This is a genomic window from Lachnotalea sp. AF33-28 (genome assembly GCF_003477885.1).
In the GTDB taxonomy this organism is placed as follows: Bacteria; Bacillota; Clostridia; order Lachnospirales; family Lachnospiraceae; genus AF33-28.
This window is the reverse complement of sequence record NZ_QUEE01000008.1, coordinates 1-57,671: the sequence shown is the minus strand read 5'-3', so window position 1 is coordinate 57,671 and position 57,671 is coordinate 1. Positions and strand designations below refer to the sequence as shown.

The following is a 57,671-nucleotide window of genomic DNA, read 5'->3' as shown; positions in this document are numbered from 1 at the left end:
CTGCTGTCGGTTCTCCGTCAGCCTCTGGCGCATCTGCGCGTTTTCCAGCCTTTTTTTCTCCTCTTCCTCCAACAGCTTTAAGTTTCTGCGGATCGCATCCACGACCACGTCATCCCCTTCCAGCTTGAGTATATAGTCCGTCCCTCCGTTTCTCATGGCCTGACGCACATAATCCGCACGGTCATAGCCGGTGAGGAAAATACATTTGCAGCGGTTCCATTTCTTCTGAACCACCGCCTGCAGCTCCAGGCCGCTGATGCCCGGCATATTAATATCTATCACCGCGATATCGATGCGCTTCTGCGCAAAGAGTTCCAGCGCCTCGCTGCCGTTGCCGGCCTTATACACCTCGCATTCCCGAAACTCCTCCGCCACCACCTCGTAAAGCCCGTCTATCGCGATCTTCTCATCATCCACCAGCACTATATGGTACATTCCATCCCATCCTTCCATATCAATTCCAAAACCACTCTGGTGCCCCCGTACCTGCTTTGTTCTATGCGAAGCCCGCCCTGGCTGCCGAAATATCCCCGGATTCTTTTATACACATTGACGAGCCCGGAAACGGCCTTTTGGGAGTCCCGTCCGGCCTCCTCAATCATCGCCTGCAGCTTATCCCCGTCGATACCTTCGCCGTTGTCCTCCACCACAAAGCGGATGATCGGTTCACAGACCTCAAAATAGATATCGATCCTGCCCATGCTCTCCATATTTTCGACCCCATGTTCAAATGCATTCTCTATGACCGGCTGAAAAATCAGAACCGGGATCAGGAAACCGTCATATTTGCGGTCCAGCTCCTGAAAGGTCACTTCCACCCTTCCCATAAACCGGATCCGCTGTATGTTTACATATTTCCGGCAGTGCTCGATCTCCTCCCGGATCGGGACGAGCTTGGATGAGCTTCTTGTGATATAGCGGTAATAGCCTCCCAGATACTGGGCCAGCTCTTCAATCCTCTCATTTTCGCCTTTTCTTGCCAGACGGTAGATCATATAGAGGGAATTGTACAGAAAATGAGGGTTGATCTGATACTGCAGCTGTTTTAGTTCCGCTTCCACCACCAGCTTTTCCTGTCTGGCCACCTCGTGGGTGAGCACATCGATATTGCCGATCATCTCATTGAAGTTATTGTACAGAAAAGCGAATTCATCCTCCCTGTTGTGCTCGATCTGATAATCCAGCCGCCCGTTTTTCACTATGTTAAACGCATTCATCAGCTCTTTCATGGGCTTACCCAGCATACGGTTGAGCTGATGATATATGAGAAGCGTGATCAGTACCGCCGCCGCGGTAAATATGCCGAACAGCGCCGTATACAGCATGCTGTTGCGCCTTACAATGTCCTGCGGAATAAATGAGTACATCGTAACTCCCAGCGTTTCAGACCACACCCGGTCCACATAGTATTTTTTGCCGTCGGACTCCCAGTAGGTCTTCGTATCCAGTTCCCCATAGGTGCTGTCATAAAGAGCGGTATCCCCCGCCACCCAGGACTGGTCCTCCGATGCCAGGTACATATTGGAAAAGCTGTTCTCCGACAGGTCGTCAATCTGCCGCTGAAGCGTCTTCAGATCAATCTCGCTGCTAGCGATGTACAGGGGATCCTTCTCTCCGATCCCCGCCACCGGATACGGTTTGACGATCAGCAGCTGCCCCTCGTAATAGCAGAGCACGCTTCCCGATTCCCGGTAATGCTCCGAAAGATATTGAAATTTTTCCCGGTCCATGTCCCGGATGCTGTGAAAGCAGTCGATCGTCTTTCCCATGGCGGCGATATGCAGCTCCGTATTTTTCAGCAGATTATTTGTGTTATAAAATTGCAGAAGGTAGGTCTGGATATCCCGGATCATCGTCAGACGCTCATAGTTGGACAGCACCTGATGATCGTCTATGCTTAACAGATTGATGTCAATATTATTGGAGAACTGCTCCTGCGCCAGATTGATCCGTTCAATTTCGCTCTCCAGGTTGGATATGTAATACTGCATCTTATCATGTATGGTCGCCATAAACTCCCTGTCCGCCCGCCTCTGGGATGCGAGGTTTAAATATACGGAGTATCCGTAAAAGATAAGAAGCGCCAAAAGCAGCATCAGCAGTATCCTTGCAAACAATGTGGTACTCTTTATCCCCTTTACCGCCTTCCTGATCAGGCGTTCATTTTTGATATGCATCTGCCTTCCCCCCTTCGGATTTTTAAGCGCTGCATATCTAATATAGTATGTATTCGTAAAATTCACAAGCGTTTCCTGGCAGGCTGCACGGGCGGCGGCCCTGTCTTACGAGGGACGCTTACTGCAGCCATGAACAGTAACACTCTTTTCGTTTACAGCTTTCGTAAACCCAAGCAGGAGCCGTCCCATGACAGCATCATGGGCGGCTCCTGCAATATTATAATTTTCAGCTATCAGCTCATTCATCCGATCCTGGCAATATCTACCGGGGTGAGTTCCTCCTGCCTGCTCTCAAGGCTTGTCAGCAGGGCGTTGGCCGTATCCAGGCTGGTCAGGCAATTCACGCCGGTCTCTATGGCATGGCGGCGGATCAGAAACCCGTCGTGGCTTCTTAGATTTCCCTGATTCGGCGTATCGATGACCAGATCGATCTTATGGTCCAGGATCAGTTCCAGAAGGTTCGGGGATTCCTGCTCCAGCTTATTGATGCGGATCGCAAACACACCGTTTTCATTCAGCACGCGGCAGGTGCCGCCGGTGGCGAATATAGTATATCCCAGGGCTTTAAACCTCCGGCCAACCTCCACCGCCTCCGGCTTGTCCGCATCCTTCACCGTGATCACCATCTGCCGGGTCTTCGGCAGACGGATGCCCGCGCCCAGAAACGCCTTGTACAGCGCCTCATGAAAGGTCTTTGCAATGCCCAGCACTTCACCGGTGGATTTCATCTCCGGCCCCAATCCGATGTCGGCTCCCCGCAGTTTTTCAAAAGAGAATACCGGCATCTTAACCGCCACATATTCCGATTCCGGCCAGAGCCCGGGCCGGTATCCCATCTCCTGTATGGAACGGCCGGTAATCACTTCGGAGGCCAGCTTCACAATCGGGAGGCCGGTCACCTTGCTGATATAAGGCACAGTCCGGCTGGAGCGGGGATTTACCTCAATCACATAGACTTCACCCTCATGAACGATGAACTGGATATTAATCAGGCCTTTCACATGCAGTGCCCTGGCCAGTTTCCGGGTATAATCCACGATCACATGTTTCATTTCTCCCGACAAGCTCTGTGCGGGATATACGGAAATGCTGTCCCCGGAATGGATGCCCGCCCGCTCGATATGCTCCATGATGCCCGGAATCAGGATCTCTTCACCGTCACAGACCGCGTCCACCTCCACTTCCCTGCCCACCAGATATTTATCAACCAGGATCGGATGCTCCTGCACATTCCGGTTGATGATCGCCATGAACTCCCGGATATCCTGATCGTTGATCGCGATCTGCATGCCTGCGCCCCCCAATACATAGGACGGGCGGATCAGCACCGGGTAGCCCAGCCGGTTTGCAACCGCAAGAGCTTCTTCGCAGGTAAAGACCGTATCGCCCGCCGGTCTCGGGATGCAGCATTCCTCCAGGATCCGGTCAAACAGCTCCCGGTCTTCAGCCGCATCCACATCCCCGGCGGAGGTTCCCAGGATCTTAACCCCCATCTTCATCAGGGCCTCTGTCAGCTTGATCGCTGTCTGGCCGCCGAACTGCACCACTGCGCCGTCCGGTTTTTCCAGATCTACAATGCTCTCCACATCCTCCGGCGTCAGCGGCTCGAAGTAGAGCTTATCGGCTATATCAAAATCCGTGCTCACCGTTTCCGGATTGTTATTGACGATAATTGTCTCATACCCGCAGTCCTTAAATGCCCAGACGCTGTGCACCGAGCAATAATCAAACTCTATTCCCTGGCCGATCCGGATCGGGCCGGAGCCCAGCACCATGATCTTTTTCTTTGTGCCGGCGGGTTCCACCTCATTTTCCCCGTCAAAACAGGAGTAATAATAAGGAGTGGAGGCGGAAAATTCCGCCGCACAGGTATCCACCGTTTTATAGGAGGCCGTGATGCCCCATTCCCTTCTTAAGCCTCTGATCTCCTCTTCTCTTTTGCCCGTCAAAGCCGCAATAACGCGGTCCGGATATTCCAGACGCTTTGCCTCTCTTAAAAGCTCCGGCGTCAGAGGATACTCTTTTAAAGACTGCTCCATTTCCACCAGCACGGCGATCTTATCCAAAAACCACAGGTCGATCCTGGTCACTTCATGGATTTCTTCAAGGGGAATTCCCCTGCGGATGCATTCCGCCGCACAGAATATCCTGCGGTCGTCCACCCGATACAGACACACTTTTAATTTCTCCGTATCCATCTCTGCAAATTCCGGATAGATGAGGCTGTAGAGGTTCTGCTCCAGCGAACGGATCGCCTTCATCAGCGCACCTTCAAAATTCGTGCAGATACTCATGACTTCGCCGGTAGCTTTCATCTGGGTTGTCAGCGTGCGCTTCGCATGAATGAATTTATCAAAGGGCCACTTCGGTATCTTCACCACGCAGTAATCCAGCGCCGGTTCAAAGCTGGCATAGGTCTTTTGCGTGATGGCGTTAGGGATTTCATCCAGCGTATAGCCCAGAGCGATCTTGGCCGCCACCTTTGCGATGGGATACCCTGTAGCCTTGGAAGCCAGGGCGGAAGAACGGCTCACCCGGGGATTTACCTCGATCACACAGTATTCGAAACTGTCAGGATTGAGCGCGTACTGCACATTGCAGCCGCCGGTAATGCGAAGCTCGCTTATGATATTTAAGGCTGATGTCCTAAGCATCTGGTATTCCTTGTCAGCCAGGGTCTGAGACGGAGCGACCACAATGCTGTCACCGGTATGCACACCCACCGGATCCAGGTTTTCCATATTGCATACCGTGATGCAGTTGCCGGCCGCATCCCTCATCACTTCGTACTCGATTTCCTTCCAGCCCGCGATGCAGCGTTCCACCAGCACCTGTCCCACACGGCTTAGGCGCAGTCCGTTGGAAAGGATGTCCACCAGCTCTTTCTCGTTGGAAGCGATGCCTCCCCCGCTGCCGCCTAAGGTATAAGCCGGGCGCAGCACCACCGGATAGCCGATGGTATTGGTGAACGCAATGCCGGAAGACACATCGGTAACGACGGCGGACGGCGCCACCGGTTCCCCGATCTTTTCCATCGCAGCCTTGAATTCCTGGCGGTCCTCCGCCTTTTTAATCGTGTCCGGCGTAGTGCCGATGAGCCGTACCCGATTTTCCTTTAAAAAACCCGCTTCCTCCAGTTCCATAGCCAGGTTCAGCGCGGCCTGTCCGCCCAGGGTGGGCAGCACGCTGTCGGGCTTTTCTTTTAAGATAATCTGCTCCACCACTTCCACCGTGAGAGGTTCGATGTAGACTTGATCGGCAATGTCTTTATCTGTCATGATGGTGGCAGGGTTGGAATTCACCAGCACCACCTCTATTCCCTCTTCCTTCAGGGAACGGCAGGCCTGGGTACCCGCGTAGTCAAATTCCGCCGCCTGGCCGATCACAATCGGGCCGGAGCCGATCACAAGCACCTTTTTAATTTCCGGATTCTTAGGCATCTGCATTCACCTCCATCATTTTTAAGAAACGGTCAAACAAAAATCCTGTATCCTGCGGGCCCGGGCAGGCTTCTGGATGAAACTGCACCGTAAACACCGGTTTCCCGATATAGGAGAGCCCTTCATTAGTCCCGTCATTCACATTGACAAATGACGCCCTGGCCACATTCCGGTCCAGTGTATCCATATCCACCACATAACCATGGTTCTGTGAAGATATATAGACCCTTCCCGTCTCCAGATCCTTTACCGGATGATTGCCTCCTCTGTGGCCGTATTTCATTTTATAGGTATCCGCCCCCGTGGCCAGCGCCATCAGCTGATGTCCCAGGCAGATTGCAAATACAGGTGTATTGGAATCGTATATTTTTTTGATTTCAGCAATGATGCCCGTACATTCCTTAGGATCTCCGGGTCCATTGGATAACATGATGCCGTCAGGCCTGCCTGCGAGGATTTCCTCTGCCGCAGTCTCTGCCGGATAGACGGTGACTTCGCATCCGCGGTCATTCAAAGATTGTGCAATATTGTCTTTTGCTCCAAAATCCAGAAGTGCAACTCTCGGTCCGCTGCCGGGCCATATCTTTTTCTCCTTCAAGGTGACTTTTTTTACGACGCCGGAAGGAACGTATTCCCTGATCTTAGGCAGCACCGCGTCCAGTGAGTATTTCTCATCCGTCGTGATCATGCCGTTCATTGTGCCTTTTTCACGGAGCCTCTTAGTCAGAGCCCTGGTGTCGATCCCGCTGATGCCGGGTATATCATATTTCTCAAGGAAATGCTGTATAGAATCTTCACTTCTGAAATTGCTGGGCCGTCTGGACAGCTCACGGACGATATATCCGTCCGGCCAGGGCTTCGCGGATTCCATATCCTCATAGCAGATACCGTAATTGCCGATCAGCGGATAAGTCATCACCACTGCCTGTCCCGCATAGGACGGATCCGTCAGCACCTCCAGATAACCGGCCATAGAAGTATTAAATACAATTTCACTGATGACTTCCCGGGCGGTACCGATGCTGGTCCCGGCATATACCGTTCCGTCTTCCAGAATCAGAAAAGCTTTCATATATCCTCTTCCTTTCTTGTCACCAGCCGGAGGCTGATGACCTACGCACACTTTACGTGTGCTTCCTCTTCCCTGTCACCAGCCGGAGGCTGATGGTGGAAACAATGGAAATCTTTGCATAAAAATAGAGATACTCTGGCTCAGACTATCCCCATTGATAATTGTCTGCGGCAACCTCACCGCCTTTTCCTTTTCAATTTGTTCCCAAATTGTTAAGAGTGTACCACACTCTCCGACAGATTTCAACCCCTTTTTTTAAATTTTTATTATGTTTTTTATCATGTATATTTATTCATAATATATTATAGATATTCACAATATGGCACCCATAGACGCACGTTACCGTGACAACGGATCCCCCTATTTTAACGAATCTTAATAAATCCCGCTTACGTGATTCTCCGCCTGCGATGGGTGCTTCGGCGGCATCATGCCTTCCCGCCGCAATACAATCCTAGGTGAAGCTTTCTATTTCACAAGCTGTACCTATGAAGGCAAAAAGAGAACAGCCCCCACTGCACGCTGTTCTCTTAGCGAATCCAATTTATTTTTCGTCCGGCACAAATTCCAATATATCCCCCGGCTGACAGTCCAGAACCTGGCATATGGCATCCAGCGTAGTGAACCGTATGGCCTTGGCCTTATTGTTCTTCAATATGGATAAATTGGCCATGGTGATATCCACCCGGGAGGAAAGCTCTGTCAGCCCGATTTTCCTTTTCGCCATCATCACGTCCAGATTTACTATGATTCCCATAAATACTCCTATCTGATGTAACTTCTGATATCGTCTCAATGCCCCTTCAGCGCGATATAATGTCTGCCGACATTATATCATGTCAGCAAGCTGACATGACCCTCCGGGGGATGCGCATGATTTTCTGCGGTAATTGTCTGCTTCGCAGACGAAAATCAGCGCGATATAATGTCTGCCGACATTATATCATGTCAGTCCCTGCATTTCAATATCATTTTATCGTTTTTCGATATATTCAACGGAACCGGTGCTACTGTTCACACGCTGCCGATAAAGCAGCGCAAGACAGGGCCGGGGATATTCCTCATAGGGATCCCGCAAAGCCCGCACAAGGAAGCGCACTGATGTGCGCGCAGGTCATCAACCTGGCGGTTGGTGACGATCTGCGCGCTTCACGGAGCGAGAGCGGGTCCCAATGAGGAATATCCCCGGCCCTGTCTTGCGCGGGAACTCTGCGGTATCAGCGAACAGTAACCGGAGCCATCAGTCTAATTCCGCAATCCTCGTTATCCCCACAAAGATCTGCGAAACCTTATACCAGGTCCTGTAATCCGTCACCCCGGTCTGCGGCAGGCCGAACACATTCTGAAACTCGCGGACAGCATCCTTCGTATTCTGACCGTAGATGCCGTCCACCACCAGAGACGGTATCGCCGAATATACGCTGGCGACGGTATTGAGCTGCTCCTGCAGCTGGCGCACTTTGTCTCCGGAAGCCCCGATATCCAGATCGTATCCCGGCCAGGAGGAAGGAATGCCGGCAACCTGCTCCGCCGTGTTGATATACATATCATCGCCATAATAATAGCGCAGGATCTCAATCGGACTGTAGCCCTGAGCTCCCAGATCACTGGATCCCCACTGTGACATCCAGTTCGGGCACTGCACCCTCCGTCCGTCGCAGTACTGTGTCAGAATCGGCTGCTTCACATCGGGGCGGGAAAGGTAATTGGCAAAAACATCGTCTACGATCACGGATATTTCTGAAAATACATTCCGTCCGAATATCCACTTATGATCAAAGGCGGTAGAGGACGTAATCGTAAAATCATAGCCTTTGTTGCGATACCACTCCGTATAGACGCGGTTTAATGTAAAGGACATGATCGCCAGCACATTGGCCGTTATGGAGGATTCCGGCCAGGTGGCATAGATCTCGCTGGAAGCCACGTTTTTGATATAATCCCGGTATGGCACGTAATAATTCTGGGCCGTCGTGTCCGTGGGAACGCCGTCATGTACAATCACTGTTTCTGGAACCACCACACGGCTAAGCACGATCTCCCCGGTCTCTCCCACCGGCTTGATTTCCGCCTCCGGCATCTTCGCCGGGTAGATCCCATACAGCGTATGGTCCGGGATTACGATCGGCTGCGGATTTTCCCTGTCCTCCAGCGGAATCAGTCTTACCGGCTGTATGGCGATCACGCCGGGCAGCACTTCCGTTCCGCTCACGACCTGCGTTTCAAAGCCCGGAGCGGATACCTGCAGCGTGTATTCCGCATAGGGCATGGTCTCCGAAGGCTGCAGGCTGTATTCCAGCGGAGGAGTTGCCAATTCCAGGTTTTCCGTCTGTCCGGAGGAATCTGTTGTAACCTGCTCTATGGTGCTGTCCGGTTCTCCGGTATAGGAAATAGCGACCGTCGCTCCCGATATAGGAAAATTATTGAGAGCAGAAGTAACATCCACCTGCAGAGTCCCCTTATCGGGTGCATCCACGGCCTGATTTTTCAGTCTGTAATTCATAATGCACTCACCTTACCTGATGCCGCGAAAGCGGCAACCATATCTTTCCAGATAATATATGCAAAAAACAGAGGAAAATGAACCTGTTTCCTCTGTTTTCGTCCGTCAGGTGGTGATAAATGTATTGTATCCCCAATTGCGCAGGGTCTGTTCCATCCGTACCGCATTATCCAGCAGCGCGAAAGCGCCTACCTGCACGCGGTACAATCCGTCCTGGTAGGTGATAAATGCGGGAAAGCCTTCGCTTAACAGCTGATTTAAGAGCTGGTTTGCCAGGCCGCTGACCCGGTAAGCCCCTACCTGCACACGGTAAAGCTTCTGCTCTTCCTCCGGCTCCTCGTTTCGTAAGGTTTCCATGATGCCGTCCGCGATCGCTCTGGCCACCATATCAAAATTAGCATCGAAGATACGGTTATCCTCTTCGGAATTGAGGTACCCCACCTCCACCAGCACCGCCGGCATCTTTGTGCGTTTCAGCACAATCAGCGAAGGGCTGGCTTTGACTCCCCGGTTCACAAAGCCTGCGGATTCCAGCTCAGCGTTGATGTTGCGCGCAGCCTCGGCACGGATTCCGTCATCGGAAAACACCAGGGACTCCACCCCATCCATGGTATTGGGCTCGGGCGACGCATCCCTGTGCAGGGAGACAAACAGATCTGCGCCGGAATTATTGCCTATGACCGCCTTCTCAAAAGGTGTATCGAAGACATCCGTCGTTCGGGTAAAAACAACGTTATATCCATTGTCCTCCAATATCTGGCCGACTGCCTGCGCCAGATTCAGCACGTCATCCTTCTCATTGCGTCCCTGATAGACTGCACCGGGATCGCTGCCGCCGTGGCCGGGATCTAATATCACTTTATAAGGCAAGAGAAAATCTCCTTCCATCATCCTTTGTATTAGGATATGGAACCTGCCCCGGATTTGTTCCTGTTCTTACAGCTTCTTTAAAAAATTCCCCGTGATATCCGGGCCTTCCTCAACGATCACAAACGCCTCCGGATTATGCCCGTAAACAATGCGGCGCAGCTGCCCGACTTCGTACTTTGACAGCAGCACATACAAAATCTGCTCTTCCTCTCCGGTATAAGCTCCTCTGGCATCCCACACCGTCACGCCGCGGCCGAGTTCCTTCATAACCTCCCCGGCAATCTGATCCGCCGCTTTCTTTGTGATCACCACCGCCTGTACATTGATATTCTGCAGATGCACCTTATCGATGACCATGGAATAAAACACCGTATAGATCACCGAATACACCACGATTTCCGCATTAAACATCACCGCGCAGACCGCGTAGATGCCCACATTGACGATCAGCGACATCCGGCCGACGCCGGAATTTTTATTTTTCTTCGCGAAGTACAGGCCGACGATATCCAGACCTCCGCCGGAGCTGCCTTCCTTTAAGACCAGGCCGATGCCGTATCCGGCCACTATGCCGCCGATAAAACAGGATGCCAGCGGCTCCTCTATCAGAGGAGCCTTCGGGATCGGTATGAGCGACATAAACAGGGTCAGGGTGGTGACACAGAGTATGGTCTTAACCATAAAGACACGCCCCATCACCCTGTATCCCATAAACAGCACCGGCAGGTTAATGATCCAGAACACCACGCCGGCGATATCAAAATCCCCCGCGTTCAGATGCAGATATTCCACTAAAACTGTGCGGATGATCTGGCTGATTCCTACGAACCCGCCGCTGTAGAGCCCGATGGGCACCGTAAATAAATTGACTCCGGCCGCAAAAATCGCTGTGCCAAACACCGCAGTGAGCGTTCTGCGGATCTCATATCTGTTCAGTAATTCTTTCACATTCGTATCCCCTCATCGGGATTATTTTACTTCTACACTCCAGCCTTTCGGTCCCTGGATTCTTCCCAGCTGTATGCCGGTGATGGTTTCATAGATGCGGTGGGACAGTTCGCCGATCTTACCGCCGCCGATTTCCATCACATCGTTCTCATAGCGCAGCGCGCCAACCGGAGAGATGACCGCTGCGGTTCCGGTGCCGAAAGCTTCTTCCATGGCGCCTGTTCTCGCAGCTTCCACCACTTCGTCAACAGAGATCTGGCGTTCTTCTACCGGGATGCCCCATTCTCTGCACAGGCAGAGCACAGAGTCCCTCGTCACACCGGGCAGGATGCTGCCGTTTAAGGCAGGCGTCACCACTGTGCCGTTGATCTTGAACATGATGTTCATCGCGCCTACCTCTTCTATATATTTTCTGTGCACGCCGTCCAGCCACAGCACCTGGCTGTAACCGTCGTCATGGGCTTTCACCTGCGCTTTTAAGCTGGCGACATAATTGCCGCCGGTCTTGGCTTCGCCGATGCCGCCTCTTACCGCTCTGACGTACTCATCTTCAATCCAGATCTTAACCGGATTCAAGCCTTCGGGATAGTAGGCTCCTACCGGGGACAGAATAATCATAAATTTGTATGTATCAGAAGGACGCACACCTAAGAACGGGTCCGTCGCTATGATAAACGGACGGATATAAAGGGAGGTGCCTTCCTTATGGGGAATCCACGCCTCATCCACCTTTACTACAGTCTTAAGCGCCTGCAGGAAATCCTCCGCCGGTATCTCCGGGATGCAGATCCTGCGGTTGGTGCGGTTGGCCCTTTCAATATTTTTATCCGGGCGGAACAGCAGGGTCCTGCCGTCTGCCGCCTTATATGCTTTCAGCCCTTCAAACATTTCCTGCCCGTAATGAAATACCATGCAGGACGGCTCAAGGGAAATCGGCTGATAGGGAACGACACGGGGATCAATCCATCCCTGACCTTTTACATAATCCATGACAAACATGTGATCCGTAAAAATGGTTCCGAATACCAGGGGATTGTCTTCACCCGGGATTGGCTTTGGATTTGTTGTTTTCTCAATTCTGATATCTAACATAGCTTTTTCTCTCCTCTTCCTGTTTTCCAGCGCGTTGTGCCATGCCAGCGGCTAACTGTTATTATGTATCCAAATAAACGCGATGTCAATAGTTTTTAGGAGCCGGCCTGGGCACACTTGCTGTTTACAACTGCCGTAGACTTCCCGCGTATGGCAGGACGGAGTATGGTCCTCATCGTGACACGCTCTCGCTCCGTGAAGCGCGCAGCGGTTCTAACGCTGCAAACTACGCAGCGAAAGAACCGGCGGGCTTCAAGGGATCCCGATGAGGACCATACTCCGTCCTGCCATACGCTGCTTTGTCAGCAGCCATAAATAATAACACCCCAGATGACAGACCAGGCCTGCTTTTCATTGGAACTGGCGGGGAATGCTATGCGCGGATATATTTGCGGAAATAGTACTCCAGGTTGAAGTAGGTCTGCTCTTCGCTTTCCTCTAAGAGTTTCCAATCGGGGTGTTCGTCCAGATTGGGGAATGCGGTATCCGCTTCATATTCGTAATCGATGTAGGTGATATAGGCCGTATCGCATAAGGGCAGGAACATACGGTATATCTGTTCCCCGCCGATGATGAATGCTTCCTTGTCCGTATAGCTCTCAAGGATCTTTAAGGCTTCTTCCTTGCTGTGGGCGATCACGGCGCCTTTTGGACGGTAATTTTCATCCCTGGTCAGTACCAGGTTCACGCGGCCGATCAGAGGCTGGCCGCCCGGAAAGCTTTCCAGTGTTTTTCTGCCCATGACCACTACACTGTTTTTCGTGATCTCACGGAAATTTTTCATGTCAGCCGGGATCCGCACCAGCAGATCCCCTTTGTAGCCGATATTCCATCTTTTATCCACCGCTGCTATGAGTTTCATATTCTTCTCCTTTTTTAAACCGCGACCTCGATTGACTGCTCCAGCTTATGATATTTGTAGTTAATAAGTTTTACGCTGTCCGCCGTGAACTGATAGAAATCCGTCACTTCCGGATCTATCCAGAAGTCCGGCGCTTCATACGGCGTCCGCTCAATCAGCTCCTTAATGATCGGCACATGGCGGTCGTAGATATGGGCATCCGCGATCACATGCAAGAGTTCTCCCGCTTTAAGGCCGCTCACCTGGGCGATCATATGCACGAGCACCGCGTACTGGCAGAGATTCCAGTTATTGGCCGTCAGCATATCCTGGGAACGCTGGTTTAAAATGGCGTTGAGCCGGCCGTTTCCCACATTAAACGTCATGCTGTAAGCACAGGGGTACAGATTCATCTCGTGCAGATCCTCGTGATTGTAGATATTGGTCAGGATGCGCCTGCTGGCCGGATTGTGTTTCAGATCATAGAGCACGCGGTCTACCTGGTCAAACATGCCCTCGCTGTAACGGTGCTTGACCCCCAGCTGATAGCCATAAGCCTTGCCGATGGAGCCCTCCTCATCCGCCCAGGAATCCCAGATATGGCTGTTTAAGTCGTGTATGTTGTTGGATTTTTTCTGCCAGATCCACAGAAGTTCATCCGTGCAGGACTTAAAGGCCGTGCGGCGCAGTGTCATGACCGGAAACTCTCCGGAAAGATCATAGCGGTTTACCAGTCCGAATTTTTTTACCGTATGGGCGGGCGTACCGTCCTTCCAGCGGGGACGCACCTCACAGTCCGTATCCCAGACCCCGTTTTCCAGGATGTCCCTGCAGTTTTGTATAAAGATCTGATCCGCAAAGCTCATAGATCGATTCATCCTCCTTTTTATGTCACCAACCGAAGGTTGATGACCTATGCACACCTCAGTGTGCTTCCGCTTATTTATGTCACCAACCGAAGGTTGATGACCTGCGCACACTTCAGTGTGCAGTTTTACTTTTTACGGTTGTCAATGTCATCCATCTGCGAATTCAAATCATCAAGACGGCATTCCAAGTCATCTAAACGCTCCTCAGCATCCTCCAAATCAGAGTCCAGCACAGCGCCGATTGTACATTTATCGAAATTTAATGTGCAGTCATTTCCAAGTCCAATATCTCCTATAGGGGTGCTATTACAGGTTATACTGCAGCTTGGGCCGGCTTCCATATTTTCAATCCGGCAGTCATTAAAGGATATCTCCTTATTTTCACCAAACGCAATCGTATTTAATTTCTTTTCCAAGCAGGAAATTCTCTCTTCCAGGGCTTCCATGGACCCGTTATGAGACTTGTAAGCCACACCGTCTATCTGGCATAAACATCTTTCATCAAGAAACTCTGTAATAATTGTCATTCTTGCCGGATATTCCTTGTTAAAATATTCACAGAACACTTCCCTGGCACCGCCAAAATCTTCTTTGTTTTTTAGGTAAAGGTTAATCTGAATCATATCATCCAGTGTTCCGCCTACGGAGGCAAGTGTGCGTTTTATACTTTCAAATGCAGCCCGCATTTGATGCGCAATTTCCTGCTTATCAAATCCTCCGGCATGATGTGCAAGATAAATAAAATCTCCGGCAACAACACAAGATGAACAAGTTTCATCTCCACAGTGTGTAGGCATTCTTTTTATCATTTCTATTCCTCCTAATGTATAAATACAGGGTTTCAGTATCCAACTGCACTTTTTATTGCCAGGCTTCTTAAAGATGAAGCCGCCGTTTTAAATCCGCCGCTATATTTTCCCCCTGATAGATTACAATCGCTGCCAAAAAGATGATGCTGGCGGCCACACAGATCAGCGGCAGGTAAACGTAATTAACAAGTCCTGTAAGCAGAAAAATCAGCGGCACTATGCCAAACAGGCAGCCCAGAACCGAATAAATCAAATATTCTTCCACACAGACCTTCATGACCCTGCTCACGATGGTCATGGAAAGCATGGCTACCAGACAGATGCCCGGCACCACAAAATCCAGCGACCAGCCGTGCCAGCCTGTGAAATAGTCCCAGAGGATGGACAGCACTGAGACCAGAAACAGCTGCCACAGGATATGCTTGAGTATATTCTTGCGCTTCTGGATTGCAATCCAGAGCGTCAGCCACAGGCACACGGCCGCCCCCAGGACAATCAGAGACCAGCCGCCGCTCTCCGGCAGCATCCAGTTGACCGCGAGGGAAACCACCACACAGACCACCGTGACAAAAACCAGTGTTTTAAACAGCATATGGTGCTGCCGGTATATGGTCGGAATCACAGGAAATACCTCTTCCTCCTCCGTCTTATCATCCAGTTCCACCAGGTCGGCCTGACAGAGAGGACAGCGGGGCTGGCCGCCGGTCACATTGACTTTACAGCTGTTGCAGTACTTCATTTACTCTCCCCCTTCCAGTTCCTCCGGAAAACGGTTGGATGTGACGGTCACCGGAATTCCCAGTTCCACCAGCGCTCTGAAAAAATTCTTTTCCAGATCAGAATCCACAAAGGGACCGGAAAAACTCATCCGCAGCACTCCGTTAAAGGAGCACATGCACATCTGAACCTTCTCGCAGCTGCAGAATACATCAAATTCTTCGATATACGGGCAGAGGGCTTCCGGCATGACCACCCGGCCCACATTGGACAGCGATGCGGTCAGACCGGCCGCCGCAACCCTATATCCGATTTTCATAAAGAAATCCTTCAGCACCAGAGGCGCGATTCTCGCGAACGGATTGTGCTCCAAAGCTCCCAGCTTATGCATGCGGATCTCCAGACGGTTCGGCGTCAGCTCCTCCTTCAGCACCTGATCCACATAAGCGGTAACGCTCTCCAGATCATCCGGCATGCTGTTAAAATCATAGCCTACCTGAACCACCCCAAAGAAATTTCTCGCGGATGCGGAAGGGAAATAATTGCGCAGGTTCACAGGGATATCCAGCGTCACAGGCTTCTTTCTCTGGCGGGCCGGCATAATCTGATAGATTGAGCGCAGCATCACCGCCGCCAGCAGCGTGGTCAGCGTAATTCCCCTCTTTCTGGCCTCCGTAAGCAAAGGTTTTACCGGGGCGCAGCCCTCGATCACCCTCATGCGGTGCTCACTGTATCTGGTCCCGGACAGCTGATAGGCGCCGTACCTCATCCTCTGTCTCCTGCTCTTAGGGCCTGACATGGACTTTTTCTCATAGTAACGATCAAAGCTGTCATCCTGCATCTGCGCCGCAGAGGCATCCAGCGCCATCACGACTTCACGTTCATTGAGCTCCGGGTGAACCGTCAGCAAATAATGGTATACCAGAACCTGCAGGAAAAACATGGCGCCTGTACCGTCTGTCAGCGCGTGAAATACCTCCAGGTTGATGCGCTTTTTATAGTAAGAAACCCGAAACAGCAGATTTTTCACGTTTTCATCGTAGAGAGGACTTAGAAGCTGGATCTGTTCTTCTGCCACCGCCGGCCTCTTGTCCGTATGTTCGAGATAATACCAGAACAGGCCCTTTTTCATCACGCTAAGAAAGACCGGGAAACGTTCCAGCGTCTTATCGAGAGCCTGCGTCAGAGCGGCTTCATCAATGTCTTCCGTCAGACCGCAGGCAAAACGGAAGACCTTCGCATCCGCCTTGCTGCTGGTCACCGGAAATATTTTTGCAGCATTGTCCAATGGATTCCATTGGCGGAAATGCTTACGTTTCATGCTATCAGAACCTTTCTGTTCCAAACAGCTGTTTAAGCTTTCACAGCTGATCTGTTTCTGTCTAATTTTCACTGCTGATCTGCTGGGGTGAAGGCATGTCCTCCGACCGGCTGAACGCCCGGATCAGCTCATAGCACAGGCCTACTGCCGGAAAACGCGGAGACAGGGAGAAAAAGCCGTGCAGCACATCGGGAATTCTGTAAAGCAGGACCTCACTGCCGGCTTTAGCCAGCCGGTCCGCATAGGCTTCACCCTCGTCACGCAGCGGGTCATACTCCGCCGTAATCACCATGGTTCTCGGCTGCCCGCTTAAATCCTTTGCCAGATACGGCGCAAAATAGGGATTTAGCAGATCCTCCGGGCCGCTCTGGTACAGTTCCATATAGTCCCGCATAGTTTTGCTGGTCAGCAGATAGTCCGTCCCGTTTTCCTGTACGGACGGAAACGGTGAGTTCTCCGAATAGTCATTATAAACGGCCGGGTAGATCAGTATCTGCCTGTCCGGGAGAAATTCACGGCGCTCCTGGGCCATCAGGGATACGGCAGCCGCCAGATTGCCGCCGGCGCTGTCACCGATCAGCGTAATCTGCTCCGGCTCCACACCGAAGAGCTCTTCCGGATTTAGATAAACCTCTTTCGCCACCTGGTAGCAGTCCATAAGCCCTTCCGGAAACCGGTGCTCCGGCGCCAGCCTGTAATCCACCGACACCACCAGCTGTCCGGTCAGGGCTGCCAGCCTGGTGCAGACATTATTATAGCTGTCAATATTGCCGGTCACCCATCCTCCGCCATGGAAAAAGAGCAGCACAGGAGGATGCTCAAGTTCCTGTTTGGGCGAAAAAATCCGCACCGGAATCTCCCGTCCGGACAGCTCCACCTTATGATCCCAGGTCTTATAAAAGGGTCTCAAATAGGGCGGATGTGCCAGGTTGATCACCTGGCGCACCGCCTTGTAATTCTTCTTCATCTGTATATCCGGATAGGACAACGCCTTAAGAGCTGCCTGCATCGCCTTGTTCAGTGCCATGAAAACCTCCGTTTCTTATACTAGTCGAAAGCCAGATCAAACAGTGACATCTGGTTGGTATTCGGCAGATCTCCGAACAGCCCCAGCCCGCCCATCACGTCGATGGTTGTTTTGCTGACCTTGGTGCGCTGCCAGAAGTCCTCTTTGGAGAGGAATTTTCCCTTCTTCGCCTCTTCCACCACAGCCTCCGCAGCCTTGTCGCCCATGCCGTCGATGCTGTTTAAGGAGGGCATGATTTTGTTATTTACAATCTTAAAGCGTCCGGCATCCGCCTGATAGATATCGATGGGCTCAAACTCAAAGCCCCTCGCATACATCTCCTGGACAATTCTCATATCCCTTAAGGTGTCCTGCTCTTTCGCCGTCAGCTTATCCTGATTTCTCTTGTAGTTCTCCAGGTGGCGCTCCAGCACATCCCTGCCCTGGCACATCAGTTCATACGAAAAACCGGAAGCGCGGATGCTAAAGAAAGACGCGTAATAGGCCAGCGGATAAAAGATCTTGCAGTAAGCGATACGCCACGCCATCATAACATAGGCCGCTGCATGGGCCTTGGGAAACATGTACTTGATCTTCTTACAGGATTCGATATACCAGTCCGGCACATCGTGCTTTCGCATCTCCTCCTCCCACTCCGGTTTTAACCCCTTGCCCTTACGCACACCCTCCATGATGGTAAAAGAGAGCTCGGAATCCAACCCGCGGTAGATCAGATAGATCATGATGTCGTCACGGGTACAGATCGCGGTCTGAATCGTGGCGGTGCCGCTTAGGATCAGATCCTGGGCATTGCCCAGCCACACATCGGTACCGTGGGCCAGGCCGGCGATGCGGACCAGATCCGAAAAATACTTCGGCTTGGTATCAAGAAGCATCTGCATGGCGAAATCGGTGCCGAACTCCGGCACGCCCAGCGCGCCCAGCGGACAGCCGCCTATATCCGACGGCTTGATGCCCAGCGCATCCGTGCTGTAAAAAAGGCTCATCACTTCCTTGCTGTCCAGCGGTATCTCCCTGGCGTTGATGCCGGTCAGATCCTCCAACATGCGGATCATGGTCGGATCATCATGGCCGAGAATATCGAGCTTTAACAGGTTATGGTCAATGGAGTGGTAATCGAAATGTGTCGTCACAGTCTTCGTGGTCATATCGTTGGCCGGCCTCTGAATCGGCGTAAAGGAATAGATCTCTTCGCCGTGGGGCATTACGATGATACCGCCCGGATGCTGACCCGTGGTTCTCTTAACACCCACGCAGCCCTGGACAATCCGGTTGATCTCACATTTTCGCTTTCTCTGGCCCCGCTCTTCGTAGAAATTCTTCACATAGCCGTATGCGGTCTTATCCGCCAGTGTGCCGATGGTGCCCGCGCGGAAGGTATAACCCTTGCCGAAGATGACCTCGGTGTAGTCGTGGGCCTTGCTCTGGTACTCGCCGGAAAAGTTCAGGTCGATATCCGGCTCCTTGTTGCCCTTAAATCCCAGGAAAGTTTCAAATGGGATGTCAAAGCCGTCCTTTTTCAGCGATTTCCCGCAGACCGGGCAGTCCCGATCCGGCATGTCACAGCCCGCCATGCCCTCAAACTGTTTGACCTCTTCGGAATCAAAGTCGTAAAAATGGCAGTGCGGACAGAAATAATGGGGCGGCAGGGGGTTCACCTCCGTGATTCCGGCCATCGTCGCCACAAAGGAAGATCCTACCGATCCGCGGGAACCCACCAGATATCCGTCTGCATTGGATTTATGCACCAGCTTCTGGGCGATGATATACATTACGGCAAACCCGTTGGATATTATGGAGTTTAATTCTCTCTCCAGACGGTTCACAACAATCTCGGGGAGGTTCTCGCCGTACTGGCCGTGAGCGGTTTGATAGCAGATCTCCCTTAGCGTCTTATCGGAATCCGGAATGACCGGAGGGCATTTATCCGGCCGTACCGGATCGATCTTTTCACACATATCCGCAATCAGGTTGGTGTTTTCGATCACCACCTCCTCGGCTTTCTCACTGCCCAGATATTCAAATTCCCTAAGCATCTCCTCGGTGGTCCTAAGAAACAGCGGCGCCTGGTCCTCCGCGTCGTCGAAGCCCTTGCCGGCCATGATGATCGTACGGTAGATCGAATCCTCCGGATTCAGGAAATGAACGTCGCAAGTGGCCACCACCGGCTTTGAAAACTGCTCTCCCAGCTGCACGATCCTGCGGTTTAAATCCATCAGATCCTCATCGTTATTGGGGGAGTATTTATCGCTCCTAAGCATGAAACGGTTGTTGCCGATGGGCTGTATCTCCAGATAATCGTAAAAGCGGACCAGCCTGGAAATCTCCGCATCGTCCGCCCCGGAGAGAATTGCCTGGAACAGCTCGCCGGACTCACAGGCGGAGCCGATGATCAGCCCTTCCCGGTATTTCTGCAGCAGGCTTTTGGGAATACGCGGCCTTCTGGCATAATAGGTGATATGGGATTCCGATACCAGCCGGTAGAGATTTACGCGTCCGGTCTCATTTTTGGCCAGCAGGATGATATGATAGGTCGGCATACGCTTGATCATATCCGGCGTAAATACGCCCAGCTCATTGACCTGTGACAGGTCCGAAATCTCCTGCTCTTTTAACATTCCCAGAAACTTTAAGAAAATGTATGCCGTGCACTCCGCGTCGTCCACCGCCCGGTGATGGTTTTCCAATGATACATCCAGCGCCTTGGCCACCGTATCCAGCTTATACTTTTTAAGTGTCGGAAGCAGCACCCTGGCAAGCCCCACGGTATCCACCACCGTAGGCAGGAAGGAAAAGCCCTGGTTCTGGGCGTTGTGGGTTACAAACCCTATATCAAATGAGGCGTTATGGGCAACCATGACCGCATCCTTTGAAAATTCCAGGAATTCAGGCAGCACTCGCTCGATGGAAGGCGCTTCCAGCACCATGGAATCGCTGATTCCTGTCAGCTTCTCTATCTCAAACGGAATCGGCACATCGGGATTTACGAAGGTGGAAAAACGGTCCGTGATCTTTCCGCCCGTGATCTTCACCGCTCCGATTTCGATGATCCTGTTCTGGGTTGCGCTAAGCCCCGTCGTCTCCAGGTCAAATACCACGTAAGTCTGATCCAGGCTCTGCTCCTTAGGGCGCACAACGATGTCCTTCATATCGTCCACCAGATAGCCTTCCATGCCATAGATCACCTTGAAAGGGTCCTTGCTTCCCACCGTATGAAATGCGTCGGTAAAGCCCTGCACGACCCCGTGGTCCGTCAGAGCCAGCGCCGTATGCCCCCAGCTCTGGGCACATTTTAACAGATCCGGCACCGAAGCCACCGCATCCATCTCGCTCATCTTGGAATGGCAGTGCAGCTCCACCCGCTTTTTCAGGCTGTGATCCATACGCTTTTTGCCCACCTCATCGGCCTTTTTAATGCCGGCAACAGAGGAAAGCACAAGCTCCCCGTCAAATTTATCGATGTTGGACACACCCTTAATGAGTATGTTGGAACCGATCTTGACCGCCTCCAGCACCTCATCGATGCGCTCTTTTTTCGTAAACATCTTAACCGTGATGGTATCGCTGTAATCGGTCACATCAAAGATCACCATGAAATTACCGGTGCGCAGCTCCCGGTTCTCAAACGTGATGATCTTTCCGTGGACTGCCACTTCTCCCATCTCGCCCACGATCTGATCCATCGGCGTCACCGGATCGTCAAAATCCCGGCCGTAGAGCACATCCGGATTGCTGGATTTTTTCTGACGGTCATAGCCCTGCTTCTGATAGCCCTTGCTCTTATTAAACTCCGGTTTCTTCGGCGCAGGCGCATCGGCGGGCTTTTCCTCCGGCGCGGATGCGCCTGTATCCTGGCTGTTAGCGGTTATGCCTTCTGCAATTTTGGCGGCCTCCGCCTGCATGAGGCGCTCATTTTCTTCCGCCACGCTGCTGGCGGCAGTCGGGCGGAAAAGGATGCGCACCTCCACGCCAAAGGCAAAACGCTCGTTGAAGATCTTTTCCAGCACGCCCTTCAGATCATCCGCCTTGGTATGGCTGACCATGCCGTCATCCACTGTGACCGTCATCAGATCCGCCTGCGGGAACTCGACCTTTGCCTTGCGGAACATATTGTACTCTAACATGCTGTAGTTTTTCAGTTCCAGCAGTATGCTGTCGCGGTACACATCCAGCAGTTTTTCCGGCGTATACTGTTCTGACAGCTCGTATTTTTCTATGATTTTAATCAGCAGATCCTTGGTGGGAAACAGCTGTTTTTTTATATTGGCCTCCAGGACAAAGATATTTTTCTTATGTATCAGCCGCGGGCAGTGAATATAGATGCGGACGGCGCGCCTGTCCTTAGACGGCACGATCTTCTCCACATCCACCAAACCCAGCAGCTCTTTCATATCGTCCGCCACCTGAAGGTTCGGAATGACCTCAGTAAATTTTTTCGCCAAAACTGTTCACTCCTTAATAAGCTTTCTGCAGTTCATCCAGCTCCTGCTTTAATGCGGCGAGCAGCCCGTCCTCAGGCACCTTACGAATGATCTCGCCCTTGCGGATCAGCAGTCCCTCCCCGATGCCGCCGGCAATGCCCAAATCCGCCTCCCTGGCTTCTCCGGGGCCGTTTACCACGCACCCCATCACCGCGACTTTGATATCCATGTCATAGCCGGATACCAGCGTTTCCACCTGACCGGCCAGACCGATCAGATCAATCTGCGTGCGGCCGCAGGTCGGACAGGACACCACCTCAACGCCGCCTTTTCTAAGATTGAGCGTTTTCAATATGCGTTTTGCGGCTTTCACCTCTTCCACCGGATCTCCGGTCAGGGACACCCTGACTGTATCACCGATACCCTGATAGAGGATGATGCCAAGCCCCACGGAAGATTTAATCGTTCCGGAAAACAGCGTACCGGATTCCGTAATTCCCACGTGCAGGGGATAATCCGTTTCCTTCGCGATCAGTTCATGCGCCCGGGCACACATAAGCACATCGGAAGATTTAATGCTGATCACAAGGTTGTCATAACCCAGCTGCTCAATGCATCTCACCTTGTCCAGCGCGCTTTCCACAATCGCTTCCGCCGTCACACAGCCGTATTTCTCCAGCAGCGGTTTTTCCAGAGAACCGCTGTTGACGCCTACACGGATCGGGATCTCCCGCTCCTTCGCCTTTTCCACCACCGCACGGATCCGCTCCGCAGCTCCGATATTGCCGGGATTGATGCGGATCTTATCCGCGCCGTTTGAAATGGCAGCAATCGCAAGGCGATAGTCGAAATGGATATCCGCCACCAGCGGTATATGAATTCTTTTCTTAATCTCCCGGAGCGCTTCCGCTGCCTGCATGTTGGGCACGGCACAGCGGATGATCTCACAGCCGGCTTCCTCCAGCATATGTATCTGGCGCACGGTGGACTCCACATCCTCGGTCTTTGTATTGGTCATGGACTGGATCAGTATCGGATTTCCTCCGCCGATCACCCTGTCCCCGATGCGTATTTCCTTCGTTTTTTCCCGAAATGTCATCTATAAAACATCCTTCGCGCTGCGGCGCATCTTCACGGCCGGCTGAGTACACAGATTTACTCAAACCGGCAGACAGGGAAAGCGGCATACGCCGCCGTCCTGTCAAAATAGCTTTACTATATCATTAAACAGCACAAGAACCATCAGTATCATCAGCAGAACCATGCCCACCATATGGACATAGCCTTCCTTCTCCCGGTCTATGGGCTTGCCGCGCACCGCTTCGATCAGCAGGAATAAAAGGCGGCCGCCGTCCAGCGCCGGAAGGGGCAGCAGGTTTAAGACGCCGAGGTTAGCGGAGAGCAGTATGGCAAAATTAGCCAGGTTTAAAAACACATAGAACAGTCCGTCCGGCTTGCTCTGCTCCACCATATCATCTACCATGGACACAATGCCCACCGGTCCGGATATCTCTTCGGAAGAAACCCTGCCGGTCACCAGCATCTTCAGCGAGGTGAAGGAATAGCGTATCCAGTATCCCACTTCATAGAAACTGTTTTTAATTACCTCAATAGGACCTGATTTCACCCTGCCATAGGAAGCGGAAAATCCCAGATCCTGATAGGTCGTAAACTTCGGCGTTACCGCTGTGTCATAGGACTTGCCGTTTCTTTCATACGTAATCGTAACCGGCTCTTCTTTCAGCTCGTGCTCCTGCATATACTCCTGCAGCTGAAGTCCGGAAGAGATGGGGGTACCGTCAATCGCAGTGATGGTGTCGCCCGCCCGGATTCCCGCCTCCTCAAAAGGCTGGCCCTTTGTCACCTCCGGAAGCACTACCGGATCCTCCGTGGCATAGTAGCGGAATCCCATCAGCACAGCCTTGCGGTTAGGGTCAAAGGTGATGCTCTGCTTTTCTCCGTCCCGTTCAAATTCCACAGTGACCATGCTGCCGTCTAACGGATGTTCCACCAGATAGAGCTCGATATCCCGGCCGATCGTGATATTGCGGTTATTGATCTTCGTAATCACATCTCCGGTCTTAAGTCCGGCCTGCGCCGCCGCGCCGCCCTCCTCCACCCCGTAGACATAGGCGGGATTGACGCCTCCGTTGCCAAGCACAATCAGAGCCAGCACAAATGCCAGCAGGAAATTGAAAAAAGGCCCTGCAAAAATCACCGATATCCTGGCCCAGACGGACTTGTTGTTGAAGGATTTCTCATCGGGGAGATCCTCATCCTCGCCCATCATCATACAGGAGCCGCCAAAGGGAATCCATTTTAAGGAGTAACGCGTCTCGCCTCTCACGAAGCTGACGATCCTGGGGCCCATGCCCACGGAGAACTCCGTGACGCCGATCCCGTTTTTCTTAGCCAGCAGGAAATGACCGAATTCATGCACCAGAATCAGCACGCCGATCACTATAATGGCTAATATAATACTCACAAAATTCAAACATTCCACCTGCTTTCAATAAATTCATACACGCTCGCTTCGGTTTCCAGTATCTGTTCCACCGAGGGATTCTCCGTCACCTCATGTGCCGCCATGGAGGCATCAATGATATCCGTAATTTCCAAAAATCCGATCTTTCTCTTAAGGAAGCGGCCGACAGCCCATTCATTTGCCGCATTGAATACAGTCGGCATGGTACCGCCGCATCTGCCCGCCTCATAGGCCAGCTTCAATCCTCTGAAGGTCTCCATATCCGGAGCTTCAAAAGAAATCTGCTTCAGTGTCTTAAAGTCCAGCCGGCTTCCTGAAAGAGGAAGCCGCGCCGCCTCGTATAGGGCATACTGTATGGGCAGCTTCATATCCGGCGTCCCAAGCTGAGCAATGATGCCGCCGTCCACAAATTCAACCATGGAATGAATCACGCTCTGCGGCTGGACCACCACCTCGATCTGATCGAACTCTACATCAAACAGCCATCTGGCCTCAATGACTTCCAGCCCTTTATTGACCATGGTGGCCGAATCTACGGTGATCTTCTGTCCCATGGACCAGTTGGGATGCTTCAGCGCGTCCTCCACCCGGATTGATCTAAGCTCTTCTGTTTTTCTTCCGCGGAAAGGGCCGCCCGATGCGGTCAGCAGGATACGGCTGATTTTTTCTTTTTTTTCACCCTTCAGGGACTGAAAGATCGCGCTGTGCTCACTGTCCACAGGCAGGATCTTCACCCCTTTTTCTTTTGCCAGCGGCATGATGATATGTCCTGCCGTCACCAAAGTCTCCTTATTGGCCAATGCTATATCCCTGCCTGCCTTAATCGCCGCAACCGTAGGACGGATGCCGATCATGCCGACCACCGCCGTCACCACCATATCGGCATCGCCTTGCGAAGCGGCCGCCAGAAGACCGTCCATCCCGCTTAGTACCTCCACCGGCAGATCGGCCACGCGTTCCTTCAGCTGCCTGGCCTTTTCTTCTGACCACACCGCTGCAAGAGCCGGCCGGTATTTTCGGATCTGTTTTTCCAGCAGTTCTATATTGCTGCCGGCCGCCAGAGCAGTGACCGACAGATCGTTATTTTCATCTACAATCTCCAGTGTCTGTGTACCGATTGAGCCGGTAGATCCCAATATCGCTATTTTTTTCATTAGTCACCTTCTACAGAGTATTAACGATTCCCCTGTCCTTATTCTATCCTGACTATTAATTATTTAGAGATTCCTACAAAAACAGCCCCCATACCTGCAAACCCTGCAACAGGCACAGCGCTGTAAAATAGATGGCGGGCGCCACAAAAATCACACTGTCAAAGCGGTCAAGTATGCCGCCATGGCCGGGAATCAGCCTGCCGTAATCCTTCACTTCATGGTTTCTCTTGATCGCGGAAGCCGCCAGATCGCCCAGCTGGGAGATCCACGCTCCGACAAAGCAGATGACTGCACATCCGAGCACCGGGCTGGGCAGTTTGATCTGTGCCGCGAATACGGCTCCGAATACGGCTCCCAGTACGGTCGCGCCGACCACGCCGCCGATACTCCCTTCAATGGATTTCTTCGGGCTTAGCTTTGGCGCCATCTTGTGCTTTCCGATCAGTATGCCCACGCAGTAAGCACAGGTGTCACAGCCCCAGGAGCTTAAGAATATCAGCCAGACCAGATAACCGCCGTCCATCACTCTGGTGCGGTAGATATAAGAGAGCATCACGGCCACATAAAAGAGGCCGAAAAAAGCAGTCAGCACCTGTTCCGCTCTGTATTTCGGAAACGTCAGCACATAGACCGCAAGCAGTACCATAAGCACAGCGATAAAAAATACCGCCGGCACGGCATCTGTTTCCGGTCTGAAATACAGCATCACATAATAAAGGACCGCCGCCAGGAATCCGGCCGCTCCCAATGCGCTTTTCTCAATGCCCACCACCCGGTACAGTTCAAACATGCCGATCAGGGAGATTATTGCAAGCGCTGCAAGCAGTACATTTCCTCCGGTCACAATCAGGGCCACCGCGATGATGACCAGACAGATTCCGCTGATTAAACGCGTCTTAAACATAGTCAGTTACCTCTTTTCATCCGGCCCTAACCCGCCAAATCTCCGGTCCCGGCTGTTATAGTATTCGATGGCCTTTATAAGCTCATCCTTATTAAAATCCGGCCAGTAAATATCCGTAAAGTAAAATTCCGTATAGGCCGACTGCCAGAGCAGATAGTTGGACAGCCTCTGCTCCCCGCTGGTGCGGATCAGCAGATCGGGATCCGGGATTCCCCTCGTATCAAGGTATTCGGAGAACAGGCTCTCATCCACCTGCTCCGGTGTAATCCTGCCGTCTTTACAGTCGCGCATCATATGCTTAAGCGCCCGGATGATCTCATCCCGGCTGCCATAGTTGACCGCGATCACAAAGGTGAGCCCGGTGTTCATGCCGGTCTGTGATTCCAGTTTATTTAGGCCTTCAATGATATCCGCGTCAAACCGGCTTCTCTCACCGATTACCTTCACCCTCACGTTATTCTTGGTGGCTACCTTTAGCAGCCGTTTCATATAATAACGGAACATCTGCATCAGCGCCCCGACCTCTTCTTCCGGCCGTTTCCAGTTCTCTGTGGAGAACCCATAGACCGTCAGATAGCGGATGCCGAGTCTCGCCGCATCCTCCACGGTCTGCTCCACCACCTTGCAGCCTTCCACATGTCCCATATTTCTGGGCAGACCTCTCTTTTTCGCCCATCGGCCGTTACCGTCCAGTATGATCGCCACATGTTTTGGGATCTTCAGTTCTTTCTTATCGTCCATCCGCCTGCTCCTTTGCCTGTTGCTTTGATAATTGCAACTGTTTTCCTATTGGTCTCCCTGCGCTTTGCTTTGGATCGCACAAGCGAGCGGGATTCTTTATTATACTGCGTGTGGAACAAAACAGGGACAGTCCGCCGAAATTAGCACCGCTAATTTGGGGGACAGTCCCCTCTTTCAGAATGACCCGCAGCCATAATAATGCCTAAACGGTCATAATCTCCTTCATTTTCGCATCCACCTCTGAGTCCACCTTCGTAATATACTTATCGGTGGTCTTCTGCATCTTCTCCTCTGCCTGTTTCATCTCATCTTCTGAGATATCCCCGGATTTCTCAGCTTTTTTAACGGCATCGTTGGCATCCCGGCGGATATTGCGGATTGCAACCTTCGCATTCTCGCCTTTTTTCTTAACATCCTTTGCCAGTTCTTTTCTGCGGTCCTCCGTCAGTTCCGGAAAAGTCAGGCGGATCACGCTTCCGTCATTGGACGGATTGATGCCCAGCTCGGAAGTCAGGATTGCTTTTTCGATTTCCTTAATCAGAGATCTCTCCCAAGGCTGGATCACGATCATCCTCGCCTCGGGTATTGAGATGTTGGCCACCTGCTGTATGGGGGTGGGGCTTCCGTAATAATCCACACGTATTTTATCAAGCACATGGGGATTTGCTCGTCCTGCGCGGATCGTCAGCAGATCTGCGGAGAGCGCATTCAGACTTTTTTCCATTTTCTCTTCGAATAATTTTAAATCCATACATTTACCTCCGTTTTATCGCAATTCTTTATAGTTTGCAGCCACTATCAATCCACCGTTACAATTGTACCGGTGATATCACCCTTCATCGCTCTTACTATGCTGTCTTCGCCGTCCAGTCCGAATACAGCCATGGGCATCTTATTCTCCATACACATGATGGATGCGGTCAGATCCACCACGCCCAGCTGTTTGTCGATGACTTCCTGTATGCTCACGGTATCGTATTTCTTCGCCGCAGGATTCAGCTTGGGGTCGCTGTCATATACGCCGTCCACCGCCTTGGCCAGCAAAATGATATCCGCCTCCATCTCGATGGCTCTTAATGCCACGCCTGTATCGGTGGAGAAATACGGATGCCCGGTGCCCCCGGCAAAAAAGACCACCATGCCCTTTGCAAAATATTTATTAGCCCGGTCTTTGGAATACAGCTTCGTCATGGAACCGCATTCAAATGGCGTCAGTATGTTTGTCATCATCCCTTCGCTGCGGAAGATTTCCGACACATAAATCGCATTCATCACCGTGGCCAGCATGCCGATCTGATCGGCCTTTGTCCGGTCAATCGCGTTGCTGGAACGGCCTCTCCAAAAATTGCCGCCCCCGATCACCACGCCTACCTGTATGCCCGCATCCACTGCCTGTTTCACCTGGCGCGCCACATTCTTACAAACCGCTTCGTCAAATCCTGTCTTTTTCTCACCCGCGAGGGCTTCTCCGCTTAGCTTTAACAGCACTCTCTTTGCCTTGTCCATCTCTTACCTCGCAATTTTGTTCTTTGGCCTGATTGCCAACCTGCCGACATTATATCCTGTCAGCAAGCAGGCGCAGGTATAATGTCTATCGACATTATACCATAAATGAGCTAAATGTAAATGAAAAAATCGGGGTGCGCGGTATCCCCGGCGGTCCGCACACTGCTCTTTATAGGCCAATTATACGGACTGCCCGCTCGCAAAGAGCTCAGTCTTCTGCCACATTTTTTTCGTAAAGACTGCTCTGCAGATTCCTCCTGTAGAATACCTCCCCGTCCGGTCTTTCCGTAAAATACATATAACCGTCTAAAAACATCGAATAGGCAGCCTTATTCACTCCGTCGCCGGAACCGTCATATAGATATATCAGATATATCTATGCCGGCCCTGTATATGTTACGGTCATCCCAATCCGTATAATAAATAGTATCCCCATGAACGGTAAAATAATTTTTCACACGCGGGATCAGGACCTGTACCTTGCTGCCGTCTTTATTCATCACGCAAAGGTTGCCCTGGGGAGTCTGATTGATATCATCCCACCTCTGCTGTCTCACATAGTAGATCCTGTCTTCATGCAGAAACATCTGTACCGCCGTAATAGATCCGGTCCGCCGTGCGCACACAAAAGACGGACACCCAGTATATCACTGACCGTCCGTCTTTCCTGTTATCTTTGTACCGCCGAAATCGTACATTCCCGGCTCTATTTTAATATCTCATCGATACGCTTCAGCTCATCTTCCGTAAATTCCCTGTTTGAAAGCGCCTTCACATTCTCTTCCACCTGGCTGATGCGGCTCGCTCCCAGCAGCACGGATGTCAGCCTGCCGGCCTTCAGGGCCCACACCAGAGCCATCTGTGCCAGAGACTGCCCTCTTTCTGCGGCGATCTCATTCAGAGCGGAAACTTTCTTTACCAGATCTTCAGTAATCGCATTTTCATTTAAGAAGACACTCTTTCCTGCAGCACGGGAATCCGCGGGGATTCCATGCAGGTATTTGTTGGTCAAAAGACCCTGTGACAGCGGACAGAATGCGATGGAGCCCATTTCCGCTTCCTCGATCACCGGAATCAGCGCAGCGTTGTCCTGCTGCAGCATGGAGTAGCGATGCTGATGGATCAGGCAGGGCACACCCATCTCCTTGAGCAGAGCTGCGGCCTCTTTGAGCTGCGCGGGGTTATAGTTGGATAATCCCACATAAAGCGCTTTTCCCTGGCGGACCAGACCTGCCAGAGCATCCATGGTCTCCCACATAGGTGTTTCCGGATCAGGACGGTGATGATAATAGATGTCCACGTAATCCAGCCCCATGCGCTTGAGACTCTGATCCAGAGAAGCCACCAGATATTTCTTGGAACCGAAGTTGCCGTAAGGGCCCGGCCACATATCGTATCCGGCCTTGGTTGAGATTACAAGCTCGTCACGGTAAGACTTCAGATCATTGGCCAGCATCTTGCCGAAGGCCTCCTCCGCACTTCCGGCAGGCGGGCCGTAGTTGTTGGCCAGATCAAAATGGGTGATTCCCATATCAAAGCTTCCCAGGATAATCTCCCTCGCAGTCTCATAAGAGCTGCCATAGCCGAAATTGTGCCACAGCCCCAGGGACATGGCGGGCAGCTTTAAGCCGCTCTTCCCGCATCTGTTATAGAGCATGGTCTCATATCTGTCTTCCTTTGCACAGTATGCCATTCTAAATCCTCCTTTTTATGTCACCAACCGAAGGTTGATGACCTACGCACACCTCAGTGTGCTTCCGCTTATTCATGTCACCAACCTGTGGTTGAGGACCACGCATCAGCGTGCTTTCTTATTATTCTGTAGTTTCCGTTATATTGCCACATACTTTACCGTTTTCAGGGCACCCCCACGGACCCGCGGGACCGTTTATTTATCGCCGCAGCATTTCTTAACGGTCTCCACTACCCAGCTGATGCGGTCCAGATCAATTCCTCTGGGCAGCGTGCAGTCCGCACCGATCATCATGCCGTTTTCATTATTTTCTTCCAGCCACTTTCTGGTGAAAGCCTCCACTTCCTCTCTGGTGCCGGAGCAGAGCACGCTCTCCGGCCGGTTGTCAAAGCCGCCCAGAACACAGCGTCCGCCGAAGAATTTCTTGCCTTCCTTCACGCTTAACTCTTCCACATATACAGCCCAGTTGAACACCTTGGCGGGATAGTCCTGCCATACCTCAATCCTGTTTTTGTCACCGGCCCATCCGCAGCAGTGCAGTATGTTGTTTTCGCTGTATTTATTGGCGGCTGTCAGCACTGCCAGATCGCCGGGCGTCACATATTTGCGGTATTCCTCATAGGTAAAGCGGAACTTCTCGGCATTCTGTACACAGTAGTAGATGCCGTCGCAGCCTGCTTCCTCAATCAGAAGCCGGCAGAGCAGGGACGCATCCTGGGCGATCACGGAAAACGCATAGAGAACCGCTTCCGGATCCTGTTTCAGGTGGCTCATCAGCAGTTCCTCCGATGTGCCGAAGCGGAAATAGGACATGGGATTGAACACATTGTAAAATGTACAGCATTCTCCGTTTAAGCGCTCCACGATCTGTTTTGCCCGGTCCACCTGACCGCGGATGAAGGGATGGTTCTCCCCCAGCGGCTTCATGTTGTACCAGTCCTTCGGCTCTTTGATCTCCGGAATGATCGGATTTGGATAGTCAAAATATCCGTCACACATAATCTTGATAAAATCCGTGTCACATCTGTGATAATAGTCCAGATGGGCATCCACACATTCCTTGTCCAGATCCATATCCACCGGGAAATGGTACCAGAAGCCCACCGGCGGACGGTCCACCGGGAGATTGTTCATCGCGTTTAATACTCTCTCTTTTTTCGTCATTCTTATATTCTCCTCTTTCATTGTTTATATTGCATCCCCGGCAGAATCCTTAAGGTTCCCGCCAGTTTATGTCCGTATCGTTCAGCGCAGCCATGCCCATGGTGTATATTTTTAATGCCCTCACTAACGAAGCAATGTTCAATCCCTCATCGGGCTGGTGGGCGCTTCCGTGCTGCGGCTGAAACAGACGGCAGTTCTTCTCTTCTTCCGTCTTTGGCATGCCGCCCACGCCATATGCGAATGCACTGGGCAGCTTTCTCGCATAGGTCCCGCCGCCCATCACAAAGGGCTTCGTCTCCAATCCCATGATTTCATTATAAACTCCCGTCAACAGCTCCACGGCCGGATGTTCCTTCGGAAAATAGCTCGGGCCGCTTCCCCCGGTACGTTCCCACCGGCATCCGCGGCTGCCGCAGAACAGTTTAAGCCCTGCCTCAATCTGCTCTTCACTGTCCGTAACGGGATAGCGGATATTAAAGGTAAGCTGCACATATCCTTCCTTCAGGCCGAGCACGGTCCCCGCACAGGTCAGCTTTCCGGATACCTCATCTTCATAGGATATTCCAATGGCCCCGCCGTAATAGTCCTGATTCGCCTCTGCAAACGCCTGCAGGATACGGCTGTCCTCTTCGCTTAAAACCTTTTCTGACAGCAGCCCAGTTATGAGACGCTGTATCGCATTCAGGCTTCCTTCCGGGAAGGCGCTGTGGGCCGATATCCCGTGAGCAGTTATCGTGGTCAGACCGTCCTCTGTATGTACCTCAAATCCTTCCGGCAGCGCTTTCGCTCTCTGGGCAGAGCCTTCTCCCTTTAGCACGATCACAGCCTTGTCCGGTATGATATTGCCAGCAGTGCCGCCTGTAAGCTCCACCACATCCCTGCTTAAGGGTTTCAGTGAAACCATCCTGCCTTCCAGGATGCCTTTTTCTCCATAGCAGACGGGGAATCCGCTGTCGGCAATCATGGACATGGCCGGCGTATCGTAATGCGCGCAGTAATATTCCAGATCTGACATCCCCCGCTCCTCATCGCAGCCCACGAACAGACAGAGACGGTGCTTCATCGGTATGTTCAGCTCCTTTAAACAGCGCATGAGATAGAGCATGCCCACCGCTGGCCCCTTATTATCCTGTGCACCTCTGCCAATGATATATCCGTCTTTGATCACACCTTCAAAGGGGGGATATTCCCAGTTGTCTCCCACCGGCACTACGTCCAGATGGTTCCACATCCCGATGGTATTCTCCATGGGACCGTCTTCCAGCCAGAGCGCTCCCACATAGTTCTCATAATTTTTTGTCTTAAATCCGTACTCCTCACCGATTTTAAGCATCTCTTCCAGCGCGGCCCGGCAGCCCGGTCCGAACGGTTTACTGTCGGAGTCCGGATCGGATACGCTGGGAATTCTCACCAGCCTCACGATATCCTGCGCCATCTCATCGGCATGCGCATCCATCCACTGGCTTATTCTGTCAAATAATACCTGATCCATCGCTTACAGCCTCCTTTGCTGTCATCCCAAATGTTCGTACTTTTTCAGCGCTTCTGTGACCCAGTTGAATCTCTCCGTTTCAAAATCAGTCAAAAATGAACAGTCCGCGCCGATCATCAGCCCGTCATTCGTTTTATATCTGGCCCGGTAGACATCCACCAGCCTCCTGGTCTCCGCTTCCACTGCTTCTCTGCCGGCGCTGTAGAGCAGCCGGCCTCTGCGGTTGTCAAAGCCGCCCATCACGATGCGGCCGCCGAAATATTCCCTGCCATCTTCCAGGGTAAGCTCTTCCACACAGGTGGCCCAGTTGAGGACGCGCCCCGGATAGTCCTTCCATACCTGCATATGGTTTTTTACCTGATTCCATCCGCAGAAATGAAGTATATTGCAGTCCGACGCCTCATTGGCCGCCTCAAGCACCATCTGATCGGACGGTCCGGCAATCTCCTCATACTCCTCCGGCGTAAACAGGACATAACCTGCGGCAGTCTCCGGCTCCGGACAGCCTGCCGCAGCTTCGCGGGATTCCGCCCCCTGAAACGCCAGAAAGCATCCCAGACAGCCCGCCCGACGCACCATCTGCTCCGATAGCCACGCGATATCCTCTCCCATGCGGTTTAGAATATCGATTACGGCCTGCTTATCCTGCCTGATCCAGGCGCGGAGCCTGTTATCGCCGACACGGCGGAGGAGCGTAATCGGGGTAAATATATTACAGTAAGTATAGACCTCCGATGCCAGCCTGTCATTGACAGCCGCCGCGCGTTTTAGGTATTCGCTGTTATAGGGATTACTCTCTCTGCCGGGCCTGTACGCCAGCAGCTCCTCAAGGCCGGATGGCCGCAGCGTGACAGGCGCCGTCAGACCGTCGTGCATGATCTTTATAAAATCCAAATCCGTCCGTCGATAGAACTCCACATGGCTGTCCACGCACCGAATGCCATGCAGGTCCTCTGGCAGAAGATGCTGCCAAAAGCTGACCGGTATATGGTCGTGGGGCTGGCCGTTCAGCGCCTTAAGCAGATTTTCTTTCTTATCCACAGTTTTTTACCGCCTCCTCCTGCTCCTTAGAAAGAGAGCCCGGCTCTCCTGAAACTGTTATAATTATACCCCGGCCTGCCGCTTTATTTCTTCCTAAAAAGTCCTATAAAATTATGCAAAAACGAACATCCTCTGCTTGCTCCTTTCGTCCATCGGTGTTAAACTATATTTCATGGATGAAATGCATCAAATGTTTTGGAGGCAGTCTATGTTTCTTTATCAGGGGGTTCCCGTGGAACTTGAATTTCGTGAATACCGTTTTGACGAATCCTTTCCGTTTATTGCGCTGCTTGACGGGCAGTTTACCTTTCCCAAGCCCTCACCCACTCTGTCTTTCCTGCATTTTCACAACTGTATGGAGATCGGCATCTGCCGAAGCGGCAGCCAGACGCTCTATGTAGAGCAGCGGCGCATGACCTTTCAGGCCGGTGATCTGTGTATCATTCCGCCTTACGCCATGCACATCACGCAGCAGGAAGCGGGCTGCGGTGAGGGCGCAGACTGTGAATATCTGTATTTCATACCCGAGCTGCTATTAAAGGAGCTGTATCCGGAACAGTTTCCTCCGGAAATGCTATGGTATAAATATATGGATTATGAAAATATATTTCATGGCGGCGACTGCCCTGAAATCTGGTCGATCCTGCAAAATGTGCTGACCGAAGCAAAGAACGCATCCTCCGGTTATACCTATGCCGTGCGCGGACTTCTGCAGATGTTTCTGATACAGATGGGACGCATCCTTTCGCCGGGATCACAGGAGGATACCACCGGGTATTACCGGCGCTCCTCCCTTTTTCCAGCCATTCAGTACATCGGCCAGAATTACGCGGGCCGGATTTTAGTTCGGGATCTGGCACAGATGTGCGGCATGACGCCTTCTGCCTTCAGCCGCAGCTTTCAAACGCTGTTTCGGCAGACACCCGCATCCTATCTTCGCATGGTGCGGCTGCAGCATGCCTGCGATCTGCTGTACAGCACGGAAAAAAGCATTCTGGATATCTCTCTGGAATCCGGCTTCGCATCCGTGTCTAATTTTAACCGTTCATTTCTGGAACAGTATCACCGGACTCCAAGGCAGTGGCGCAATGCCAAACGTTCCGTGCAGAAAAAGGACCTGAAGCATTCACTGTTTACAGTCTGAAAAAATTTGTGGAGGAATTTATAATGAATAAAAATCCTAGTTGGAAAAAAGATGGATTTACCATACGATTAGCACAAGCGGAAGATATGAATAATTATTACGAACAAAATTACTGTCCTCTTGATAAGGAAGCAGCACGGTTAACCGGTTGTAAAGAAGTATTTACCAAAGAAGAAGTGAACTCTTTTTTTTTTAAATCTCTTGAGGATGATAACCGATACTTCTTTTTGATTATATCTTTCGATGGTAGAATTATAGGCGAAAGTGTAATAACTGAAATAGACTGGGATTTACGATGCGCGAATTTTCGCATAGGAATTTTTCATTCGACAGAACGAGGTTACGGAATTGGCACTTGGGCAACTGAGGTTACTCGTGATTTTGCATTTGAGGAATTAAAGTTACATCGTTTGGAATTAGATGTATATTCATTTAATCCGCGGGCAGAAAAAGTATATTTAAAAGCCGGTTTTAAAAGAGAGGGAATTTTAAGGGACTCCGTAATGGACGGTGATGAATATGCAGATGATATTTTAATGGCTATTTTAGAAGATGAGTGGAAGGTGATTAAGGGTTTGCAGTAACAGTTTTCCATTTGCAGGGGAGTTGAAAATTTCAATTTGGTTAAGGAGGTGCGAGTGTATGAACGCGCTGCAATACCGTCACTACAATCTGCCTATTGAATTTCCGGTAATCGCTTTTATTGGGAGCAACTGGACCGTCACGGAGGAGGCGCCTGCCGTTTATCATTTCCATAACTGCATGGAAATCGGCCGCTGCAACACCGGCTCGGGAACCGTGCACACCTTCCTGGGTTCTTTTCCCTATCATGAGGGCGATCTGCTCATACTGCCCGGATATACGGCGCACACGCTGCAAAGCGAAAAAGGAACGCAGAGCCGGTGGGAATTCTTCTATTTTGATCCGGGTCGGCTCTTTCCCGGCCATTATGCGGCGGAACTGACTGAGGATTCCAGGCTGTTTGCGATGTCAGAGTCTTTTTGTCCGGTGATTGCCTCCTTAAGCAATCCTCTTCTGGCGGATTCGATTCACTCGTGTTTCCGAGAATTTCACGAAAAGCAGGTCAGATACCGGGACCTGATCCGTGGAGATCTGCTCGTCTTTCTGGTGCAGTTCTTACGTCTGGCACCTGCGCTCACTTTGGAGGAAATGCATTCCTCTCATAAAGTTCTGACGGTCTTTCCGGCTATCCAGCATATCTCCTCCTGCTATGGAGACAAGCTGGATATACCTGCTCTTGCTGAAATGTGCCATATCAGCCCCACGCATTTCCGCAGACTTTTTCACGCGGTGATGGGAACCGGCCCGCTGGAATACATCAATCACACGCGTATACACGCCGCCTGCCGGCAGCTTCTTACCGATCATGCTCCCGTCGGAGAAATCGCCAAAAACTGCGGATTTGCTACTCTCTCCAGCTTTAACCGCACTTTCCGCCAGCTATTTTCCGCCTCTCCTTCACAGTGGAAAAAGGAGCACGCACAGGCCCGGGATTATAATTCCATCCTCTCCCTGGATACGGAAGGCACGTCGGAGATTTTCTCCCTCTAAGGGATCATTGTCTTTATTAGTAACAGTTCAGACGGCGGGAAAAATAGTGCAAAAACAGTCTTATGAGCAAGCTCAACGCCTGCTTTTGCACTATTTTTCCCGCCGTCTGAACTGTTACCTTTATTATGGTCAATATTGCATAAATTCTCTTCATTCTCTGGAAGAAACATGGAGAGGCTTTCGTTACAATTGAAATAACAACGTTTATACAAAGAGGTGGAGCATTTTATGGAAACTATCACAAAAGAGTTTGTGGAACAGTGGGTGAAGCGTCAGATGCCGGATCTGGTCCGTGATCTGATACGGATCGCCAATATCAAAAGTGTGGCGGAACTGGAAAACTGCAGCTGTCCGCCTTATGGCAGAGGATGCCGTGATGTGCTGGATGAGATGCTGCTCATGGGTAAGGAATATGGCTTTGAGACCATTAATTACGACAATTATGTGGGCTGCATCCTGCTTAACAGTCTCAAGGAGGATGTAGGAATCTGGGCACATCTGGATGTAGTGGAGGAAGGGGACGGATGGGTCTATGAGCCTTACAACGCGGTGGAAAAGGACGGCTATGTGATCGGCAGAGGCGTACAGGACAACAAAAGCTCCGCTGTGATCGGCCTGTATGTGCTGCGGTTCTTAAAGGAATTTCAGATTCCTGTCAGGCAAAACTTAAAGCTGTATCTGGGCACCTGTGAGGAACAGGGCATGTACGATCTGGATTATTTTACCAAACACTATCCCTGTCCTAACCTGTCGCTGGTACCCGACAGCGGATTCCCCGTCTGCTGCGGCGAACGCGGGAGCTTTAACGGAACACTCACCAGTGAAGCGCGTTTTTCAGAGGATGTGATTGATTTTTATACAACAAAAATTTCCTATATGATACCGGATGAGGCTGTGCTGGTGCTGGCGGACTCTCCACGGATCCGCAAGACGCTGCCATCCCTCCCGAAAGAGGTGGCAGTGGAAGAATGTTCGTCAGATGACAGGAAGCAGATCCGGCTGACAGCGAAAGGCGTCTTGAAATCCGCAGCAAACCCTTTTGGGAGCAAAAATGCCATGCAGCTTCTTCTGACCGCTGTACATGACTGCGGCTTGCTAAACAGCCGAGATGACGGCCTGTTCTCGCTGTGCAGAGACATAAACACGCATTACAGCGGTACAGTACTGGATATCAGCTGTGAGGATGAGCTGTCAGGGCCAAGCACTCTGGCCTGCACCATTGGAGAGCTGAAAGAGGGCCATCTTTGCCTCACCTTTACCTCCCAATTTCCGGTCACCAAAAATGAGGTGGATTTTGCCGGACTCTCAACCGCCGCAGCGAAACGCCGCGGTTTTCAGCTTGAGGTGACCAGACTCCGGCCGGCAAGTTACTTTGATCCGGACCGTCCCGAGATCCGTCTGCTGACCGAAGCCTATAACGATTATATGGGAACGGACGCCAAACCGTTTGTCATGAGCGGCGGCACCTATGCCAGAAAGCTGCCCAATTCATTCGCCTTTGGCACCGGCATGCCTCTGCCGCCCGCGCCGGCCGGCCTGTTTCTCCCGGGACACGGTGATTATCACCAGCCCGACGAGGCGATCAGCACAGAGCGGATGCGCAAGGCGCTGATCATATATATTCTGGGCATGCTTAAATTGCTGCAATAAAGATACCGTAAAACCCAAGGATCCGTAAACTTCCCGCATAAGACAGAAGAGAGCATGTTCCTCATTGGAACGCGCTCTCTTCTGTCTTATGTATCGGTAACCGTAAAGAGTAACCACTTGTTACCCTGCATTCTTAGTTATCCGTATAGTTGTCGAAATATCCCTGTACCAGGACGATGGGCGTACCCTTGTCGCCCGATCCGCTGGTCAGGTCACAGAGGGATCCGATTAGATCGGTCAGCTGTCTGGGTGTAGTTCCCTGGGAAGCCATATTGCCCACCAGGCTGCCGTCCTTCTCCCGGATTTTTCTGGAGATCGCTTCCTTTAACGCCTCACCGGACAGATCCTTAAAATCGTTGTCTGCCAGATATTTCAGCTTCATCTCATTGGGTGTACCGATCAGGCCTTCTGTAAAGGCCGGAGATACGATCGGGTCCGCCAGCTCCCAGATCTTTCCCTTGGGATCCTTAAAGGCGCCGTCACCGTATACCATAACCTCCACATGCTTTCCTGTTCTGGACAAAACCTCCTTCTGGATGTCCTCCACCAGACCGAAACAGTCTCTCGGAAACAGTTTGATCTTATCTTCCGTAGACTTATTGGAACCCAGCAGTCCGTATTTTTCGTTATAGCCGCTGCCATCCACAGAAGCATTTAAAATCTCATCCATGCCGTACACCTTTTCGGCTCCGGCTTCACGCAGAATCCGCTTGGTCCTCGCACGGGTATGTATGTCACAGTTAATCACGTTTTTAGTATAATTGAGTATAGTCCTGGGGTTGTTGGCAAACAGGATCTCCACCTCTGCACCCGCCTCACGGATGATATCGCCGTAATAGGCCACATAATCCACACCGGTAAACTGATGCTTGTTTTCGCCGAACAGTTTCCTGTATTGTTCCAGAGTCAGCACATCGCTGTAGGGATTGATGCCGGCTTCATCCACCTGGTCCAAAGACACCAGCTCGTTGCCGACCTCATCGCTCGGATAGCTTAACATCAGCACAACCTTCTTAGCACCCATAGCCATGCCTCTTAAACAGATGGCAAAACGGTTTCTGGACAGGATCGGAAATATGATGCCGATGGTCCCGCCGCCAAGCTTCTGCTTCACATCCGCAGCTATCGCGTCCACAGACGCGTAATTGCCCTGTGCTCTGGCTACGATGGACTCTGTCATCGCAATCACATCACGGTCATGCAGTGAAAAGCCTTCACTTGCAGCGGCCTCCAGCACACTGTCAACAACAATCGCCGTCAGATCATCGCCCTCACGGATGATTGGACAGCGGATTCCTCTCGATATCGTTCCTACTCTTCTCTCCATATTCGATCTCCATTCCGCACACGCTTCCTCTAATACATAAATCCAGCATGCATCATAATCATCTAGCTGCGCCATCCGCCGACAGAGAAATTCGGAGATAAACGCACCGCTCTTCATTATAGCAAAAAAAATCGCGCTCGAAAAGACCTCATACACTATTTTTCATGCAGTTTTTGCTTTAATTCGGCAATTTCTTCCCCATTAAGCCCAAGTGTCCCCAAATATTGTTCGGCACTGCCATATGTGTGGCGTACATGCTCCAGCGTCATAAGCATATCGGCGGGATTAGCACCAAACACATGGTCCGGGACCTTCACTCCGGCCGCCCTAAGCCGTTCTACCTGTTCTCCTACCTGACCGGCCATGTACCGCTCCGTGGCATGATAGTCCCGTATAACATCGTCATCGCTCACCCCGGCCAGTTTCAGCATCAGCATGGCGACCACGCCTGTCCGATCCTTTCCCGCAGTACAGTGAAACAGCAGGCCCTTATCTCCAGCTTCAAGAATCCGCCGCATAACCTCCGAAAGCTGAGCACGGGAATCCTCCAGCAGGCTGATGTACAGCTCTCCCATGCTGTCCGGAATCTGCCCGCGAAAATCGCTGGAATTGATCTGGTCCAGCATCGGGATGCTGCAGTACTGAACATCCCGCCAGCCGATCAATGCGTCCGGACGGCTCTCACATTCCATCCTGGAACGCAGATCCACCACATACCTCACACCGTAATCATAAATACATTCCTTGTCCTTTATGGTCAGCGCGGATAAATGATCCCCTCTAAGCAGACGCCGGAAACAGGTGCGTCCGTTGGCAGTGGGATATCCTCCCAGATCCCGCACATTGGAAGCGCCCTCGAGTTGCAGGGGCTTTGCTGTATATTTTTCATCCATAAAATCATCCTCAATCTTTCCATATTCGCCGGATACCGACAGCTCCATTATAGACCAGTTCCCGCCGAAAAGCAATAAGAGCGGAATATCCGCTCTTATTGCGGGCGGATATAGTCCGCCTCAATCACCCGTACTTCAGGCTCTTTGTTACTTCTGCGTACGATCAGTTCCTCCATCAGATATTTCCCGCAGAGTTCACCCTTTTCATCCACACCCGGCAGCTGCGGTTCCATATAATCCAGCAGCCCGGTTCTGCTGCCCACCGCTGTGATGATCTTTCTATCCATCGGGTACCCGCGGCTGCGCAGCCTTTTTAACGCCCCCATAGCCATCAGATCGCTGCCTACGATCCATGCGGTAAAATACGCATGGCCGGACAGCAGAATGTCCGCAGCCTTTTCTCCCCATGCACTGTCCTGCACACCGTTCTCCGGCCGGTCCACAGTCAGTTCTTCCGGGCACTCCAGACCGTTTTGCTCCATAGCGGACCGATACAGCCGATAGCATCGTTCACCCGGACCGTTTATGGGTCTTCCGCTCAAAAAGGCTATTTTTCTGTGACCCCTGGCCATCAGATCCTCCACCATGGCGCAGTACGCCTTCCCGCTCTCGATCCTCGTATATGTTCCCGGTGTAACCACCTCTATCCCGTAATCTCCCGCAGTGCCTGTAATCTGTTCATCCAGACACCCTTCTCCCAGCAGCAGGCCGTCAACTCTGCGGCTGCCCAGCTCCGCAATCAAATCAATTTGCAGGCTGTCCCTTGCCATCATCGTCACTATATATCCGTTTTTCATGGCGGCCCGCTGTGCACCCGACAGCAGCTGCAGGCAATACGGATCCTTCATGGATTCCACCAGCAGCACAACATGTCCGCTGCTTCTGGATACAAGGCTCCTTGCGATGCGGTCCGGATGATAATTCAGCTCTCCTGCGGCCCGAATAACGCGTTTTCTGACTTCATCCGTCACCTTTTTTGTATTGTTCAGTACATAGGATACCGTAGCCTCTGAAACCCCTGCACGTTCTGCCACCATTTTTCTAGTCACCATGCCTATCTCCCTATTGCAGTCGTACAACGCGAAAACAGGTCGGATCACAGCCCTTCATGCTCCGATTCCGGCTCCTTACAGCGTTCGTCCTGCCCACTCTCCAACAGATGCCTCGTAAAAAGCATTCCCCGAATAGCTGCCAAAATCCGCTCCTGATACTCTATCGGCAACTTGCCGGCTTCCTCCAGAATTTCCCCCGCTTTCCGTGTATCTTTCTCTTTTGCTGACCCTGTCATTCCTTACCCTCATTTGTATAGCCATGTCCTATTCTAACCCTTTGCTTCATATTACCATCGCCATTTTGCTTTGTCAATTCTATATTTAGTATTATAAATACATATATGTGCTTTGAAAGCAAAATTGTCTTGATAATACAAAATTTACATGGTATAATATCGTTAGATATTATATCTGCGCTGATTTCTGTCTGCGCAGCAGACAATCTCCTTAGAAAATCATGCGCATCTCCCCGGAGGGGCCATGTCAGCTTGCTGACATGGTATAATATCATTAGATATTATACCTGCGCTAATTTCCGTCTGCGCAGCAGACAGTTTCCCTTGGAAATCATGTGCATCTCCCGGAGGGGTCATGCCAGCTTGTTGACATGTTATAATATCGGTATGAATGCTGTCAAAATATTGCAGATTTGAAAAAACAGGAGGCGCGGTATGAGTATTGCCATACGATTGAAACAGGCCCGCAAATCAAAGGGATATACACAGGAAGCGTTAGCCTGTGCAATCGGTGTTTCCCGGGGCGTTATTTCAAATATAGAATATGAGAAAGCGGAACCGCAGCCGCTGGTCCTGCATGCGATCTGCCAGGTACTGCAGATCAGCGAGGACTGGCTGATTTCCGGAAACGGCTTCATGGAATCGGCAGGCACCTTAAAAAGTGCCCGCCTGCTTTCCGAAATCTACGATGCAGCCAAAGAACTCTCCGAAGCGGAGCAGGATTATATCTTAGATATGATCAAAACATTCTGCAGGCATCAGGAAACGCTCTATCCTCCCCATAAGATATAAAACAAAGGGCGAATCCGTCAGAGCACACCAAAATAAAAGCAGTCCGGATTTCACTCCGTGACTGCTCTTATGTTAAAACTTCAAATATTGCTGATTCCTGTCATTTCTTCTTTACGCCGTGACTGCACGAGGCGGATCCGTTACGGCTGCATTGCCCGCCGCAGCTGCAGCCGGGGCATCCTCCCATCTTTCTGATCCTGTACAGATGCCGGATGACAAGCACAGCCAGGAATACGAGTATCAGTATCAAAATAATTGTCGCCGCATTATTTATTAACCATTCCATTGTCGTCTCCTTAGTTTCTGTCAGGCAGCCGCCCGGCTGACAGCGCCCGCTTTCTTCTTATAAGGATTAGGCCGGAACAAAAGATACAAGAATCCGATCAGTACGATACCTGAGATCGCTGTCCACACGCCAAATCCGCCGCCGGTTGCAAATAATCCGATCTGATAGATCATCAGAGTAATTGCATAAGCGAAAATATTCTGGAATACGATCGCAAATGCGGTCCATTTCCTGTTGCCGAACTCTTTTGCCATGGTGCTGATCGCCGCCAGGCAGGGAGAATCCAAAAGGTTGAATACCAGGAAAGAAAACGCTGCCAGAGCACTTGGGAACATAAGCATAACCGCCTGCCATAATCCCGGATCTTCCTCTCCGGCTTCGGCCATTCCCGCAATCACGCCCATCGTGCTGACAATGCCTTCCTTGGCCACAAAGCCGGACAGAGAAGCTGCCACCGCCTGCCAGGAACCGAATCCCAGCGGAGCGAAAACCGGTGAAATGAACCCGCCTATAACGGCCAGCAGACTCTGTTCCTGCTCCACCAGACCGAACTTTCCATCCGCAAATCCAAAGCTGGCCAAAAGCCACATCACCATGCAGCAAACGAACAGGATCGTTCCCGCTTTCTTTAGAAAACTCCACACTCTCTCCCACACATGCATAAGAACTGTCTTCACATCCGGAATATGATACTGGGGCAGCTCAATCACGAACGGTGAGGGATCACCGGCAAACATTTTTGTCTTCTTTAATATAATACAAGCTGCGATAACCGCAAATACACCGATGAAGTACATAAGCGGCGCCATCCACCAGGATCCTCCCATGATAGCACCGGCAATCAGCGCGATTACAGGCAGTTTGGCGCCGCAGGGCACAAAGGTCGTGGTCATGATGGTCATCCTTCTGTTCTTCTCATCCTCGATCGTACGGGCTGCCATGATGCCTGGAACCCCGCAGCCTGAGGAGATCAGCAGAGGTATAAAACTCTTGCCGGACAGGCCAAACCTGCGGAATATACGGTCCATGATAAATGCCACCCTCGCCATATAGCCGCAGTCCTCCAGTACAGACAAAAAGAGAAACAGGATCGCCATCTGAGGGGCAAATCCGATCGGAGCCGCCAGGCCGCCTATGATGCCGTCCACGATCAGAGAAATCACCCACTCCGATGCATGGATCGCTTCCAGACCGGAAGCCACCGCAGGCTGTATCCATTCGCCAAACAGCGTATCGTTGGTAAAATCAGTAACAATTGTTCCCAGTGTAGTCACGGATATATAATAGACCACAAACATAATAGCCACAAAGATCGGCAGCGCAAGAAAACGGTTGGTGATCACGCGGTCGATCTTATCAGACACCGTCATGTCTGTATTTTTCTTTTTCAAACAGTTTTTCACCAGCTTTTCTATGTATTCATAACGCTCATTGGTGATGATGCTTTCCGTATCGTCATCCATGCTCTGTTCGGCACCGGTGATAATCTCTTTCATCTTATTGGTGCTGCTGACAGATAACACCATCTGCTCCAGCACCTTTTCATCCTTCTCAAAAAGCTTGATGCTGTACCAGCGTACCTGTTTAGCAGGAATATCTGACGGCACCAGCTTCGCCATCTCATCCAGCATGGATTCCACTTTGCGGTCAAATTCATGCCTGGCTGTCATCGGAGTTTTTTTATTTGCCAGAGCGATGGCCTTTTTAACAACTTCGTCCAAACCGATTCCTTTTAAAGCGGAGGTTTCCACCACTTCACAGCCAAGCGCCACCGCCAGTTTTTCGGTATTGATCTTATCTCCGTTCTTTCTGGACAGATCGATCATATTCAGGGCGATCACCACCGGTATGCCAAGCTCTAACACCTGGGTGGTGAGGTAGAGATTTCTCTCTATATTGGTGGCATCCACCATATTGATAATCACATCCGGTTTTTCCTTCAGCAGATAATCTCGGCTCACCACTTCCTCCAGGGTATACGGTGACAGTGAGTAAATACCGGGCAGATCGGTTATGATCACGTCTTTATTCCCTTTGAGCTTTCCTTCTTTTTTTTCCACGGTAACGCCGGGCCAGTTGCCCACATACTGATTGGAACCGGTCAGGCTGTTAAACAACGTTGTCTTTCCGCAGTTCGGATTTCCTGCCAATGCGATGCGAATTTCCATTCTCTTTTTCCCCATTTCTGCGCTGCTTATATACTGATACCCAGGTTTGTTTCCGCAGCGCCGGAATAAGCCCATTCAAATTAGTTGTAGCTAACTTTCAATTTAAAAATATAGGGAACTTTCATCCCTTCTTAGAATCTGTCCGGCCACAGCTCTGCAGCCGGCAATATCGGATCATTCTATCTCAATAATCTCTGCATCCTGTTTGCGTAAGGACAGCTCATAACCTCTCACAGTGACTTCCACCGGATCTCCAAACGGCGCCAATTTGCGGACATAGATACTGCACCCTTTGGTGATCCCCATGTCCATGATCCGGCGTTTTAAAGCCCCGCTTCCATTCAGCCTGACAACCGTGACTGTGCTTTTGCAGGGCGCTTCCCGCAATGTCTTCATATTTTTTTCCTCCTGCTGATATTTTTAACACCTTTACATGAATAAAACTGCTAAATCACGATCTTTCCCGCCATATCCCGATTGATCGCCACCCTGGAATCTTTCACATTTACAATCATGTTTCCTCCCATCTCGGAAACAACGATTACATGTGCTCCACTTACAAACCCCAGATTTTCCAAAAAACGTCTGGTCTCGTCCTTACCAATCACACGCTTGATCACATTGCGTTCTCCGGCTCTTGCCATCGTTAAAGGCATCACACTCACCACCTCTTTTATATATTTGAGAATGTTTTTCATTTTCATTTATCTTCCAGTAGTTAGTATATGCTAATTGTATGCGGTTGTCAAGTTTTTTTAGCCTCTTTTTTCCACTTTTCCACTGCGGTGTTACTATTCACGGTATTCACGGTTACCAATAAAGCCGCTCATGAGAGTGCAGGTACCTTGGGGTTACTGTCAATAGCAGTTTCCGCTGCCGGCACAGGAATATTACAGTCATAAAACACGCTGATCCTGCGTTCCATTTCATGGAGCATATCCGCATAATAGGTCAGCTCTCCCGACAGGGATACGATATCCGTACGCTCCGTTTTATAACAGAGCTGATGTTCCATACTGGCCCAGAAATCCATCGCCAGCGTGCGGATCTGGATCTCCACAGGGAAATACTGCTTGCCCTTTACCTGATGCAGCGTGATTCCCAGCACCATGTGATAACTGCGGTATCCGTTGGGCTTCGGATTCTTTATGTAGTCCGTTTCCTTGATGAGCACAGAGTCCGGCTGATTTTTCAGTATACCGGCAATCACATACACATCCTGTATATAATAGCAGATCACTCTGACCCCTGCGATATCGGTCAGATATGCCATCGCATTCTCCAAATTTACTTCATATCCTTTTCGGCCGAGCTTATCGGCAATGCTGTTTAACGATTTGATTCTCTTCTGAATGCTGTGCACCGGATTATGATTGTATTCCTTGCCGAACTCCTTCTGCATATTTTCCAGCCACATGCTCACCACCTGGCAGGCATCCTGATAAGGCTGAATAAACTTTTCATAGGTTTCTATACAGGCCGATATCTGCGCTATATCCCTCTTCAAATCCGCTCTCCCTTCCAATCAATACTGATGTGCCAAAGATTACCGTATTACACATCAATGTTACCTTATCATATATTTGTGAAGAATGTATGTAGATTCTGTGAACCGTTGCGCGCTTCACGGAGCGAATTTGTTATTGACATTTTCATTTTTGCGCATACAATAGTTGTATAAACAACTGTTGTATACACAAAAAATTCTTGACAGGAGATGACAGCCTCTGCAGGCGCATTAAATCCTGCCAGAAAGGACCTGACATGATTCAAAGATTTTTAAAGTATCTGGATCAGTATCGCAAGTATACGGTACTGGCCATTTTCTGCATTGTCGCCGAGACCATGTTTGAACTGATTATACCGTTAATAATGGCGGATATTGTGGATGTGGGCGTCGCTTCCGGAAATAAGGCCTACATACTGCAAAAGGGTGTGCTGATGGTCTTCTGCGCGCTTATTTCCCTGATTTTAGGAGCGGGCAGCGCGAAATTCGCCGCTATCTGCGGACAGGGGCTGGGCGCAGAAATCCGCAAGGCGGAGTACCGCAAGCTGCAGAGCTTTTCCTTTGCCAACACAGACCATTTCAGCACTTCATCATTAGTTACAAGGCTCACCAGCGATGTCACCACCATACAGAATTCCGTCTCCACCGGCATGCGCCCGGCCTTTCGGGCGCCGGTGATGATGCTGACTTCTCTGATTTTTTCCTTTATGATCAACTGGAAGCTGGCCCTGGTATTTTTAGTGGCCGCCCCGACACTTGGCTTTCTACTGTTTGAGATCGTGCTCCACGTGCGCCCGCTCTACGGAAAGATGCAGACCGCCATCGATCTGGTCAACCGCATCGTGCGTGAAAATCTGACCGCGGTGCGCGTGGTGAAATCGTATGTGCGAGGCGATTATGAGATTGAGAAATTTACCGAGGTAAATGATAATCTGCGCACCGCCTCTGAAAAAGCGTTCCGAATCGCGGTATTAAACATGCCCGCCATGCAGTTTGTCATGTATGCCACCATTCTCTGCATCCTGTGGCTCGGAGGCAATCTGATCTTTGCAGGCAGCATGCAGGTGGGGGAGCTGACCGGATTTTTAAGCTATGTACTGCAGGTGCTCAATTCCCTCATGATGATTTCCAATGTATTTCTCATGCTGACCAGATCCATGGCATCCGGTAAACGGATTCTGGAAGTGCTGGATGAAAAAATCGAAATCACGGAAGATAAGGTCAGGGATCTATCCGTAGAACGCGGAGATATCACTTTTGACCATGTTTATTTCAAATACAATCCGGACGCGGAAGAATACGTCCTTTCCGACATCAGCCTCAAGATTAAAGGAGGGCAGACCGTCGGCATCATCGGCGGCACAGGCTCGGCCAAATCCACGCTGGTGCAGCTCATTCCCCGCCTTTATGATATCAGTGAGGGCCGTCTTTTGATCGACGGAAAGCCGGTGGATGAATATCCCCTGCGCCATCTGCGCGATGCCGTCGCCATGGTGCTGCAGAAAAACACGCTTTTTTCGGGAACAGTACGGGATAATCTTCGGTGGGGCAAAGAGGATGCAACGCAGGAAGAGATTGAAGAGGCCTGCCGCGCCGCCTGTGTGGACGAATTCATTGACCGGCTGGATCACGGATACGATACCGAACTCGGTCAGGGCGGAGTCAACGTATCCGGTGGACAGAAACAGCGGCTTTGTATCGCCAGAGCTCTGCTGAAAAAGCCAAAAGTGCTGATACTGGATGATTCCACAAGCGCCGTGGATACGGCCACTGAGGCCAAAATCCGCGAAGGGCTATTAAGGAGCATGCCGGATGCCACAAAGATCATCATCGCACAGCGCATCACTTCCGTGCTCCATGCGGATCAGATTGTCATACTGCAGGATGGCCGCATCAATGCCGTAGGCACCCATGAAAGCCTGCTTTCCAGCAATCCGATCTATCAGGAAATCTATCAGTCACAGCAGGAAGGAGCGGATCTGTAATGGCAAAATATGTGGGCTATAAAAGGCCAAAAGATACAAAAAAAACTATGAAACGGCTGCTTTCCTATCTGGCCGGTCACAAGCTTTCCATGCTGGCCGTCACAGTGCTGGTCATCATCAGCAGCATGGCAAATATTATGGGCACCTATCTGCTTAAACCCGTCATCAATGACTACATTGTTCCGAGGGATGTCCCCGGGCTTCTTAGAATGGTGCTCCTCATGGGCCTGGTGTATCTGGCCGGAGCGCTGGCCACCTATGGCTATAACCAGATCATGGTGCGCACTTCACAGAGGATCGTAGGCGAGATCCGGCAGGATCTTTTCAACCATACGCAGAAGCTGCCTCTCTCCTATTTCGATACCAATACGCATGGGGAACTCATGAGCCGTTTTACCAACGATGTGGACACGATCAGCGAGGCGCTTAACAACAGCTTCACACTGCTCATTCAGAGCTTTATCGTAGTGACGGGCACCATCACCATGCTGATTGTCCTAAGCTTCCGTCTTTCTCTGATCGTGATCGCGTTCCTGCTTTTGATGCTTCTCTTCATCCGGCACAACGGTAAAAAAAGCAAGAAATACTTCCAGGACCAGCAAAAGTATCTGGGAAGTGTCAACAGCTTCATCGAGGAGATGGTCGGCGGCCAGAAGGTGGAAAAAGTGTTCAACCATGAGGATCAGGATTTTGAGGAATTCTGCCGGCGCAATGAGCTGCTGAGGGACGCATCCACAAAAGCCCTCACCCATTCAGGCATGATGGTTCCTGTGATTGTAGCGCTCTCCTATTTCAATTATGCCGTATCCGCCTGTGTGGGAGGCCTTTTTACGCTGGCCGGCCTGATGGATCTGGGGAGCCTGGCTTCCTATCTGGTCTATGTGCGCCAGAGCGCCATGCCCATGAATCAGTTCACGCAGCAGGTGAACTTCCTGCTGTCCGCCCTTTCCGGCGCGGAACGGATCTTTGATATGATGGATGTAACGCCGGAAATAGATGACGGCACGGTCACGCTGTGCCCCGTCATGTACGGAGAAGACAACACGCTCACAGAATGCCGGGAGCATACCGGAAGCTTCGCCTGGAAAAAGCCTCTTGAGGACGGAACCTGTCAGCTGATACCGCTTAAAGGGGACGTCCGTTTCAGCGATGTTGTGTTTGGTTATACTCCGGAACGAAAGATATTAAACGACATCAGCCTGTATGCCAAGCCCGGCCAGAAGATCGCCTTTGTGGGATCGACCGGCGCAGGAAAAACCACAATCATCAATCTGATCAACCGATTCTATGAGATTGACAGCGGCCTCATCACCTATGACGGCATCGATATCCGGGAAATTAAAAAGGACGATCTGCGCCGTTCCCTGTCCATGGTCATACAGGACACACATCTGTTCACGGGCACCATTGCCGACAACATACGCTACGGACGCCTGGACGCCACCGATGAGGAGGTCAAAAACGCCGCTAAACTGGCTAACGCGGACTCTTTTATCCGCAGGCTCTCCCAGGGATACCGCACTATGCTTCACAGCGACGGCGATAACCTGTCCCAGGGGCAGAGACAGCTGCTGGCCATTGCAAGAGCCGCCGTATCCAGACCTCCTGTGCTGATTCTGGATGAGGCCACCAGCTCCATCGATACCAGAACCGAACGGCTGATTGAAAAGGGGATGGACCGCCTGATGCAGAACCGCACTGTGTTCGTCATCGCGCACCGCCTGTCCACCGTTCGCAATTCCAAGGCCATCATGGTGCTGGAAAAAGGCGAAATCATCGAACGCGGCGACCATGACGATCTGCTGACTCTAAAGGGAAGATACTATCAGCTGTATACGGGGCAGTATGAGCTCGAATAGCTCGAGGAGGACGGTTATGATAAAAGAGAAAAGTGAAATACGTGAAATGCTTTTGCGGTTGGAAAGTTCCAGAAGAAGAATACTGCAGCCGCAGTTTACCGCCCTGGGCCTCTCGCTGGGGCAGGGGCAGGCCAGAATACTGAACACGCTTCTTACACAGGATCATATCACTCAGAAAGAACTGGCCGACCGCTGCCGCCTGGACGTCACCACGATGTCCAGGACCATTGACAAAATGGAGGAAGCGGGGCTGCTTAACCGCCTGCGCCGGCCGGACTGCCGCCGCTCTTTTCTGATCGAACTGACCGAAGCCGGCCGGACTAAGGCCCAGGAAGTGCATGCATGTTTTTCCTCGCTAGACGAATGCATCTGGCAGGGCTTTGACCGCCAGGAGATGGAAACCCTGCTGGAAATCCTGAAAAAAATCAATATCAATTTAGAAGAAAGGCAGCAGTGAAAATCCACTGCTGCCAAATCAAATGCCCTGCCCTGTCTTGAGCTGCTTTATCGGTACCCCTGAACAGTTACCGCCAGACCGCCATTAGCAGCCGGCCTTCCTGACTGCTGTATCGGACTGCTCATAGTATGTATTCAAAAACTCCTCCAGCACGCGTTCATAGCCGGCCGGATCGGTATCTATGCTTTCCGCGTGTCCTGCTCCAGGAACCAGAAACAGACGCTTGGGGCCGGTCCTGGCGTCGTACATCTTCCGGCACATCCATGTCGGCACAAAATCGTCCGCCTCGCCATGGATGAACAGGATCGGCGTCCTGCTGTTTACAGCACCGTCTATAGGGCGCACCGTATTCAGGTCGAATCCGCAGATCAGCCGGATAAACAGGCGGATCAGCTGTATGGAAGGAAAAGCGGGGAGTTTATATTTGTTCACGGCCATGTGCATCATCTGCTCCCGGAAACTGGAATACCCGCAGTCTTCCACCGCACAGACGATCCGGTCGTCAATGGTGAGATGATACAGCACGGTGGCGGCTCCCATGGATCCTCCGTGGGTGATCAGCCGCACATCCTCTCCGAACCGTTCATAACACCAGTCCACCAAGGTCTTTAAATCGTACTTTTCATAGTATCCCATGGAGGTGCGGGCCTTGCCGCTGTCGCCATGGTTCCGGTGATCATAGATCACGACCGAGAAGCCTCTCTTTAAGTACAGCGCCGCATAAGGCAGCATGCCGTAGCGGCAGGAGGTAAAGCCGTGGCACATAATGGCCACGCGGCTTCTGTTCTCCGGCCGCCGTGACGCTTCGGTGGTCAGCAGCTCGCAATACAGTGAATATCCATATTGGGAAGGCAGCAGAAATTTCTCCTTCTCCACCTCACAGGTCTCGTAAACCTCTCTCTTAAGGCAGCCTTTTTCAATCAGCCTTTCGTATTGCTTTTCGGCCGGATTTACCTTGGGCCTTGTAACCATTTTTACAAAGTAATGTACGATAATCACTTCTGCAATAAGAAGCAGCAAGATGATCAGCAAAAGCACAATCCCCAGAATTTTCATGATGCTCTCCTTCTTCATCCACAGTATCACACTCAAGTCATTTCAGGATCTTTTTTACCAGCTTCAGATGATTTTTAAACGGCGGATATCGAAGCGGCACATCCAGAAACCCGCTCTTCTGCAGCACGCTCTTTTCGTGAGAAAAGGTAGTAAAGCTCGCATCGCCGTGATAACCGCCCATACCGCTCTCTCCCACGCCGCCAAAGGGCATATAGGAGGAAGCTAGATGAACAATGGTATCATTGATACATCCCCCGCCAAAGGACAGGCTGTTCATCACATACGCGGCTGCCTTCCTGGATCTGGTAAAATAATACAGCGCCAGCGGCTTCGGTCTGCGCCGGATCCGGGCCGTCATCTCCTTAACAGAGGTAAATTCCAGCACGGGCAGGATCGGACCGAATATCTCCTCCTGCATCACCGGCATGCCCCAATCCACTCCATCCAGGATGGTGGGCGCGATCTTATTGGAATCCTGATCCCGCTCTCCTCCGTATACAACGGTTCCGCTCTCCTGAAGGCCGCACAGCCGAACGAAATGTTTTCCGTTTATAATCTTTGGATAATCCGGATTTGAGATCGGATCCTTGCCGTAAAACTTTCGTATATAGCGCCCCATCTCCTTAATCAGCTGATCCTTTACATTGGTATGCACCAGCACATAGTCCGGCGCCACACAGGTTTGGCCCGCGTTGAGAAATTTGCCCCAGACTATCCGTTTGGCCGCCAGCCGCACATCTGCTGTTTTATCCACAATACAGGGACTTTTGCCGCCCAGCTCCAGCGTTACCGGGGTCAGATGCTTTGCGGCAGCCTCCATCACGGTTTTTCCCACAGACACGCTGCCTGTAAAAAAGATATAATCGAATTTCTGTTCCAGCAATGATCGGTTTACATCCCTGCCGCCTTCCAGCACCGCGATATACTCTTCCTCGAAATGGTCTCCGATCAGCCTTCGAATCACCTCCGAGGTGCGGGGGGAATAGTTGGAAGGCTTTACAACCGCACAGTTTCCGGCGGCCAGCGCGCCGGCGAGGGGTGCGAGCGCCAGCTGCAGCGGATAGTTCCAGGGCGACATGATCAGCACCACGCCGTAAGGCTCCCGGTAAATCCTGCTGACGGACGGGAAGTGAGTGATCGGCGTCTTCACCTTCTTCGGCCGCGCCAGGCGGTCCATGTGTTTTAACAGATAACCGATCTCTTCCAGCACGATGCCGATCTCTGTCTCATAGGACTCGAACTCCGACTTGTTCAGGTCTTCTCTTAAAGCCTGCATGATCTCTGCTTCGTTTTCCAGTATGGCGTTCTTTAATTTTATCAGCTGGCATTTGCGAAACTCCAGGTCTCTGGTGGCTCCGCTGTCATAATATGCTCTCTGTCTTATTATAATCTGTTCCGTAGTATTCATAAAATCATCCTCCGTTTCCGGTTTATGGTGACATTCCCATTATAGTACTTTTATTGCCGGGCGTACAACTAAATATCCGTATATTTAGAATAATTTTAGTTTTTTGTAAGGAATGCAGAACTGCTACGAACTTACTGTTCAGAGGTGCTTAAGGTTTCCGCATATAACGGGAGAGCGTATGGTCCTAAGTGGGACACGCTCTCGCTCCGTGAAGCGCGCAGCGGTTCTAACGCCGCAAACTACGCGGCGAAAGAACCGGCGGGCTTCAAGGGATCCCACTTAGGACCATACTTTCCACTTGCCACTTCTGCTTTGCGGCTTTATTATATATGGAGGGAGGAGGTTTGACGATGCTTACATATAAGATGCTGGATCAGATACTGCACAGCTATAACCGGCTGGAGCAGACTTATCTGGCGGTTCCCGGGGGAGCGGATCCGGTGTCCGCGGCCTTTGAGGAGCAGGGGCCGCCTGTGCAGATTGCTGTTTCAACTCCCTGTGATACCTTCCGGCATGCGCCGCATCCGGATTTGAAGCTTGTAAAGACAGGGAGATTCCGCCCTGTGCCGCCCCATATCCATGCGTGGATCGAGCTGGGCTATCTCTATTCCGGATCCTGCCCCCATAGGGTACACGGAAATTCCTATGTGCTTAAAAAGGGGCAGGTATACATACTGGATTCCGATGCGCCCCATTCCATCGGCTGCCTGGGCGAAAATGATATACTGATCAGTCTCCTGATCAGCAAGCCCTTTTTTACGGAAGCCTTTTTTCATCACTTCACCGGAGGCAGTGTGGTGTCGGAATTTCTGTCCAACGCGCTGTCGGCAAAGGCCTCTCATGACAATTACCTGTTGTTTCGGGCTGAGAAAAACAGGAGGATCCCTATGCTGCTAAATGAGCTGATGTGCGAACACATAGAGCCGTCCACTCATGCCCGGGCCATCGCAGACAACCTGATCAGCCTGCTCTTTCTGGAACTGGTCAATGTATATGAAGAAGAGCAGAGCGCTGTAGAAAAGCGCTCTGCCCTCATTCCGGTATTAAAATATATTGAATCCAATTATCTGACCTGCAGCCTGACTTCCGCCGCCGGACATTTCCGGCTGAATCCGAATTATCTGACCACTCTGTTAAAAAAGGAGACCGGGCTGTCATTTAAAGAGCTGGTGCAAAAACAGCGCTTTTATGCCATCACGGATCAGCTGAAAAGCACCTCTCTTTCCGTTGAGGAAATTGCCCGTCAAAACGGCTATGAGAGCACCACTCATTTTTACAGGAAATTCAGGGAATATTACGGCTGTTCCCCCAGCGAATACCGCCGTATGTAGAGCACTGCCGGACCGAGCAGTCCGGTGGGCTCCTGGGCCATGGCACGGTCGAATATGTTGCCGTGCATTTTTTTTGCAAAGGTGTTCGTCACCTTTATCTGCAGCAGATTATGTCCCGGCGCGGCGGACGTGAGTTCAAACGTATGCGGCGGGCAGATCCTGACTCCCTGGGATACGCCGTTTATCGTTACTTCGCTGATCTCATAGACATCTCCCAGATCCAGATAAATCCGTCCCTTCGTATCGGACTCTTCCAGGCAGAACTCCTTCTCATAGCAGACCGTCCCTGAATATTCGGGCGCCAGGCCGGGAACCGCGAGGTTTTTAAGCTCTGACAGCGATTCCAGCCTTTCATTCACAGCGGGATCATCCGGCACACGGAACACCCAGCCGTCAGCAAGCGGGATTTTCTTAACTTCCCCACAGGTTCCGGCACCCCTGACGGGAATCCGTTCACTAAGCGTACCGTTTTGCGCATTCATCAGGAGAAACAGCGACTGATACGGCGCAAGCTCCAGAACAAAAGTCAGCCGGCCGTCCTTTACGGTTTCTTCTGCCGGATAGCACTGATCCAGCATCGCATCATATAAGACAGGGGTGCCTTCCTCGCGGATGCTGATGCGCGCACTCAGCGTTTTGCTGCGGCTTTCATTGGTGAAGAAATAGATGCCGCGCCCCTCTTTCTCATAGTGCAGGAAACGCAGATCCGGATAATTTCCGTCGGTTTCCAGATCATAGCAGCCGTGTCCAAACATCCAATCCGGCAGCTCTTCGTGGCGGCAGACGCAGATCTGCCCGTTGCCGGCGATGTGCGCGAGGAGTTCCTGCTCATCCTTTCCGTAATATACATGCTTCGGAAAGCCTTCCATAAACAGCACAGGTACGCCCTGCGCCGCCAAATCATCCAGGCTTGCAAGCAGTTCCTGCGGCATGCTCTCGCCATAAGGTACCAGCACAACCCGATAGGATTCCTGCCCTGCGATCAGCAGTCCGTCCTCCGCCCTGATGGCAGCGGGGTCTAAGAAGAGGTCGGCCGGCAGCACGTCGCAGTCAATCTGCGACTCCATCAGCACTTTTACCGTCTTCTCAAAAGGCTCATAGGCGCCTCCCCATTCCGCTTCTCCATGATAGAGCACCGCAGCTGTGGCATGATGCACGCCGCCCGTAAGCAGGCCGCAGACACGGTTGGCATAAGACGACCAGTAATGAAAATAGTTCCACTGCGGATTCTTCCCCCGCGCATAAAAGTGGGGCGGGCAGTCAGCATCCGGAAATTTCGGTGAAAATGCATGGGGCACCAGCACATTCACGCCTCTGACGCACACATGGTCCGTCAGCCATTTCATCAGCGCAAGCCCTTCCTGCCAGCCGTAGGCGCCGAATATCTCACAAATCGTGATGCCGTTTTTCTTCGGATCCAAATGCGCCGCGGATGACGCCATCTTGGCCAGGCCCCAGTAGAAGAACCGGCAGTCCAGATAGCCGAAGGGCGTCGTCTGATAACCGTCGGTATAACCGGGCCATACCTGATAAACCACATCGATTCCCGCGGTATCAAAACCATTCATGCTTCGGAAATAATGGCCGGGCCCGAATCCCAGACGCGCATGCGCCCCGTTGTCCTCCACAATGTGGCCGATCACCTTTACGCCGTGCGACCTGCACCATTCGCCGATCCGGCCGGTGAAGTCCTCGTCAAACAGATGGGATACCACATTCATATATGCATACTGCATATCCCGGCATTCAGGATTCTCCCTGCTCCAAAGAAGCGGAAGATACAGGCCCGCATCATCGCCGAATTCCTGACTTAAGGCATCCATCACTTCTTCGCTCCAGGGGTAGACAAATCCCCTTTTACCCAAAGTGTTTTCATACGAGGATGCGCTTCCGAAGCGCGGCTCGTCGATGAAAAAGCCTTTCACCGTCCTGCCGAACTCCTCCTGATACCGCTTATAATGTTCCTCGTAGATCACATCTATGTATCGGTCGACCGCCGCCTTGCTGATCGGATTGACATAGTCCTTCGTCCATTCCTCCCCGCCGTCCCGGGTGTTGATCAGCAGAAAGACCCTCCACGGGCCATCCGGGATATCCCAATAGAGCATCCCCTCCTGCACCAGCCCGGTCAGATCCGTAAGCGTGGCCACATCCAGCTCATCATTTCCGTTCGCTCTGCGCGCAGCGATGACCTTAAGCAGCTGCTCTTCCTCACCCAGCCAGTGCCCGACCTGAATGGAAGCGCCCTTTAGAGGGCCTATCGCATCAATCTGCTGCTTCGCAATATAACGCTTCCTAGCTTCCGGATACAGATCCCGGATCTTTCCTGCCCCCAGCCCGCTGGGATAGGCGCTGTCATCAAAAATCCAGACTCCCATTTCCTGTTTCTTTGCTTCTGAAATAATGACGTCCAGATCCCGCCACCATCCGTAACTTAAAAAATCCGGATGGGGCCTGGACTCCACTATAAATGCGCCGATTCCGCCCTCTTTCATTTTGCGGATTTCTTCCTCAAGCACCTCGCTGCTCTCGCCGTGCTGCCAGAACAGCGGGCAGAGCGCGCTCTTTACGTCGTTGCCAAATGCATCTGTCTGTTGTCCCATACTATACCTCCTCGTATAATAAGTTTGTAAGCAAGAAATATCGCTTATGAACTTATTC

The 57,671-nt window shown here is 51.4% G+C and carries 49 protein-coding genes (1 of these 49 running past the window's edge); 9 read left to right on the top strand and 40 right to left on the bottom strand.

The genetic code is table 11. The features are described from left to right. The 28 genes from DWZ56_RS12350 to DWZ56_RS12215 form a co-directional block, all read right to left on the bottom strand. On the bottom strand, positions 1-435 hold the beginning of the coding sequence (locus DWZ56_RS12350; RefSeq protein ID WP_158584564.1) for an AraC family transcriptional regulator. Its footprint begins 1,218 nt before the window's first position; only the first 435 of its 1,653 coding nucleotides appear in the window; its start codon is at positions 433-435; its stop codon lies off the left edge, out of view. After that, a complete protein-coding gene (locus DWZ56_RS12345) occupies positions 423-2,177 on the bottom strand; it encodes a sensor histidine kinase (RefSeq protein WP_118556949.1) in 1,755 nt (584 codons plus the stop codon). Before DWZ56_RS12345 ends, DWZ56_RS12350 begins: the two co-directional genes overlap by 13 nt. A 242-nt stretch (positions 2,178-2,419) precedes the next feature. Further along, the gene (gene carB / locus DWZ56_RS12340; protein WP_118556948.1) at positions 2,420-5,617 is read right to left on the bottom strand and encodes a carbamoyl-phosphate synthase large subunit; all 3,198 of its coding nucleotides are present in this window, start codon (positions 5,615-5,617) and stop codon (positions 2,420-2,422) included. Next, positions 5,610-6,689, bottom strand: a complete 1,080-nt coding sequence (locus tag DWZ56_RS12335; protein WP_118556947.1) for a carbamoyl phosphate synthase small subunit — start codon at positions 6,687-6,689, stop codon at positions 5,610-5,612. Before DWZ56_RS12335 ends, carB begins: the two co-directional genes overlap by 8 nt. 544 nt (positions 6,690-7,233) lie before the next feature. Further along, complete coding sequence (locus tag DWZ56_RS12330) at positions 7,234-7,446, bottom strand: helix-turn-helix domain-containing protein (protein WP_118556946.1); 213 nt, start codon at positions 7,444-7,446, stop codon at positions 7,234-7,236. A gap of 483 nt (positions 7,447-7,929) precedes the next feature. Further along, positions 7,930-9,192, bottom strand: coding sequence for a peptidoglycan-binding protein (locus DWZ56_RS12325; protein ID WP_118556945.1), 1,263 nt, complete (start codon positions 9,190-9,192; stop codon positions 7,930-7,932). 105 nt (positions 9,193-9,297) lie between these two features. Further along, on the bottom strand, positions 9,298-10,080 hold the full coding sequence (locus tag DWZ56_RS12320) for an N-acetylmuramoyl-L-alanine amidase (RefSeq protein ID WP_118557113.1): 783 nt from the start codon (positions 10,078-10,080) through the stop codon (positions 9,298-9,300). Positions 10,081-10,128: 48 nt separating this feature from the next. Beyond that, positions 10,129-11,010, bottom strand: coding sequence for a YitT family protein (locus DWZ56_RS12315; protein WP_243095233.1), 882 nt, complete (start codon positions 11,008-11,010; stop codon positions 10,129-10,131). A 21-nt stretch (positions 11,011-11,031) separates the two neighbouring features. Next, a complete protein-coding gene (locus tag DWZ56_RS12310) occupies positions 11,032-12,102 on the bottom strand; it encodes a branched-chain amino acid aminotransferase (protein WP_118556944.1) in 1,071 nt (356 codons plus the stop codon). A 373-nt stretch (positions 12,103-12,475) separates the two neighbouring features. Next, on the bottom strand, positions 12,476-12,964 hold the full coding sequence (locus DWZ56_RS12305) for a dihydrofolate reductase (RefSeq protein ID WP_118556943.1): 489 nt from the start codon (positions 12,962-12,964) through the stop codon (positions 12,476-12,478). A 14-nt stretch (positions 12,965-12,978) separates the two neighbouring features. Continuing rightward, entirely contained in the window at positions 12,979-13,809 is an 831-nt protein-coding gene (gene thyA, locus DWZ56_RS12300; RefSeq protein ID WP_118556942.1) for a thymidylate synthase, read from the bottom strand. Between the two features lie 128 nt (positions 13,810-13,937). After that, the gene (locus DWZ56_RS12295) at positions 13,938-14,621 is read right to left on the bottom strand and encodes a RidA family protein (RefSeq protein WP_118556941.1); all 684 of its coding nucleotides are present in this window, start codon (positions 14,619-14,621) and stop codon (positions 13,938-13,940) included. 67 nt (positions 14,622-14,688) lie between these two features. Continuing rightward, positions 14,689-15,360 (bottom strand): DUF6320 domain-containing protein, encoded by a 672-nt coding sequence (locus DWZ56_RS12290; protein ID WP_118556940.1) that lies wholly within the window; start codon positions 15,358-15,360, stop codon positions 14,689-14,691. Further along, a complete protein-coding gene (locus DWZ56_RS12285; RefSeq protein WP_118556939.1) occupies positions 15,361-16,731 on the bottom strand; it encodes a hypothetical protein in 1,371 nt (456 codons plus the stop codon). Beyond that, positions 16,721-17,686 (bottom strand): alpha/beta hydrolase, encoded by a 966-nt coding sequence (locus tag DWZ56_RS12280; protein ID WP_118556938.1) that lies wholly within the window; start codon positions 17,684-17,686, stop codon positions 16,721-16,723. Before DWZ56_RS12280 ends, DWZ56_RS12285 begins: the two co-directional genes overlap by 11 nt. Positions 17,687-17,706: 20 nt before the next feature. Next, positions 17,707-22,128, bottom strand: a complete 4,422-nt coding sequence (locus DWZ56_RS12275) for a PolC-type DNA polymerase III (protein ID WP_118556937.1) — start codon at positions 22,126-22,128, stop codon at positions 17,707-17,709. A 13-nt stretch (positions 22,129-22,141) separates the two neighbouring features. Next, complete coding sequence (gene ispG, locus DWZ56_RS12270) at positions 22,142-23,206, bottom strand: flavodoxin-dependent (E)-4-hydroxy-3-methylbut-2-enyl-diphosphate synthase (protein WP_118556936.1); 1,065 nt, start codon at positions 23,204-23,206, stop codon at positions 22,142-22,144. A gap of 102 nt (positions 23,207-23,308) precedes the next feature. Then, positions 23,309-24,592, bottom strand: a complete 1,284-nt coding sequence (rseP, locus tag DWZ56_RS12265; protein ID WP_118557111.1) for an RIP metalloprotease RseP — start codon at positions 24,590-24,592, stop codon at positions 23,309-23,311. 5 nt (positions 24,593-24,597) lie between these two features. Next, positions 24,598-25,746: a 1-deoxy-D-xylulose-5-phosphate reductoisomerase gene (gene dxr, locus DWZ56_RS12260; RefSeq protein WP_118556935.1), complete on the bottom strand. Its 1,149-nt coding sequence runs from the start codon at positions 25,744-25,746 to the stop codon at positions 24,598-24,600. 73 nt (positions 25,747-25,819) lie between these two features. After that, entirely contained in the window at positions 25,820-26,650 is an 831-nt protein-coding gene (locus DWZ56_RS12255; RefSeq protein ID WP_118556934.1) for a phosphatidate cytidylyltransferase, read from the bottom strand. Between the two features lie 6 nt (positions 26,651-26,656). Next, positions 26,657-27,391: an isoprenyl transferase gene (locus tag DWZ56_RS12250; protein WP_118556933.1), complete on the bottom strand. Its 735-nt coding sequence runs from the start codon at positions 27,389-27,391 to the stop codon at positions 26,657-26,659. Between the two features lie 202 nt (positions 27,392-27,593). After that, positions 27,594-28,142 carry a ribosome recycling factor gene (frr, locus tag DWZ56_RS12245; protein ID WP_118556932.1) on the bottom strand — a complete coding sequence of 183 codons (549 nt, stop codon included), beginning with the start codon at positions 28,140-28,142 and terminating at the stop codon, positions 27,594-27,596. Positions 28,143-28,189: 47 nt separating this feature from the next. Beyond that, on the bottom strand, positions 28,190-28,897 hold the full coding sequence (gene pyrH / locus DWZ56_RS12240; protein ID WP_118556931.1) for a UMP kinase: 708 nt from the start codon (positions 28,895-28,897) through the stop codon (positions 28,190-28,192). A 353-nt stretch (positions 28,898-29,250) separates the two neighbouring features. Further along, positions 29,251-29,484 carry a DUF5050 domain-containing protein gene (locus DWZ56_RS12235; protein ID WP_118556930.1) on the bottom strand — a complete coding sequence of 78 codons (234 nt, stop codon included), beginning with the start codon at positions 29,482-29,484 and terminating at the stop codon, positions 29,251-29,253. A gap of 119 nt (positions 29,485-29,603) precedes the next feature. After that, on the bottom strand, positions 29,604-30,590 hold the full coding sequence (locus DWZ56_RS12230; RefSeq protein WP_118556929.1) for an aldo/keto reductase: 987 nt from the start codon (positions 30,588-30,590) through the stop codon (positions 29,604-29,606). Positions 30,591-30,785: 195 nt separating this feature from the next. Further along, a complete protein-coding gene (locus DWZ56_RS12225) occupies positions 30,786-31,754 on the bottom strand; it encodes a uroporphyrinogen decarboxylase family protein (RefSeq protein WP_118556928.1) in 969 nt (322 codons plus the stop codon). A 49-nt stretch (positions 31,755-31,803) separates the two neighbouring features. Continuing rightward, on the bottom strand, positions 31,804-33,246 hold the full coding sequence (locus DWZ56_RS12220; RefSeq protein WP_118556927.1) for a Sapep family Mn(2+)-dependent dipeptidase: 1,443 nt from the start codon (positions 33,244-33,246) through the stop codon (positions 31,804-31,806). A gap of 21 nt (positions 33,247-33,267) precedes the next feature. Next, positions 33,268-34,287 (bottom strand): uroporphyrinogen decarboxylase family protein, encoded by a 1,020-nt coding sequence (locus tag DWZ56_RS12215; protein ID WP_118556926.1) that lies wholly within the window; start codon positions 34,285-34,287, stop codon positions 33,268-33,270. 208 nt (positions 34,288-34,495) lie between these two features. Between DWZ56_RS12215 and DWZ56_RS12210 the strand changes: the two genes are divergently transcribed. The 4 genes from DWZ56_RS12210 to DWZ56_RS12195 all read left to right on the top strand — a co-directional run bounded on the left by DWZ56_RS12210 (position 34,496) and on the right by DWZ56_RS12195 (position 38,653). Then, a complete protein-coding gene (locus tag DWZ56_RS12210) occupies positions 34,496-35,431 on the top strand; it encodes an AraC family transcriptional regulator (protein ID WP_158584563.1) in 936 nt (311 codons plus the stop codon). 23 nt (positions 35,432-35,454) lie between these two features. Beyond that, complete coding sequence (locus tag DWZ56_RS12205; protein WP_118556924.1) at positions 35,455-36,015, top strand: GNAT family N-acetyltransferase; 561 nt, start codon at positions 35,455-35,457, stop codon at positions 36,013-36,015. 58 nt (positions 36,016-36,073) lie between these two features. Next, entirely contained in the window at positions 36,074-37,003 is a 930-nt protein-coding gene (locus tag DWZ56_RS12200) for an AraC family transcriptional regulator (RefSeq protein WP_118556923.1), read from the top strand. Between the two features lie 228 nt (positions 37,004-37,231). Further along, positions 37,232-38,653: a Sapep family Mn(2+)-dependent dipeptidase gene (locus tag DWZ56_RS12195; protein ID WP_118556922.1), complete on the top strand. Its 1,422-nt coding sequence runs from the start codon at positions 37,232-37,234 to the stop codon at positions 38,651-38,653. A gap of 133 nt (positions 38,654-38,786) precedes the next feature. Here the strand turns inward: DWZ56_RS12195 and DWZ56_RS12190 are convergent, their stop codons facing one another. From DWZ56_RS12190 to DWZ56_RS12175, 4 genes are all read right to left on the bottom strand, one after another. Beyond that, on the bottom strand, positions 38,787-39,980 hold the full coding sequence (locus DWZ56_RS12190) for a coenzyme F420-0:L-glutamate ligase (RefSeq protein ID WP_118557110.1): 1,194 nt from the start codon (positions 39,978-39,980) through the stop codon (positions 38,787-38,789). Between the two features lie 155 nt (positions 39,981-40,135). Continuing rightward, a complete protein-coding gene (locus DWZ56_RS12185; protein WP_118556921.1) occupies positions 40,136-40,921 on the bottom strand; it encodes a tyrosine-protein phosphatase in 786 nt (261 codons plus the stop codon). Between the two features lie 47 nt (positions 40,922-40,968). Then, positions 40,969-41,925, bottom strand: a complete 957-nt coding sequence (locus tag DWZ56_RS12180) for a LacI family DNA-binding transcriptional regulator (RefSeq protein WP_118556920.1) — start codon at positions 41,923-41,925, stop codon at positions 40,969-40,971. 44 nt (positions 41,926-41,969) lie between these two features. Then, on the bottom strand, positions 41,970-42,161 hold the full coding sequence (locus DWZ56_RS12175) for a hypothetical protein (RefSeq protein ID WP_118556919.1): 192 nt from the start codon (positions 42,159-42,161) through the stop codon (positions 41,970-41,972). A gap of 435 nt (positions 42,162-42,596) precedes the next feature. Here DWZ56_RS12175 and DWZ56_RS12165 point away from each other — a divergent pair, with 435 nt between their 5' ends. Further along, positions 42,597-42,953: a helix-turn-helix domain-containing protein gene (locus tag DWZ56_RS12165; protein WP_118556917.1), complete on the top strand. Its 357-nt coding sequence runs from the start codon at positions 42,597-42,599 to the stop codon at positions 42,951-42,953. Positions 42,954-43,053: 100 nt separating this feature from the next. Here DWZ56_RS12165 and DWZ56_RS12160 read toward each other — a convergent pair whose 3' ends face one another. The 5 genes from DWZ56_RS12160 to DWZ56_RS12140 form a co-directional block, all read right to left on the bottom strand. Then, positions 43,054-43,239, bottom strand: coding sequence for a FeoB-associated Cys-rich membrane protein (locus tag DWZ56_RS12160; RefSeq protein ID WP_118556916.1), 186 nt, complete (start codon positions 43,237-43,239; stop codon positions 43,054-43,056). A gap of 20 nt (positions 43,240-43,259) precedes the next feature. After that, complete coding sequence (feoB, locus tag DWZ56_RS12155; RefSeq protein WP_118557109.1) at positions 43,260-45,407, bottom strand: ferrous iron transport protein B; 2,148 nt, start codon at positions 45,405-45,407, stop codon at positions 43,260-43,262. A gap of 174 nt (positions 45,408-45,581) precedes the next feature. Continuing rightward, positions 45,582-45,803, bottom strand: a complete 222-nt coding sequence (locus tag DWZ56_RS12150) for a FeoA family protein (protein WP_118556915.1) — start codon at positions 45,801-45,803, stop codon at positions 45,582-45,584. 50 nt (positions 45,804-45,853) lie between these two features. Then, positions 45,854-46,066, bottom strand: coding sequence for a FeoA family protein (locus tag DWZ56_RS12145; protein ID WP_118557108.1), 213 nt, complete (start codon positions 46,064-46,066; stop codon positions 45,854-45,856). A gap of 167 nt (positions 46,067-46,233) precedes the next feature. Then, on the bottom strand, positions 46,234-46,914 hold the full coding sequence (locus DWZ56_RS12140) for a GTP pyrophosphokinase (RefSeq protein WP_243095231.1): 681 nt from the start codon (positions 46,912-46,914) through the stop codon (positions 46,234-46,236). Positions 46,915-47,174: 260 nt separating this feature from the next. On the opposite strand from DWZ56_RS12140, the gene DWZ56_RS12135 reads away from it, so the two are divergent. From DWZ56_RS12135 to DWZ56_RS12125, 3 genes are read left to right on the top strand one after another with little or no spacing between them, the layout of a single operon-like run. Next, the gene (locus DWZ56_RS12135) at positions 47,175-48,899 is read left to right on the top strand and encodes an ABC transporter ATP-binding protein (RefSeq protein ID WP_199679598.1); all 1,725 of its coding nucleotides are present in this window, start codon (positions 47,175-47,177) and stop codon (positions 48,897-48,899) included. Further along, positions 48,899-50,758, top strand: a complete 1,860-nt coding sequence (locus tag DWZ56_RS12130; protein ID WP_118556913.1) for an ABC transporter ATP-binding protein — start codon at positions 48,899-48,901, stop codon at positions 50,756-50,758. Before DWZ56_RS12135 ends, DWZ56_RS12130 begins: the two co-directional genes overlap by 1 nt. 16 nt (positions 50,759-50,774) lie before the next feature. Beyond that, a complete protein-coding gene (locus DWZ56_RS12125) occupies positions 50,775-51,215 on the top strand; it encodes a MarR family winged helix-turn-helix transcriptional regulator (protein ID WP_118556912.1) in 441 nt (146 codons plus the stop codon). Between the two features lie 84 nt (positions 51,216-51,299). Here the strand turns inward: DWZ56_RS12125 and DWZ56_RS12120 are convergent, their stop codons facing one another. Together DWZ56_RS12120 and DWZ56_RS12115 are read right to left on the bottom strand one after the other, a co-directional pair. Next, positions 51,300-52,271 (bottom strand): alpha/beta hydrolase, encoded by a 972-nt coding sequence (locus DWZ56_RS12120; protein WP_158584562.1) that lies wholly within the window; start codon positions 52,269-52,271, stop codon positions 51,300-51,302. Positions 52,272-52,308: 37 nt separating this feature from the next. Beyond that, complete coding sequence (locus tag DWZ56_RS12115; RefSeq protein WP_118556910.1) at positions 52,309-53,679, bottom strand: aldehyde dehydrogenase; 1,371 nt, start codon at positions 53,677-53,679, stop codon at positions 52,309-52,311. Positions 53,680-54,029: 350 nt separating this feature from the next. Here DWZ56_RS12115 and DWZ56_RS12110 point away from each other — a divergent pair, with 350 nt between their 5' ends. Then, a complete protein-coding gene (locus tag DWZ56_RS12110; protein WP_158584561.1) occupies positions 54,030-55,010 on the top strand; it encodes a helix-turn-helix transcriptional regulator in 981 nt (326 codons plus the stop codon). Here DWZ56_RS12110 and DWZ56_RS12105 read toward each other — a convergent pair. Next, the gene (locus DWZ56_RS12105) at positions 54,974-57,613 is read right to left on the bottom strand and encodes a glycosylhydrolase-like jelly roll fold domain-containing protein (protein ID WP_118556908.1); all 2,640 of its coding nucleotides are present in this window, start codon (positions 57,611-57,613) and stop codon (positions 54,974-54,976) included. The two genes, DWZ56_RS12110 and DWZ56_RS12105, sit on opposite strands and share 37 nt — an antisense overlap. Between the last annotated feature and the right edge of the window lie 58 nt (positions 57,614-57,671).

What these genes read in the sequence shown, in the direction of transcription:
- DWZ56_RS12345 (WP_118556949.1), bottom strand. Translation starts at nt 2,177, where the DNA reads ATGCATATCAAAAATGAACGCCTGATCAGGAAGGCGGTAAAGGGGATA.
- carB (WP_118556948.1), bottom strand. Translation starts at nt 5,617, where the DNA reads ATGCCTAAGAATCCGGAAATTAAAAAGGTGCTTGTGATCGGCTCCGGC.
- DWZ56_RS12335 (WP_118556947.1), bottom strand. Translation starts at nt 6,689, where the DNA reads ATGAAAGCTTTTCTGATTCTGGAAGACGGAACGGTATATGCCGGGACC.
- DWZ56_RS12330 (WP_118556946.1), bottom strand. Translation starts at nt 7,446, where the DNA reads ATGGGAATCATAGTAAATCTGGACGTGATGATGGCGAAAAGGAAAATC.
- DWZ56_RS12325 (WP_118556945.1), bottom strand. Translation starts at nt 9,192, where the DNA reads ATGAATTACAGACTGAAAAATCAGGCCGTGGATGCACCCGATAAGGGG.
- DWZ56_RS12320 (WP_118557113.1), bottom strand. Translation starts at nt 10,080, where the DNA reads ATGGAAGGAGATTTTCTCTTGCCTTATAAAGTGATATTAGATCCCGGC.
- DWZ56_RS12310 (WP_118556944.1), bottom strand. Translation starts at nt 12,102, where the DNA reads ATGTTAGATATCAGAATTGAGAAAACAACAAATCCAAAGCCAATCCCG.
- DWZ56_RS12305 (WP_118556943.1), bottom strand. Translation starts at nt 12,964, where the DNA reads ATGAAACTCATAGCAGCGGTGGATAAAAGATGGAATATCGGCTACAAA.
- thyA (WP_118556942.1), bottom strand. Translation starts at nt 13,809, where the DNA reads ATGAGCTTTGCGGATCAGATCTTTATACAAAACTGCAGGGACATCCTG.
- DWZ56_RS12295 (WP_118556941.1), bottom strand. Translation starts at nt 14,621, where the DNA reads ATGATAAAAAGAATGCCTACACACTGTGGAGATGAAACTTGTTCATCT.
- DWZ56_RS12290 (WP_118556940.1), bottom strand. Translation starts at nt 15,360, where the DNA reads ATGAAGTACTGCAACAGCTGTAAAGTCAATGTGACCGGCGGCCAGCCC.
- DWZ56_RS12280 (WP_118556938.1), bottom strand. Translation starts at nt 17,686, where the DNA reads ATGGCACTGAACAAGGCGATGCAGGCAGCTCTTAAGGCGTTGTCCTAT.
- ispG (WP_118556936.1), bottom strand. Translation starts at nt 23,206, where the DNA reads ATGACATTTCGGGAAAAAACGAAGGAAATACGCATCGGGGACAGGGTG.
- dxr (WP_118556935.1), bottom strand. Translation starts at nt 25,746, where the DNA reads ATGAAAAAAATAGCGATATTGGGATCTACCGGCTCAATCGGTACACAG.
- DWZ56_RS12255 (WP_118556934.1), bottom strand. Translation starts at nt 26,650, where the DNA reads ATGTTTAAGACGCGTTTAATCAGCGGAATCTGTCTGGTCATCATCGCG.
- DWZ56_RS12250 (WP_118556933.1), bottom strand. Translation starts at nt 27,391, where the DNA reads ATGGACGATAAGAAAGAACTGAAGATCCCAAAACATGTGGCGATCATA.
- frr (WP_118556932.1), bottom strand. Translation starts at nt 28,142, where the DNA reads ATGGATTTAAAATTATTCGAAGAGAAAATGGAAAAAAGTCTGAATGCG.
- pyrH (WP_118556931.1), bottom strand. Translation starts at nt 28,897, where the DNA reads ATGGACAAGGCAAAGAGAGTGCTGTTAAAGCTAAGCGGAGAAGCCCTC.
- DWZ56_RS12235 (WP_118556930.1), bottom strand. Translation starts at nt 29,484, where the DNA reads ATGTTTCTGCATGAAGACAGGATCTACTATGTGAGACAGCAGAGGTGG.
- DWZ56_RS12230 (WP_118556929.1), bottom strand. Translation starts at nt 30,590, where the DNA reads ATGGCATACTGTGCAAAGGAAGACAGATATGAGACCATGCTCTATAAC.
- DWZ56_RS12225 (WP_118556928.1), bottom strand. Translation starts at nt 31,754, where the DNA reads ATGACGAAAAAAGAGAGAGTATTAAACGCGATGAACAATCTCCCGGTG.
- DWZ56_RS12220 (WP_118556927.1), bottom strand. Translation starts at nt 33,246, where the DNA reads ATGGATCAGGTATTATTTGACAGAATAAGCCAGTGGATGGATGCGCAT.
- DWZ56_RS12210 (WP_158584563.1), top strand. Translation starts at nt 34,496, where the DNA reads ATGTTTCTTTATCAGGGGGTTCCCGTGGAACTTGAATTTCGTGAATAC.
- DWZ56_RS12205 (WP_118556924.1), top strand. Translation starts at nt 35,455, where the DNA reads ATGAATAAAAATCCTAGTTGGAAAAAAGATGGATTTACCATACGATTA.
- DWZ56_RS12200 (WP_118556923.1), top strand. Translation starts at nt 36,074, where the DNA reads ATGAACGCGCTGCAATACCGTCACTACAATCTGCCTATTGAATTTCCG.
- DWZ56_RS12195 (WP_118556922.1), top strand. Translation starts at nt 37,232, where the DNA reads ATGGAAACTATCACAAAAGAGTTTGTGGAACAGTGGGTGAAGCGTCAG.
- DWZ56_RS12190 (WP_118557110.1), bottom strand. Translation starts at nt 39,980, where the DNA reads ATGGAGAGAAGAGTAGGAACGATATCGAGAGGAATCCGCTGTCCAATC.
- DWZ56_RS12185 (WP_118556921.1), bottom strand. Translation starts at nt 40,921, where the DNA reads ATGGAGCTGTCGGTATCCGGCGAATATGGAAAGATTGAGGATGATTTT.
- DWZ56_RS12180 (WP_118556920.1), bottom strand. Translation starts at nt 41,925, where the DNA reads ATGGTGACTAGAAAAATGGTGGCAGAACGTGCAGGGGTTTCAGAGGCT.
- DWZ56_RS12175 (WP_118556919.1), bottom strand. Translation starts at nt 42,161, where the DNA reads ATGACAGGGTCAGCAAAAGAGAAAGATACACGGAAAGCGGGGGAAATT.
- DWZ56_RS12165 (WP_118556917.1), top strand. Translation starts at nt 42,597, where the DNA reads ATGAGTATTGCCATACGATTGAAACAGGCCCGCAAATCAAAGGGATAT.
- DWZ56_RS12160 (WP_118556916.1), bottom strand. Translation starts at nt 43,239, where the DNA reads ATGGAATGGTTAATAAATAATGCGGCGACAATTATTTTGATACTGATA.
- feoB (WP_118557109.1), bottom strand. Translation starts at nt 45,407, where the DNA reads ATGGAAATTCGCATCGCATTGGCAGGAAATCCGAACTGCGGAAAGACA.
- DWZ56_RS12150 (WP_118556915.1), bottom strand. Translation starts at nt 45,803, where the DNA reads ATGAAGACATTGCGGGAAGCGCCCTGCAAAAGCACAGTCACGGTTGTC.
- DWZ56_RS12130 (WP_118556913.1), top strand. Translation starts at nt 48,899, where the DNA reads ATGGCAAAATATGTGGGCTATAAAAGGCCAAAAGATACAAAAAAAACT.
- DWZ56_RS12125 (WP_118556912.1), top strand. Translation starts at nt 50,775, where the DNA reads ATGATAAAAGAGAAAAGTGAAATACGTGAAATGCTTTTGCGGTTGGAA.
- DWZ56_RS12120 (WP_158584562.1), bottom strand. Translation starts at nt 52,271, where the DNA reads ATGAAAATTCTGGGGATTGTGCTTTTGCTGATCATCTTGCTGCTTCTT.
- DWZ56_RS12115 (WP_118556910.1), bottom strand. Translation starts at nt 53,679, where the DNA reads ATGAATACTACGGAACAGATTATAATAAGACAGAGAGCATATTATGAC.
- DWZ56_RS12110 (WP_158584561.1), top strand. Translation starts at nt 54,030, where the DNA reads ATGCTTACATATAAGATGCTGGATCAGATACTGCACAGCTATAACCGG.
- DWZ56_RS12105 (WP_118556908.1), bottom strand. Translation starts at nt 57,613, where the DNA reads ATGGGACAACAGACAGATGCATTTGGCAACGACGTAAAGAGCGCGCTC.